The sequence below is a fragment of the Mesorhizobium sp. WSM4808 genome (assembly GCF_055811675.1).
The window spans coordinates 135,727-188,611 of record NZ_JBVVQX010000009.1 but is presented as its reverse complement, the minus strand read 5'-3'; the positions used below and the strand labels follow the sequence as shown (position 1 = coordinate 188,611).

38 protein-coding genes and 1 pseudogene (1 of these 39 cut by a window edge) are annotated in these 52,885 nt (G+C 60.4%); 22 read left to right on the top strand and 17 right to left on the bottom strand.

Annotated features, from left to right (window positions below):
• Positions 1-203 precede the first annotated feature (203 nt).
• The 3 genes from AC0L2U_RS18200 (at position 204) to AC0L2U_RS18190 (ending at position 2,816) form a co-directional block, all read left to right on the top strand.
• Positions 204-1,043, top strand: coding sequence for an SDR family oxidoreductase (locus tag AC0L2U_RS18200; protein ID WP_473602441.1), 840 nt, complete (start codon positions 204-206; stop codon positions 1,041-1,043).
• 72 nt (positions 1,044-1,115) lie between these two features.
• Positions 1,116-2,111 carry a Gfo/Idh/MocA family protein gene (locus AC0L2U_RS18195; protein WP_473602373.1) on the top strand — a complete coding sequence of 332 codons (996 nt, stop codon included), beginning with the start codon at positions 1,116-1,118 and terminating at the stop codon, positions 2,109-2,111.
• Positions 2,112-2,129: 18 nt separating this feature from the next.
• Positions 2,130-2,816, top strand: coding sequence for an SDR family NAD(P)-dependent oxidoreductase (locus AC0L2U_RS18190; RefSeq protein WP_473602371.1), 687 nt, complete (start codon positions 2,130-2,132; stop codon positions 2,814-2,816).
• A 64-nt stretch (positions 2,817-2,880) separates the two neighbouring features.
• On the opposite strand, the gene AC0L2U_RS18185 is transcribed toward AC0L2U_RS18190, so the two are convergent.
• A complete protein-coding gene (locus AC0L2U_RS18185; RefSeq protein ID WP_473602370.1) occupies positions 2,881-4,035 on the bottom strand; it encodes a LacI family DNA-binding transcriptional regulator in 1,155 nt (384 codons plus the stop codon).
• 31 nt (positions 4,036-4,066) lie between these two features.
• On the opposite strand from AC0L2U_RS18185, the gene AC0L2U_RS18180 reads away from it, so the two are divergent.
• From AC0L2U_RS18180 to AC0L2U_RS18100, 17 genes are all read left to right on the top strand, one after another.
• On the top strand, positions 4,067-5,284 hold the full coding sequence (locus tag AC0L2U_RS18180; protein WP_473602369.1) for a CaiB/BaiF CoA transferase family protein: 1,218 nt from the start codon (positions 4,067-4,069) through the stop codon (positions 5,282-5,284).
• Positions 5,284-6,114 (top strand): 3-ketoacyl-ACP reductase, encoded by an 831-nt coding sequence (locus AC0L2U_RS18175; protein WP_473602368.1) that lies wholly within the window; start codon positions 5,284-5,286, stop codon positions 6,112-6,114. The genes AC0L2U_RS18180 and AC0L2U_RS18175 overlap by 1 nt, the downstream gene beginning before the upstream one ends.
• Positions 6,111-7,661 (top strand): sugar ABC transporter ATP-binding protein, encoded by a 1,551-nt coding sequence (locus tag AC0L2U_RS18170; RefSeq protein ID WP_473602367.1) that lies wholly within the window; start codon positions 6,111-6,113, stop codon positions 7,659-7,661. The genes AC0L2U_RS18175 and AC0L2U_RS18170 overlap by 4 nt, the downstream gene beginning before the upstream one ends.
• A gap of 11 nt (positions 7,662-7,672) precedes the next feature.
• Complete coding sequence (locus AC0L2U_RS18165) at positions 7,673-9,142, top strand: aldehyde dehydrogenase family protein (protein ID WP_473602366.1); 1,470 nt, start codon at positions 7,673-7,675, stop codon at positions 9,140-9,142.
• A gap of 10 nt (positions 9,143-9,152) precedes the next feature.
• A complete protein-coding gene (locus tag AC0L2U_RS18160; protein ID WP_473602365.1) occupies positions 9,153-9,974 on the top strand; it encodes an HAD family hydrolase in 822 nt (273 codons plus the stop codon).
• Positions 9,975-9,986: 12 nt separating this feature from the next.
• Positions 9,987-10,979 (top strand): ABC transporter permease, encoded by a 993-nt coding sequence (locus AC0L2U_RS18155; protein WP_473602364.1) that lies wholly within the window; start codon positions 9,987-9,989, stop codon positions 10,977-10,979.
• 102 nt (positions 10,980-11,081) lie between these two features.
• Positions 11,082-11,996 (top strand): substrate-binding domain-containing protein, encoded by a 915-nt coding sequence (locus AC0L2U_RS18150; protein WP_077380575.1) that lies wholly within the window; start codon positions 11,082-11,084, stop codon positions 11,994-11,996.
• Positions 11,997-12,059: 63 nt separating this feature from the next.
• Positions 12,060-13,022 (top strand): dihydrodipicolinate synthase family protein, encoded by a 963-nt coding sequence (locus AC0L2U_RS18145; RefSeq protein WP_473602363.1) that lies wholly within the window; start codon positions 12,060-12,062, stop codon positions 13,020-13,022.
• The gene (locus AC0L2U_RS18140; protein WP_473602361.1) at positions 13,019-13,459 is read left to right on the top strand and encodes a MaoC family dehydratase; all 441 of its coding nucleotides are present in this window, start codon (positions 13,019-13,021) and stop codon (positions 13,457-13,459) included. Before AC0L2U_RS18145 ends, AC0L2U_RS18140 begins: the two co-directional genes overlap by 4 nt.
• Entirely contained in the window at positions 13,447-15,102 is a 1,656-nt protein-coding gene (locus AC0L2U_RS18135) for a GMC family oxidoreductase (protein WP_473602360.1), read from the top strand. The genes AC0L2U_RS18140 and AC0L2U_RS18135 overlap by 13 nt, the downstream gene beginning before the upstream one ends.
• A complete protein-coding gene (locus AC0L2U_RS18130; protein ID WP_473602359.1) occupies positions 15,089-15,877 on the top strand; it encodes an enoyl-CoA hydratase/isomerase family protein in 789 nt (262 codons plus the stop codon). The genes AC0L2U_RS18135 and AC0L2U_RS18130 overlap by 14 nt, the downstream gene beginning before the upstream one ends.
• A gap of 26 nt (positions 15,878-15,903) precedes the next feature.
• Positions 15,904-17,514, top strand: coding sequence for a GMC family oxidoreductase (locus tag AC0L2U_RS18125; RefSeq protein ID WP_473602358.1), 1,611 nt, complete (start codon positions 15,904-15,906; stop codon positions 17,512-17,514).
• 39 nt (positions 17,515-17,553) lie between these two features.
• Complete coding sequence (locus tag AC0L2U_RS18120; RefSeq protein ID WP_077380579.1) at positions 17,554-17,835, top strand: muconolactone Delta-isomerase family protein; 282 nt, start codon at positions 17,554-17,556, stop codon at positions 17,833-17,835.
• A gap of 206 nt (positions 17,836-18,041) precedes the next feature.
• Positions 18,042-19,301 (top strand): glycerate kinase type-2 family protein, encoded by a 1,260-nt coding sequence (locus AC0L2U_RS18115; RefSeq protein WP_473602357.1) that lies wholly within the window; start codon positions 18,042-18,044, stop codon positions 19,299-19,301.
• A 480-nt stretch (positions 19,302-19,781) separates the two neighbouring features.
• Entirely contained in the window at positions 19,782-20,546 is a 765-nt protein-coding gene (locus AC0L2U_RS18110; RefSeq protein ID WP_473602356.1) for an HAD-IIA family hydrolase, read from the top strand.
• 659 nt (positions 20,547-21,205) lie between these two features.
• Positions 21,206-23,470: a patatin-like phospholipase family protein gene (locus AC0L2U_RS18105; protein WP_473602354.1), complete on the top strand. Its 2,265-nt coding sequence runs from the start codon at positions 21,206-21,208 to the stop codon at positions 23,468-23,470.
• Between the two features lie 605 nt (positions 23,471-24,075).
• Positions 24,076-24,339 (top strand): pyocin activator PrtN family protein, encoded by a 264-nt coding sequence (locus AC0L2U_RS18100; protein WP_473602353.1) that lies wholly within the window; start codon positions 24,076-24,078, stop codon positions 24,337-24,339.
• A 454-nt stretch (positions 24,340-24,793) separates the two neighbouring features.
• Here AC0L2U_RS18100 and AC0L2U_RS18095 read toward each other — a convergent pair whose 3' ends face one another.
• Together AC0L2U_RS18095 and AC0L2U_RS18090 are read right to left on the bottom strand one after the other, a co-directional pair.
• On the bottom strand, positions 24,794-28,078 hold the full coding sequence (locus AC0L2U_RS18095; RefSeq protein WP_473602352.1) for a hypothetical protein: 3,285 nt from the start codon (positions 28,076-28,078) through the stop codon (positions 24,794-24,796).
• 3 nt (positions 28,079-28,081) lie between these two features.
• Positions 28,082-33,826, bottom strand: coding sequence for a hypothetical protein (locus tag AC0L2U_RS18090; protein WP_473602351.1), 5,745 nt, complete (start codon positions 33,824-33,826; stop codon positions 28,082-28,084).
• A 1,401-nt stretch (positions 33,827-35,227) separates the two neighbouring features.
• Here AC0L2U_RS18090 and AC0L2U_RS18085 point away from each other — a divergent pair.
• Positions 35,228-37,525 (top strand): Nal1-like putative serine protease, encoded by a 2,298-nt coding sequence (locus AC0L2U_RS18085; protein ID WP_473602350.1) that lies wholly within the window; start codon positions 35,228-35,230, stop codon positions 37,523-37,525.
• Between the two features lie 505 nt (positions 37,526-38,030).
• Here AC0L2U_RS18085 and AC0L2U_RS18080 read toward each other — a convergent pair.
• The 10 genes and pseudogenes from AC0L2U_RS18080 to AC0L2U_RS18035 all read right to left on the bottom strand — a co-directional run bounded on the left by AC0L2U_RS18080 (position 38,031) and on the right by AC0L2U_RS18035 (position 46,866).
• The gene (locus AC0L2U_RS18080) at positions 38,031-38,180 is read right to left on the bottom strand and encodes a hypothetical protein (RefSeq protein ID WP_473602349.1); all 150 of its coding nucleotides are present in this window, start codon (positions 38,178-38,180) and stop codon (positions 38,031-38,033) included.
• Between the two features lie 507 nt (positions 38,181-38,687).
• On the bottom strand, positions 38,688-38,972 hold the full coding sequence (locus AC0L2U_RS18075; RefSeq protein ID WP_473602348.1) for a hypothetical protein: 285 nt from the start codon (positions 38,970-38,972) through the stop codon (positions 38,688-38,690).
• 917 nt (positions 38,973-39,889) lie between these two features.
• The gene (locus tag AC0L2U_RS18070) at positions 39,890-40,717 is read right to left on the bottom strand and encodes a substrate-binding periplasmic protein (protein ID WP_473602347.1); all 828 of its coding nucleotides are present in this window, start codon (positions 40,715-40,717) and stop codon (positions 39,890-39,892) included.
• A gap of 38 nt (positions 40,718-40,755) precedes the next feature.
• Positions 40,756-41,415 (bottom strand): amino acid ABC transporter permease, encoded by a 660-nt coding sequence (locus AC0L2U_RS18065; RefSeq protein ID WP_473602346.1) that lies wholly within the window; start codon positions 41,413-41,415, stop codon positions 40,756-40,758.
• Positions 41,412-42,056, bottom strand: a complete 645-nt coding sequence (locus AC0L2U_RS18060; protein ID WP_127270812.1) for an amino acid ABC transporter permease — start codon at positions 42,054-42,056, stop codon at positions 41,412-41,414. The genes AC0L2U_RS18065 and AC0L2U_RS18060 overlap by 4 nt, the downstream gene beginning before the upstream one ends.
• A pseudogene (locus tag AC0L2U_RS18055) lies at positions 42,053-42,814 on the bottom strand (amino acid ABC transporter ATP-binding protein). The gene AC0L2U_RS18060 and the pseudogene AC0L2U_RS18055 overlap by 4 nt, the downstream one beginning before the upstream one ends.
• Before the next feature lie 39 nt (positions 42,815-42,853).
• Positions 42,854-44,023: an NAD(P)/FAD-dependent oxidoreductase gene (locus tag AC0L2U_RS18050; RefSeq protein ID WP_127270694.1), complete on the bottom strand. Its 1,170-nt coding sequence runs from the start codon at positions 44,021-44,023 to the stop codon at positions 42,854-42,856.
• Between the two features lie 62 nt (positions 44,024-44,085).
• Positions 44,086-45,366, bottom strand: coding sequence for an aspartate aminotransferase family protein (locus tag AC0L2U_RS18045; protein WP_473602345.1), 1,281 nt, complete (start codon positions 45,364-45,366; stop codon positions 44,086-44,088).
• A gap of 104 nt (positions 45,367-45,470) precedes the next feature.
• The gene (locus AC0L2U_RS18040) at positions 45,471-45,995 is read right to left on the bottom strand and encodes an aldehyde dehydrogenase family protein (RefSeq protein ID WP_473602440.1); all 525 of its coding nucleotides are present in this window, start codon (positions 45,993-45,995) and stop codon (positions 45,471-45,473) included.
• A complete protein-coding gene (locus AC0L2U_RS18035) occupies positions 45,976-46,866 on the bottom strand; it encodes an aldehyde dehydrogenase family protein (RefSeq protein ID WP_473602439.1) in 891 nt (296 codons plus the stop codon). The genes AC0L2U_RS18040 and AC0L2U_RS18035 overlap by 20 nt, the downstream gene beginning before the upstream one ends.
• A gap of 441 nt (positions 46,867-47,307) precedes the next feature.
• Here AC0L2U_RS18035 and AC0L2U_RS18030 point away from each other — a divergent pair, with 441 nt between their 5' ends.
• On the top strand, positions 47,308-48,144 hold the full coding sequence (locus AC0L2U_RS18030; protein ID WP_256746366.1) for an IclR family transcriptional regulator: 837 nt from the start codon (positions 47,308-47,310) through the stop codon (positions 48,142-48,144).
• Between the two features lie 529 nt (positions 48,145-48,673).
• Here the strand turns inward: AC0L2U_RS18030 and AC0L2U_RS18025 are convergent.
• The 4 genes in view from AC0L2U_RS18025 to AC0L2U_RS18010 are tightly spaced (each overlapping or abutting the next) and all read right to left on the bottom strand, a layout consistent with a single transcriptional unit that may run on beyond the window.
• A complete protein-coding gene (locus AC0L2U_RS18025) occupies positions 48,674-49,564 on the bottom strand; it encodes a hydroxymethylglutaryl-CoA lyase (protein ID WP_473602344.1) in 891 nt (296 codons plus the stop codon).
• Complete coding sequence (locus AC0L2U_RS18020) at positions 49,548-51,062, bottom strand: sugar ABC transporter ATP-binding protein (RefSeq protein WP_292335584.1); 1,515 nt, start codon at positions 51,060-51,062, stop codon at positions 49,548-49,550. The genes AC0L2U_RS18025 and AC0L2U_RS18020 overlap by 17 nt, the downstream gene beginning before the upstream one ends.
• On the bottom strand, positions 51,055-52,161 hold the full coding sequence (locus AC0L2U_RS18015; protein WP_473602343.1) for an NHL repeat-containing protein: 1,107 nt from the start codon (positions 52,159-52,161) through the stop codon (positions 51,055-51,057). The genes AC0L2U_RS18020 and AC0L2U_RS18015 overlap by 8 nt, the downstream gene beginning before the upstream one ends.
• A protein-coding gene (locus tag AC0L2U_RS18010) for an ABC transporter permease (protein WP_473602342.1) crosses the window boundary here: on the bottom strand, positions 52,161-52,885 show its final stretch. Its footprint extends 1,390 nt past the window's final position; the window shows 725 of its 2,115 coding nt (coding positions 1,391-2,115); its start codon lies off the right edge, out of view — the gene reads right to left on this strand; it ends in the stop codon at positions 52,161-52,163. The genes AC0L2U_RS18015 and AC0L2U_RS18010 overlap by 1 nt, the downstream gene beginning before the upstream one ends.

Here is a 52,885-nt window from a genome sequence, read left to right as displayed (position 1 = left end):
ATACCCCCTTTGTGGCCCGCAACACCATAAAACCCCCCCTCACCCCAAACCCCCCCGCCCCCATTTAAAACTCCCGGTATCCCCCTTCCTAAACCCCGGGGCGCCCCCCCGGGGGGCCCGGCCCCCCCCCGGGTTTCCACAACCTCAGCAGGGCTTAGGAAGCAATGGCTGCAATCACAAAGCAGGACGAAATATCCGGCAAAATGCTCAACCGTTTCGATGGCAAGGTCGCGATAGTCACTGGTTCTACGCAGGGATTGGGAGAAGCAATTGCACACCTTTTGGTCGATCGAGGTCTTTACGGCCTCGTTGTCACTGGGCGTAGCGAAGAGCGTGGCCAGAGGGTCGTTCAACACGTCCAGAAGCTTGGCTGCAAGGCGATCTTCGTGGCGGCCGATCTGTCCCGGCATGACGACGTGCTCAGGATCGTGGAACGATGTGACATGACATTTGGTCGAGTGGATGTCCTCGTGAATGCAGCCGGCAATACCGATCGAGGCACCATCCTCGACACTGAGGAAGCGCTGTACGACCAAATCTTCGCTACGAATGTCAAGGCACCTTTCTACCTGATGCAGAGATGCCTCTCGATCATGGTCCGCGAAGGTATCAGGGGATCGATTCTTAACGTGATTTCGATGAGTGCGCATGGCGGACAGTCTTTTTTGTCAGCCTACTGCGCTGCGAAGGGCGCGCTAGTGACCCTCACCAAGAACACCGGCTTTTCAATGATGCGCTACGGTTGCCGCATCAACGGCCTCTGCATCGGCTGGATGTATACGCCGGGCGAAGAGCAAACGATGCGGCGCTGGCATGGAGCGACGGATGGCTGGCGTGCGGACGCGGAGTCCAAGCTCCCCATTGGTCGAATGCTTGACATGCACGAAGTCGCAAGAACTGTCGCATTCCTATGCTCGGAAGAAGCGGGAATGATGACTGGCTCCGTCATCGACTACGATCAGTCGATCCCGGGCTGCTTCGACGCAGTTCCGCAGCCCCCAGGGATCCCGCTCGGTATAAAGACCAAACCGCCCGTCGACTAACCAACATCGTCGGCCTGCCGCGGCAAGGGCCGCGTCAGGTCCTCGACGCTCAAGAATCTGTGAGGAAGCATAGTGCTCAAAATCGGAATTCTGGGGGCCGCGCGGGTCGCGCCCATGGCGATCGTGGAGCCGGCGGCGAGACGCGAGGACGTCGAAATTGTCGCCATCGCGGCCGCTCGGCCGGGCAAAGCCGAAGCATTCGCCCGCGCGCACAACATACCCAGGTTCTATCGCAGCTACGAAGACGTCATCGAAGATTCCGAGGTCGACCTGATCTACAACGCCTTGCCACCCCATAGTCACGCGCGGTTTTCGATCCTTGCGCTCGAAGCGGGCAAGCACGTCCTTTGCGAGAAGCCGTTTGCCATGAGTGGTCCTGAAGCTCGAACTATGGTGGCGGCCGGAAGACGCTGCGGCCGACGGATCATAGAGGCGTTCCATGACCGGTATCATCCCATTTTTCTGTATCTCGTGGAATTGGTCGGGTCGGGACGCCTCGGGCGCATAAGCTCGCTCAAGGGTGTCTTCAATCACTCGATCGGTCCGGATGGCGGTGAGTTTCGTCACATTCCTGAATTCGGAGGTGGCGCGCTCATGGATCTCGGTTGCTACCCGGTCCACTGGTGCCGCTCGCTTCTCAACGAGGAGCCCTCAATCGTCGCGGCGCGCTGCAAGATGTCCGACACCGGCGTTGATGAGGAGATGAATGCTTGGTTGCGTTTTCCGTCGGGCGTCACCGCGGAAATCGAGACAAGGATGTCTCCTTCCTGGGATATGCATGCACGTTTCGAGGTTGCGGCCGAGCATGGGACAGTCATTCTGATCAACAGTCTCCTGCCCCATCGCGGTCATTCGGTGCTCGAAACGATCAACGGCAAATTCCGGGAATTCACGATCGCTGGAGGCACGACCTTCGACTATCAACTGGATGCCATCGTGACCGCCATTCGCAGTGGATCGCCCGTGCCGACTGAAGGCACAGACCCGATTGGCAATATGGACACGATCGATGCGATCTACCAAGCCGCCGGCGTAATGCGAGATGGCGTGGAACAGCTCATTTCCTGATTTTCTGAGGAGCAGATTATGTCTGTAGTGGTGATAACAGGAGCGGAACAAGGGCTGGGCCTCGCGCTGGCCAGGCTTTACGCCAATGACGGCTTCCGGGTCGTGGCCGGCTGCCTCAATCCGAATCTCAAAGGGATCGTCGCGCTAGCCGCTTCAAGCCCTCAGGTTGAGGTCATTCCCCTCGACGTTACCAGCGAAAGCTCGGTTGCCGCGTTCGGCGACAGGTTGTCCGGACAGGCCGTCGACCTTCTCATCAACAATGCAGGCATTCATCGTCGCAAAGGATCGGCACCCGAGAGCGTGGTCTTCAGCGACTGGGAGGACACGCTTCGCGTCAACACGCTGGGCGTGGCGAGAATCTCGTTTGCGCTGCGCGCAAATCTCGTCATGGCGGCCCAGGCAAGGCTCGTAACCATCTCGAGCGATTGGGCTTCGGTTTCGCAACATCCCGGGACCGCTTACGACTACTGCTCTTCGAAAGCGGCGGTAAACAGCGTCATGCGGGGAATGGCAATGAACTGGGCCAAGGACGGTGTGATCATCTTGATGGTCCATCCAGGCTGGACGCGGACAAAGATGGGCGGGGCCGACGCTCCGCTTCTTCCGGAAGATAGCGCAAGTCGCGTGAAGTCGCTCATTTCACGAACGACGACTGCGGATAATGGGCGTTATGTCGACAACCTCGGCAACGATATGCCGTGGTAGCAGGTTTCGTCTTCTTCCTACGCGGCGTGGTCCAGGCGGCCTAGCTACGGCGCCGAAAGAGAGCCTAGTTCGCGCGACCAGGTCCCGTGCTCCCCCGCACGACCAGGCTGATAGGAAGCTCACGCTCTCTCATGTGTCGGCGTTGCAGCGGTGATGCGAGAATGTAGTCGGCCGCAAGGCGCCCCATGTCTCGCGCCGGGACCTCCAGCGTCGTCAGCTCAGGCGCGGTAAGCACCGCGATTTCGAGGTTGTCAAAACCTATGATCGAGATGTCCTTTGGAACAGCGAGGCCCGCTTCAACGCAATATTTGATAGCGCCGGCCGCGAGGATGTCGCTGCCGCAGAACACCGCGGTCGGACGTGGCGAAGAGGCCATCAGCATCTTCATCGAGCTACGGCCGTTCTCTATCTTGTAGGCGTCTTCGGCCACCGGCACCGAAGCAGCGTCAATACCCGCCTTGGCCAGTTCCCGCAGGAAGCCGTCCCGTCTACCCCTGGCCCGATCATTGTCCTGGGTGATGCCGGCAATCATTCCGAGCCTTGTGTGACCAAGATCGAGGAGATAACGCGCCGCGGCGCGCCCAGCCTTTTCATTGTCGAAGCCGACCGCGGCGCCCGCATCAGTCGCGGTAGAAGTGTAAGTAAAAACGTAGGCGACGCGCTTTTGTTCGAGCATGGCCAGCGTTTGCGGGCGGTGCTCGGCGCCGACCAACAATACTGCCTCTGCCCCCCTTTCAACGAGGAGCTTCGCCTGTTCGTATTCCAGGTCGATATCATAGGTTGAAGTATTCAGGATAAGGGAGACGCCCTTCTCCGCCAGCCGCGCCTGAAGGGCGTCGACCATGGTTGCGTAGATCGCATGATCGAGGGTCGGAATGATGGCTCCAACCAACCGTGTACGTGTTGAACGCAGCGCCCGCGCCGACCCGTTTGGCACATAGCGCAATTCCGCTGCGGCACGAATGACTCGTTCGCGCACGCTCCTATTGACAGTGGGATTGCCGTTAAGGACGCGGGAAACGGTGGCTGGCGAACACTCCGCCAATTTGGCGACGTCGATGAGCTTTGCGCCTTCCTCGTTGTCCATGCCTGCTTCCACGCTGCCTTGAGAAACCGTTTTCTGATAGCTCATTTTTTGTAGCTTAGCACCGGTTTTCTTGCTTTTCTGTGCATAAGTCACTTGACATAAGGAGGCAATTTCAAGAAAACGATTTCTCAAGGCCGTTCTCAGAAGGCCAGAGGGAGCGAAAATGCTGCTTAACGGCATAAAAATCGTAAGTTTCTGCCATTTCCTGCAGGGGCCCGCGGGCGCACAGTATCTCGCCGACATGGGTGCCGACGTTATCAAGGTTGAGCCTATCAATGGAGCCCATGAACGGCATTGGTCTGGCGCCGATGTGTTCGTCGAGGGAATCAGTGGCTTCTATTTGTGCGCAAACCGGAATAAGCGCTCGATTGGCGTCGACCTCAAGACATCAGAGGGCAAGGACGTTGCTCGTCGCCTGATCGCCAGCGCCGACGTGGTGATGGAGAACTTTCGACCGGGCGTCTTTGCCAAATTGGGCTTCGATGCGGCCGCCCTCGACGCTCTCAACCCAAACTTGATCTTCGCCTCCGCAAGCGGATTTGGTTCGACCGGGCCTATGGCGGATAAGCCTGGTCAAGACCTGCTGATCCAGGCCCGGTCGGGACTGATCGGAGTGACTGGCGCACCGAAGCAGGGGCCAACGCCTGTTGGCGCGGCAATTATCGACCAACATGGCGGCGCTCTCCTCGCGATGGGCATACTAGGGGCTCTTGTGCGCCGTCTCCGGGACGGAAAGGGAACGCGGGTAGAGGCTAGCCTGCTGAATTCCGGCATCGATCTTCAAGGCGAGGCACTCGTGAACTTCTTGGCCGGCAACTTTACGCGAAAGGTTCTTGATCGTGAGGACAACCTTGCGACTTGGTTTCACGCGGCACCTTATGGGGTTTACAAGGCGAGCGACGGTCACGTCGTGATCTCGCTCTGCGACCCGGCAACACTGGCCGAAGCGCTCGATAGCGATAGTATCCGAGAGTCCGTAGACATAGACCGGCTCGGCGACCGCGACGAATACGCGCGGCGGCTGAACAGTGTGACCGCGAAACTCTCGGTGGCCGAGCTCGATCACCGCTTCCAGAAACACGGGATCTGGTCGGCGCCAATCCAGTATTACGACGAACTGCTGTCTGATCCGCAACTGGTTCACTCGGAGGTGTTCAGGCAGGTTTCCGTGCGAGGCCGCACCATTCACCTGGTCAACCACCCAAACCGATACGACGGCAAGGTTCCTGAGCTTCGCGTGCTTGCACTGGAGATTGGTGAACATACCCGCGAGATCCTCGCTGAACTCGACTACCGGCAGACTGAAATCGAACAACTGTTGCGGTCTAAAGCCGTCGTTGCGTCGCGTGGTGAAACTGTGACTGCAAGGCAAGCCTCATAATGCTGGTTAAATCCTCACAGCATTCGATTGATGCACCATCCCTCAAGGGTCGTGAGCCAGGGGACCGGGGCGTCGCAATCGTGACCGGCGGGCGCAGGGGCATTGGCCGCGCGATCTGCCGTGAACTGGCCTCGGCTTGTTTCGACCTCGCCGTTGTCGATGCTGTCGACGACGAGAGCAGCCATGTGACTGTCGATCTCCTAAGAACGACTGGTTGCAAGGTTTCCTTCTACAAACGCGATATTACTCAGACCGAAGGTAATTCTGATTTCATATCCCGTGTCGAAGCCGAACTCGGCGCGGTGACTTGCCTGGTCAACAACGCCGGGATCCAGGTCTCCGTCCGTGGCGATCTCCTCGAGGTCACGGAGGAGAGTTTCGACAGGTTGCTCAACGTCAACCTGCGGGGAACCTTCTTCCTCACGCAAGCGGTAGCCAAAGCCATGCTGGCACGGTCGGCTGGCCGGCATGACAGGACGATCATCACGATCACTTCGGCTAACGCTGGTCTGGTCTCGCCGGAAAAAGGACCCTACTGCATCTCAAAGGCCGGCCTATCGATGGCCTCTCAACAGTTCGCACTTCGCTTAGCAGACGCCGGGATCTGCGTTCATGAGGTGCGTCCGGGCCTCATCCAGACCGACATGACAGCCGACGTCTATGAGCGCTACACGAGCCAGGTCGAAGGTGGCGGGCTTTCCGCGATACGGCGCTGGGGGCAACCTGAGGACATAGCACGCGGCGTGGCCGCGCTTGCGGTCGGCGCGATACCTTTCAGCACTGGCGACATCTACCACATCGGCGGCGGAATGCAGATTCATCGGCTATGACGAAAGCTCTTTTTTCACCTCAACGAGAAAACGATTTCTCGAAACAAACGGCGGCTCCCGCGCTGGTCCTCGAGATGCGGCGCATTCACAAAAGATTCCCCGGGGTTAATGCGCTGAAAGACGTCAGCTTCACCGTCAGCCACGGCGGCGTCCATGGTGTCATCGGGGAAAATGGGGCGGGCAAGTCAACGCTGATGCGGGTTCTCTCGGGGGCCTACATCGCTGATGAGGGCGAGGTGGTGGTTGACGGAAAGGTGGTGCCGTCCCCTACCCCCGACGCCATGCTGCGCCTCGGCATAGCCGTGATCTATCAGGAGCTCGCCCAGGCGCCTCACCTGACAGTCGCCGAAAACATTTTCCTAGGCCGCCTCACGAAGACCAAACTGGGGACCGTCGACTGGCCAGGCGTCAGAGAGGGTGCCCGGGAAGTGCTCGGTCGACTTGGCTTCGACGTGAGTCCTGAGGCCCGCATTGACCAAATCAGCGTGGCCCAGCGCCAGATGGTCGAGATTGCAAAGGCGATCGCACGCGACGCACGGATCATCGTTCTCGACGAGCCGTCAGCCGTGCTTGGTGATTCCGAGCTTGCGCATCTGTTCAACATAATTCGGCGTCTGAGTCGTGAGCATGGCGTCTCGTTCATCTACATCACCCATCGCCTGAAGGAATTGTTCGAGATCTGCGATGACGTCACCGTCATGCGCGACGGCGAGGTCGTGGCATCAACGCCGATCGCCTCGACGAATACGGGCGAACTCATCCGGCACATGGTTGGACGTGAGTTGAAGGATGTCTTTCCGAAACGTGTCGAACCTCGGAGCGAAATCAGGCTGCGGGTCAGTAACCTGACGCGCGATGGTATTCTCGACAACATCTCGTTCGATGTCCGCCGTGGCGAAATACTCGGTGTTTGCGGGCTCGCGGGATCGGGGCGCACGGAGGTCTTGCGCGCCATCGCCGGTGCCGATCGTATCGATGCCGGCTCCGTCGAGGTCGATGGCAAGGCGGTCTCAATCGACACGCCCCAAAAGGGCCTCGCTGTCGGAATTGGACTGCTCCCCGAGGACCGGAAGACAGAAGGTCTGTTCCTCGACCAGTCTGTCGGCTTCAACATTACAGTCTCAAAGCTTGGACTGGTTAGCTGGCGGGGCCTGATCCGTCCAAGCAGCGAGAACTCGGTGGTTTCCCGGTTTATCCGCCAGATGCGGATAAAGACGCCCGCAGCGGGAACCAAGGTGCGCACTCTTTCGGGCGGCAATCAGCAGAAGTGCGGCATCGCGCGCCAGTTGCACGCCGGCAATGAAATCCTGCTCGTCGATGAGCCGACACGCGGAGTCGATGTCGCCGCCAAACGAGAAATCTATGACCTGCTGGTCGAACTCACGGCGACGCGCGGAAGCAGCGTGGTGATGGTCTCGTCCGAACTGCCGGAAATCCTCGGTCTTTGCCACCGGATACTTGTCATGCGCCAAGGCTGCGTGGCGGCCATTCTCGAAGGCCCCGGCGCCACCGAAGAACAGATCATGTCCCACGCGGTCTGGCATTGAAGGAAAAGCAGATGAGCATACGAGACTACAAGCATTTCATCGGCGGCCGCTACGTTGACGGCGTCGGCACGGACTCCATTGAGCGCGTGTCTCCCGCCAACGGACAAACAGTTGCACGCTACGCCAGGGGAACCACCGGCGACATCGACCTTGCGATTGAGGCGGCACGCACTGCATTCGACGAAGGTCCGTGGCCGCGAATGAGCGGCATGGACCGCGCAAATATCCTGCACGCCTGGGCGGAACGTCTTCGGGAAAACAAAGATCGTCTCGTTCGTATCGAGGTCGAGGAGGTCGGCAAGCCTATCCGCTTCGCGCGTGGCGACATTGACGGCGCGATCGGCCTTATACGCTACGCGGCATCGCTCGCCCTGCAGATGTCAGGGTCCGCCTATACCAATCTCGGGGAAAATAAGACTGCGATGATCATGCGAGAGCCCGCCGGGGTTGTCGCGTTGATCACACCTTGGAACTTTCCGGCTTTGATCGTGGCCCAGAAAGCCCCGTTTGCACTGGCGGCCGGCTGCACCGTGGTGCTGAAGCCAGCCGAGTTCACCTCCGGCAGTGCGTTCGAGATGGCGGCATTGGCCTTCGAGGCCGGCGTGCCCGCCGGGGTCTTCAACGTGGTTAGCGGACAAGGCGCCACGATAGGCGACCACCTCACCTCACATCCCGGGATCGATTTTGTTTCCTTCACCGGATCGACGCGCACTGGCCATCGTGTTGTCTCGAATACGGGGCGCAATCTCGTTAAGTCCTCAGTTGAGCTTGGGGGCAAATCCGCAAACATCGTCTTTGAGGATGCGGATCTCGACGCGGCGATAGACGGCGCGCTGATGGGCGTGTTCTTCAACAATGGCGAATGCTGCATTTCCGGTTCAAGGCTTTTCGTTCAGTCCAGCATTGCCGACGAATTCGTCAGGCAGGTCGTCGAGCGCTCCTCTCGCGTGAAAGTCGGCGATCCATTCGACGAGGCCACAGACGTCGGGGCGCTCATCGATGACCAGCATCTGGCGAAGGTCGCCGCTTTCGTAAAGTCCGGCATCGATGAAGGCGCCGAACTCGTGCTCGGCGGCGGCATTGCAGCCGGGACTGGCGGGCATTTTCACGAAGCCACGATCTTCGATCGCGTCGATCCGAGGATGACGATCTTCCGCGAGGAGATCTTCGGACCGGTACTGAGCGTCACCCGTTTTGACTCCGTCGCAGACGCAATTCGGCTTGCGAACGATACGATCTATGGCCTGGCAAATTACGTCTGGTCCAGGAACATCAACACGGTCATGACCGTAGCAAAGCAGCTGAGAAGTGGCCTTGTCCAGGCAAACACGGTGATTGATGGCGCCCCGCAGCTACCGCTTGCCGGGGTGAAGGGATCGGGCTTCGGGTACGAAATGGGCCAGGCGGGTTTTGAGGAGTTCACGCAGCTCAAGACCCTGCTCATTCACACAGGTCCCCGCACCCCGATATTTGGCAGTTGAGGACTTGGCGATGCCCGATCTGCGCCTCTTTGTCACCGACGTCGACCGGACGCTTTTGACCCACGATTATGCTCTTCCGGCTCGCGTGTCTGGAGCCCTGCGCTCTCTTCGTGATGCCGGCGTGGCGGTCGTGCTGGCCAGTGCCCGGTCGCCGGCAGCGCTGAGGCCGTATGCGGAGCGCCTGGACGTTACAGATCTTGCGATCTGCTTCAACGGTGGTTGGATCGGCAACGTCGCGACTGGGGCGTCAATTTTCCAGGCACCGATTGAGAGGGCCGCCGCGCTTGCGGCGATGATCGAGGCCAAGACTGAGGGCGTGAACCCCATGTGGTTTACGACGTCAGGGATTTACGTACTGGAAATCACTGAGAGCATCCGCCGCGAAGCGGAGATCACCCGTGAAGCGCTCCACGTCGTAGCCAATCCTGCCGACCTGCCTGACAAGCCAGGCAAGATCATGTGCGTCGCAGCCAATCCCGGCGACTTATCGGGCTTTCAACGATTGCGGGAGCGCCTGGGCTCCGAGCTTTCAGTCGCCTCCTCGCACACACGGCTGCTGGAGATCGGACCTCTCCAGGTCTCGAAACGATCGGCACTCGAGACCCTGGCAACTCGGTTGAACATCACGCGAGCGCAGTGCGCAGCTGCTGGCGACGCCGAGAACGACATCGAGATGCTGGAGTGGGCGGGCGTTGCCGTGACCGTGGCCAACGCACTGACCGCCGTCAAGCGCCTCGTCGGATTCGTCGGCCCTTCCTGCGACCAGGGAGGATTGGCCGATGGTGTCACTTGGCTGTTGAAGCATCAGGCACATGCGCGCGCGGTTATCTAAGGGAGGAAGAACATGGAAATCACGGCGCGAGACGTTGCCCCGGGTTCAGTGGCGGGCATTTCCCGCAGGATGCGCTCCTGGGCACAAGGCATCGGGCTCTTGTGGGTGCTGCTGATTCTCTGCGGGGTCGCGATCTATCTCTCCCCCAGCTTTCTGCAAACCGGCAATCTGCTCAACGTCGGTCGTCAGGTTGCCCTGTTCGGCATCGTCAGCGTCGGCATGACTTTCGTCATCCTGACACGTGGCATTGACCTTTCCGTCGGCTCGATCGTCGGGGTGACATCCGTGAGCGCAGCAATGATGCTGGCCGCCGGCGTGTCGATCCCAATCGTTGTCCTCGCAGCACTCGCTATCGGCGTTTTGTTCGGCATCTTCAACGGCGTTGGTGTGGTCGTCCTGGGCATGCCGCCCTTCATCATGACACTCGGAACGCTGGTGATGGGCAGAGGCATCGCGATGACGATCGCCGACGGTCAGCCCAAGAGCCTCGGCTCGGCCGCAGATGGATTCCATTTTCTTGGTGGCGGGTTCCTGCTGGGAATCCCGGTGCCGATCTGGATCTTCGCCGCGATCGTCGCCGTAGCGTATTTCGTGCTGCGTCACACTGCTTTCGGCCGCCAGGTCTACGCGGTGGGCTCGAATGCCGAGGCCGCGCGCCTCGCGGGCATAAATGTCCCCCGCGTGCTGATGAGCGTCTATGTCATATCCGGCCTGCTCTCGTCCTTGACGGCACTCATCTTCGTTTCCCGGCTCACCGTCGGTGAGCCGACCGCCGGGACGAACCTGGAACTCGAAGCGATATCGATCGTGGTGATCGGCGGCACCAGCCTGTTCGGCGGAGAAGGCGGCGTGGTCGGGACCGTGATCGGCGCCGCGATCATCGCCCTGATGGCCAACATCCTCAATTTGCTCGGCATTTCGCCCTTCACGCAGCAAATCGTCAAAGGTGCGATCATCCTCGCAGCCGTCGGCTTCGAGGTCATGCGTCACCGGAAGGGCAGATAGGCATCTTTGTCCGGCGAGCCTCGACAATGGTGACGAGGACGCTGGGGCAGAGGAAACTGGGAGGTAGAAATGGAACTTACACGCCGCAGAACACTGACGCTTATGGCCAGCGCCGCCGCTATTCCACTGATCGGAATTGGCAGAAGGGCATTCGCTGACGACAAGATCAAAATCGGCTTCAGCCAATGTACATTGAACCATCCCTGGCGTGTTGCGCAGACCAACGTCAACAAGGCGTACGCCGATGCGAACCTGAAGGATGTCGAACTCGTCATCACTGACGGCAACAACGATTCCGGCAAACAGGTGTCCGACATCGAGAACCTGATCGCTCAGGGACCGAAGGTGCTGATTGTGTCGCCGCTCACTGCCGACGCACTGACACCCATCGTGAAGCAGGCCATGGAGAGCGGGATCGCCGTGGTGACCCTGGATCGTAAGGTCAACACCAAGGTGACGTGCCACATCGGCGCGCTCAATCTCCCGATCGGCGCGGCAGCCGCGGCCTTCCTTGCAAAGAAGCTGGGCAACAAGGGAGCCATCATCGAGCTTCAGGGCACGGCTGGCGCATCGGCCACGACAGACCGCAACAAGGGCTTTGTCGATGAACTAGCCAAGACCCCCGATCTCAAGATCGTGGCGACACAAAATTGCGACTACACGCGCGACAAGGCGGTCAAATTCATGGAGGACATGGTGCAGCGCTTTGGCGAAGGCGAGATCCAGGCCGTCTATGCCCACAATGACGAAATGGCGCTTGGCGCCATCCAGATCCTCGAAGGCGCAGGACGTCTTAAGGACGTTCTGGTGATCGGCATCGATGGACAGAACAACGCCATTGACGCGGTTGCCGCCGGCAAGCTGGCAGCGACGTTCACCTATCCGTACGTGGCGCCGGAGGGCATCGAATATGCCTACAAGATCGCGAAGGGAGAAAGCGTCCCGGAAGAGGTGCTCCTCGAATCCGTCGCGATTACCGCCGAGAACGCCAAGGACATGATCGGCAAAGGATTCTGAAATCGAGGAAGGGGCCGCCGCACGGATTGCGCGGCCCCTTCGATCATAGGCAAGGAGATTAGAGTGACCAGTATCGCATTCGAGCCGAAGGGGGTGATCCCCGCCTGTCTGATGCCATTCGACCCCGATTTCGCGATCGACGAGAGGGCGTATCGGCGACACTTGAACGATATCGCGGCGGTCGACGGCGTCGACGCTATCGCCGTCAATGGGCATGCCGCTGAGGTCCACGCGCTGACTGTCGAGGAGCAGCATCGGGCCGTCGCCGTGACGGTCGAGGAGCTCGCTGGCCAGGGCGTGGCCACACTCGTCGGAATCTATTCGAATTCGAGCCTTGAGGCCGGGCGTCTTGCGGCACGCGCGCAGGCCGAAGGCGCACAGGGCCTGCTCGTCTTCCCACCCGATTTTATGGCGCTTGGCGGACATTTGCGCCCGGAAATGTCGATCGAGCATCTGAAGCACATCACGGGAGCCTCAGACCTCCCGATCATCCTGTTCCAGTACCCGCTCATCTCCAATCTTTCCTATCCTCTGTCGACATTGATCGATCTCTGTGTCCGCTTCCCGTCGATCCGCGCGGTGAAGGACCAGATCGGCGACGGCAACCAGCACGAACGGCAGATCCGCGAACTCAAGGCCTTGGACCAACCTGTCCGGACATTGACAACTCACAGCGCGTGGCTTCTGGGGTCGCTCGCGCTGGGCTGCGACGGGCTACTCTCAGGCGCTGGAAGCGTCATTCCCGACCTTCAGGTCGCGCTCTTTCGCGCGGTGCAGTCCGGCGACCTGACGCAGGCGCAGGCCGTCAACGACCGGATTTACCCGATGGTCCGCGCATTTTACGATGCGCCGCTCCTCGATATGCACAATCGCATGAAGGAGGCTCTGGTGCTGCTCGGCAAGCTCGAGCGTGCCGTTGTGAGGCCCCCATTGATGAAGCCTATTTCGGCGGAAATCACCAAGATCGGCAAGATGCTGTCCGCTGCTGGCATCACCGGCAATACAGTCTATGGATACGCGGCATGACGTCGGCGAGCCAATTTTACCTCAATCCGGGCGATGAGGTGGTCCTCGAACGCGAAGTGACCGAGAGCGCGGTAAGAGCCTTCGCAGATGTCAGCGGCGATCACTCTCCAAATCACGTCAATGATGGCGAGATGGAGGGTACCCCTTATGGGGGGCGCATTGCCCATGGCGCGCTGCTCGTGGCCTACATGTCGGCCTGCTCAACGGAAATCGTCGAGCGAGTTCCGGATGTGCGAGCGACCGAAACGCCGGTCTCACTTGGCTATGACCGAATCCGCTTCCTCCTCCCCGTCCGGATCGGCGACAGGGTCACCCTCAGATACACGGTTCGCGAAATCGACGCGGAGCGTCGCCGCGCCCGCTCCGACATTGTAGTCACCAATCAGAACAACGAGACTGTCTGTGTGGGGGAGCACATCCTGAAATGGGTTCGCTAGGCAGACAAGACCCGACCTACGACTACATCGTGGTCGGCGGTGGATCATCCGGCTGCACGGTTGCCGCCCGCCTGTCGGAGGATCCTGATTGCAAGGTCCTGCTGCTGGAGGCCGGCGCCCGCGACTGGAACCCTTACATCCACCTGCCCGTCTGCTACTACAAGACGACCAAGGGCCCCCTGACCTGGGATTTCGCGCTGTCATCGCAAGTACATCAGGATGGCATAACGCCGCCCTACACCCAGGCGCGAGTGCTTGGGGGTGGCAGTTCGATCAATGCGCAGGTTTATATCCGGGGCGTAGCGGCGGATTACGACCACTGGGAGGCGTCCGGTTGCCCGGGGTGGTCCTATCAGGACGTGCTGCCTTATTTCATGCGGGCCGAGGCAAACGAACGCTTCGCGGACACCTACCATGGCACGGACGGGCCTCTGGGTGTCTCGGACCAGCGCCATACGCATCCTTTGTCCAAGGCCTTCATCAAGGCGTGCCAGGAATACGGCATGCCCTACAATGCGGACTTCAACGGCCACGACCAACGCGGCACAGGCCTCTATCAAGTCACCAACCGCAATGGTCGCCGCTGCAGCGCGGCAGTCGCGTATCTCGGAGCCGCGCGCAAGCACCCCAACCTCGAAGTCCGGACCGGCTGTTTCGTCCACCGCATCGTGATCGAAGGCGGACGCGCAGTGGGGATCGAGGGCGTGACAGGCAAGCGGCCATTTTTTGCGCGGGCCGAGCGGGAGGTCGTGCTCACAGCCGGGGCCATCAGCACGCCCAAACTGCTGATGCTGTCCGGCATAGGACCAGCGAAGCACCTTTCCGCCCATGGCATCCGGTCTGTCGTCGACCTGCCCGGCGTTGGGCAGAATTTCCACGACCACCTGGACATCTTCATGATGTACAACGTTACCGGCATCGAGAGCTATGACGTCTATAAGAAGGCCCATCGGCAGGTCTGGGCCGGGCTGCAGTATGCGCTATTCCGCAATGGTCCGATCAGCGCGACCGTAGTTGAGGGTGGGGCTTTCTGGCCGGCGGATGGGAACGATCCCTCTACCGACATCCAGTTTCATTTCCTTGCCGGAACCGGGATCGAAGCCGTCACGGGAGATCAGTCAACGGGGAATGGATGTACACTGAATGCCTACCTCGTTCGGCCGCGTTCGCGAGGCAATGTCTCGCTTGCAAGCGCCGACCCCGCGAGGGCGCCGGTCATCGATCCCAATTTCCTATCGGAAAAATTTGATCTCGATCATACCGTCGAGTCAGTGCGGATCGGTCAGGACATCATGTCCCGGCCTTCGATGTCGAAGTACATCGCCAACGAGTTCATGCCCGGGCCTGCTGTTCGAAATCGGGCTGACTACGAGACCTACGTCCGCCGGGAAAGCCGTTCCGGTTATCATCCAGTCGGCACATGCCGGATGGGCGAGGACGACCTGGCCGTCGTTGATCCTGAACTCAGAGTGCGCGGGGTGGATGGGCTACGCGTCGCCGACGCGTCGATCATGCCACGTCTGGTGTCGGGCAACACGAACGCGCCCACGATCATGATTGGGGAGAAGGCATCTGACCTCCTGAAGGGTAACCGCAAAGCGATGACTCCAGTTACGACGGGACTTGCGTATGCAGCGGAGTGAAACCATCACCCGCCTCGTTCTGGCGGAGCGAAAGGAGCGGGTTCTCGTTGTCACGCTCAACCGGCCCGACAAGCTTAACGCGCTGTCGAAGGAGCTTCTGGGCCAGTTGGCGGCGTGTCTGAACGAAGCCGAAGCCGATCCGACACTCGGATGTGTTGTCTTGACTGGTGCCGGCCGAGCCTTTTCGGCGGGAGCAGACATTGCAGACATGCTCGTTCGGGGCGTCGCCTCCTATACCGATCCCGAACGGCTGGAATCATGGCGATCGGTCGAGGCTTTTTCAAAGCCCCTGCTTGCGGCTATCAACGGTTTTGCGTTCGGAGGTGGACTGGAACTCGCCCTGCTATCCGACATAGCCTTGGCCTCCGAAACGGCGACCTTTGCATTCCCGGAGATCAGGATCGGCTCCTTTCCGGGCGATGGCGGCACGCAACGCCTGCCGCGGCTCGTGGGCAAATCCTTTGCTATGCAGATGATCCTGACGGGACAGACGATCGATGCGCAACTTGCCGAGCACAAGGGTCTGATCAGCGAGGTCGTGCCTGCGAATCGCCTTGTGCAGAGAGCTCTGGAAATCGCCAATGCGGTCGCTGCGAACTCGGTTGCTGTTGCGCCCTTCGCCAAGCGCGCTGTCCTCGCCGCTGACCGGATGACCCTGCCCGAGGGCCTGCGACTTGAGCATGAACTGACGACCGAGGCGTTCGGGCTCCACGACCGAACGGAGGGGTTGAGAGCCTTTGCGGAGAAGCGACCGCCTGTGTTCATAGGTCGTTGACGAACCGGGAAAACCGGGAGGAAATGATGTGGGACTATATCGTGATCGGGGCAGGCTCGGCGGGTTGCGTGCTCGCCAACCGACTGAGCGAAGACCCCGCCGCCAATGTGTTGTTGCTCGAAGCGGGTAGCCGGGACTGGAACCCCATGATCCATATTCCGGGGGGCATCGGCAAGCTGTTCGGGCGTGGCGTGAACTGGCGGTTTCATACTGTTCCGCAGCAAAATCTCGACGGTCGCTCGGTGTGGTACCCACAGGGGAAAACGTTGGGTGGATCAAGCTCGATCAACGCAATGATCTACATCCGGTGCCAAAAAGAGGACTATGACAATTGGGCCTCCTTGGGAAACCGGGGTTGGTCTTACGAAGATGTCCTGCCCTACTTCCGGAAGTCCGAGGACAACGATCGCCTATCCAACAGGTATCATGGACAGGGCGGACCGCTGTGGGTCTCCGACCAGGTCAGCCCGCATCCGCTGACCAAAGCCTTCGTGAGAGCCGCTCAGCAATATGGCCTGCCGTTCAACCCGGATTTCAACGGCGAAAGCATCTATGGCGCCGGATTCTATCAGGTGACTTGCCGGGACGGCCGCCGGCGCTCAGCAGCTGTCTCCTATTTGCGCCCCGTCCGCACCCGCAAGAACCTGACCGTCAGGACTCGTACACGGGTGACGCGCATCGTAATTGAAAACGGCAAGGCGGTCGGCGTGGAACTTGACGGGGGCCGCGAGATCCTGCGTGCGAACCAAGAGGTCCTCGTTTCGAGCGGGGCGATCAATTCTCCCCGGCTTTTGCTGTTGTCTGGGCTAGGTCCCGCGGATGAATTGAAACCGCTTGGCATAGCGCCGGTCGCCGACTTGAAGGGTGTCGGCCGAAATCTCCAGGATCACCTTTGCACAAACGTCCACGTCACACTCAAGCAGCCTATCAGCTACGATGGGCACGATCGCGTTCCTTGGTCGATGCTGCACGGGATGCGCTGGCTGCTCTATCGTAACGGGCCAGCCGCTTCCGTGATCGTCGAAGGCGGCGGTTTCTTCCAGACGGAAAATGCCACCCGTCCCGACCTGCAGGTCCACATCGCGCCTGCTACCGTGGTGCGTGGGGGGCAAACGCGGCTTCCCGGTGCACGAGGCTTTACCATCAACTCGACATTTCTGCGACCAAGGAGCGTCGGGTCGGTCCGGCTTCGATCGGCCGATCCAGCCGCGGAGCCGCTGATCGATCCCAACTACCTCGCAGATTCTTATGACCGCGGCATGGCCCTGAAGTCAGTGCGGTTGATCCGCGAGGTCCTTTCGCAGCCCGCGATCGCTAGGTTCATCGAGGCTGAGCGGCTCCCCGGCCCGTCAGCCCAAACCGATGACGAGATCATGGCCTATGTCCGGCAATATGCATGCTGCGACTACCATCCCGTCGGCACCTGCAAGATGGGCGTGGACGACATGGCCGTCGTCGACTCCGATTTGCGGGTGAGAGGCATCGAAGGGCTGCGTGTCATCGACTCCTCAATCATGCCGGTGCTGATCAGTGGCAACACCAACGGTCCTGCAATGATGATCGGCGAGAAGGGCGCCGATCTTGTCAAAGGCAACCAGATGGCGGCTCCCATTGCGCCGCTTGCCGCGGTTGCATGAATCGACGTCCTCCTGGCGCCAAAGTGGAGTGGCCGAAAAATGCAGTTCCTAATATTGTCTCGGCGGCGAACAAGTGAATTCACTGCAGCCGAGTTCGACGAATTGGCTAAACAGGAGGCGGACCAGGCCCGGCAGTTGTACGGGCTCGGCTTCACAAGACAGCTGTGGCATCGAGGCGATCAAGGCGGGGCCTGCCAAATCGCGGAGGCGGCCGATGAGGTCGAGGTCAGAACCAAGCTCGCAACACTGCCGTTCGCGAAGGCCGGCATGCTGGACTTCGAGATCGTTCCTTTGAAGCCGTATGCGGGGTTCTACACTTGAATATCTGGCCAAGACCCGGCTGACCAATAGATCACGCGAAAACCATTTGAAAAACCGCCGTTGCCCTGCCTGAGGGACGCGACGATGCCGCCTACCCGAATGGAAAGACCGGCCTCGCAGCGGAACTGCCAACTGCCGCAGGCAAAAGGTCGATGGCAGCCCTCCCTTCCATTAGTCAGCAATGAGGCAAGTAGGAGATTGACCGCATGTTCGATCCCAAGTCGTTCCTGGCCTCGATCTTCTCCGCCGCCGTCGCGGCAGCTAATCCGGACCGGATGATCCGTGACTATCTTCCGCCAAGACCCAAGGGCCGGACTATCGTAATCGGCGCGGGCAAGGGCTCCGCCCAAATGGCGTCGGCATTCGAGAGGGCTTGGGCCGCACCGATGGAGGGTCTGGTCGTAACTCGGTACGGCTTCGGCGCGCAGTGTGAGCGTACGGAAATCATTGAGGCAGCGCATCCGGTACCGGATGCCGCCGGCCTAAAAGCATCGAAGCGCATCCTTGAGAAAGTTTCTGGTCTGACCGCCGATGACTTGGTTGTTGCGTTGATCTCGGGCGGTGGTTCAGCCCTGCTTCCCTCACCTGCCCCAGGCCTGACGCTTGCCGACGAAATCGCCGTTAACGAGGCATTGCTCGAGTCCGGCGCGCCGATCATGGCCATGAACACCGTTCGCAAGCATCTCTCGACGATCAAGGGGGGTCGGCTTGCACTCGCCGCGCATCCGGCCAAAGTCGTCTCGTTGATCATTTGCGATATACCAGGCGACAACCCGGCGCTCGTAGCTTCTGGGCCGACGGTGCCGGACCCTGCTGATCGGGCCGACGCGCTGAATTTTATAGCGACGTATGGCATAAGGGTGTCCGCAAAGGTGATGGCGTATCTCAATTCTGCTGCTGCCGACGCACCCTCGCCATCCGATCCGCGGTTTGCCGGAAACGAGGTGCACGTCATCGCGTCAGCCGCCGTCTCTCTCGAAGCCGCGGCCGCCGAAGCGCGCAAGCAGGGAGTCGAAGCCGTCATTCTGTCGGATGCGATCGAAGGCGAAGCGCGGGACGTGGGTCGAGTGCACGCGGCAATCGCGCGCGAGGTTGCGCTGCGAGACCGGCCCTTCCCCAAGCCTGTTCTGATCCTTTCTGGCGGGGAAACTACAGTAACACTGCGTGCGAAGGGCAAGGGCGGCCGCAATAGCGAATTACTGCTGTCCTTCGCCATCGGCATCGATGGGATTTCAAGTATTAGCGCCTTGGCCGCAGATACGGACGGCATAGACGGTTCGGAAGACAATGCTGGTGCCTTCGCCAACGGATCGACAGTCGCGCGGATGCGACGGGCAGGCTTAGACGCCAGGGCCATGCTCGCCGGGAACAATGCCTGGACGGCTTTCGATGCCGTCGGAGATTTGTTTGTGCCGGGTCCGACGGGCACCAATGTAAACGACTTCAGAGCTATATTCGTGCGGTGACCATCTACACCGGCACGCTCAGCGAGGCATGCGGTGGGTGGTGTCCGACCATGTCACAGTGCGAACATCCGGCCGACTAAGCGGGCCGAGCTCAAACGTGCAGATGGCCTGGCGTGGCGGGCAACATCCCGCGAGATGTGACGGCCGCTCATTCGATGCACACCAGTCGGGCGCTTGTGCTCGAACTGCATCTTCCTCGCCTTAACCCGGCCCGGCGCCAGTTGTCAGGGCCGCTGCAATCGGCGTCTGTCAGAGGAACCGCGTCCCAACCAACGATACACCGTCCGGCGGGCGATCGGATGCGCCACCGACCCTTTTTTACGCTGCTACTTCCAATTGCCGCACTAGAGATTGGTAGTCCTTCCCGGGCGGCTCTGAATCCGTACATTCGCCTGCATTCTTGCCTCGAAGGCCAAACCCGGTGGCGCCGACATTTTTCAGGCAGTGCATCCACCCGAGGAGATTGAGAGTTCAGATCCGATGATCATCGCGCACCTGCTCGACATGGACGGGGTCCTAGTCCGAGGCAGTCAACCGATTGAAGGCTCGGTAGACTATGTCGCCGGACTGGTCGCCGAGGGTCGGCCGTTTCAGATCTTCACCAACAACTCACGCTTCACGCCGGAAGATCATGCTGAGCGCTTGAAGGCCGTTGGCTTCCCTGTATCGCCCGAGCACGTCTACACATCGGCGCTTGCCACCGCACGGTTCGTCAATCTGCAAAGACCCGGAGCCTCCGCTTATGTCATCGGCGACCATGGCCTGGTCGATCCCCTACGGCGTGCAGGCTGCCGGATTACGGAGTTTAGCCCCGACTTCGTGATCCTCGGCGACACCACTTCGTATCACTACGAGCAGATCGCCACTGGCGCCGAGCTTGTGGCAAGAGGCGCATGGTTTCTCGCCACTAATCCCGACGCCACTGGCCCGACTGAGCTTGGCTTTCACCCCGCCTGCGGCGCGGCGGCAGCACTCATCGAGAAGGCCACAGGCCGTCAGCCCTATTTCGTGGGAAAGCCAAACCCATTCATGATGCGAAGCGCGCTCGAGCGGCTAGGCGTGAGTGCGGCTGATACGGTCATGGTCGGTGACAGAATGGATACGGACGTAATCGCCGGACTGGAATCAGGCATGAAGACAGCCCTTGTACTTACGGGCGTCAGCACGCGCGCTGACATGGAGCGGTTCCCATTCAGACCGGACTACGTGATCGACCGTCTCGCCGATCTTGGGCAGTTCTTATGACGGAATGACACTCCTAACACTACTGGGGCAAAGATCACCACCAGCGTGCGAAAGGAGCCGACAGGCGCGAGCTTGCGCCGCACAGGAGAGCGACAGGGTGATCTAACGACCCTCAGCCCCTTTGGAAGCGCTTCCCCGAGCGCAGAACCACAATGCATGCGGCTATCACCTGCCTCAGGCCAGCGACCGATGCGATGAAGCGCCAGTCTATTGCCGAAGAGCTTTAGAGCGCTGCTGATCGCATCGCGCGATATGCCGCGCTCGGATTTGCAGGTCATCCGTCAGTCCGATTACTCCGATTGGTGCGGTGCGCGTGACGCTGGCCGGCGTTCTTAAGATAGCCTTCCGGCACCTCGGAGCTAGCGCTGGTCTGGAAGGCGCCCATTGCAAGCCCGAAAGCATCAAGCCCGACAGAAATTGCCGCGACGGCAACCAGAGTAGCCGCGTGCTGTTCGCGGTTGAGTAGGACTGGCCGTGTATTGCACCGCTGCCCGCTGGTAAGCCCCGAGAAGCGTTTCTCGAACACCCTGTATGGGCTCATTCCTCGTCGTGCCTTTGGGTCTTAGTGTCGATCAAGCATCTAGACTGCACCGTCCGCCTGATTACTGTGAGGTTGCAAGTTTAGTCGCCGATACTGCCAACGGAAGAACGGAGCTGAAATGCCCGAAGCAACCTACGCATTCGCCCGCTTGCGTCTATGGCGTTGGAGGATGCGGAGAGCGCTTCAACCCATCCTCATCGCACTGCTCAGCATGTGGCCAGTCACCATTACAGTGATCCTCCTGCTCGCGTGCTTCTTGTTTCCGGGAACGGCGTCCGATCAGGTGGTCGAAACGATGCTTGGCTACGCCCGTCACGGCGAGGCAGTCGATATTCAATGGACCAAGTTCGCGATCACGCTTCTGTCGGCCGCAGCACTCTCGACCATATTGCGCCGTCAATCCGCTGTCTTGATTTCCCGATCGACGGTTCCGTTTAGCTATCGAATTTGGATCAACAGGATCGTCGGAACCCTTCCGCTGATCCTTCTGGCGGTCTTGATGGTTCGCCTCAGGGACGAATTGGCACCGGCGAGTTACTGGCTCCTCGCCCTACTGAGCGTCCTGATCATCGCGTACGTTCTGTCGGCGCGAAGGGCTGCGCTCGACTCGCGCCTATCGGCGCACTCGTCCACGACGCGACGCGGACACCGCCTGCCAACGGTGCTCTGGGCTTACCTGTTGCCGATTCTGCTGCTGAGCGCATTCGCGGCTTCGACAAGGGATGAAACCTTTGGTCTGCCCATCAGCATGATTTCGATCTCACAAGCGCTCGGTCCCCTCAACATACTCCTCTTGGCCTGCTGCTTTTGGACGATCGTTACATCGTGGCTGGTGCGTTTCGGCCGGCGTACCAGGCTACCTGCCGTTGGGTTTCTGGTCGTGCTGGCGGTCGGCCTAATCGCGCTGAACGTGAACGACAATCACCAGATCCGCCGGATCGGACGTTTTACTCCATCGATAGAGCTGGAGAATGCTTTCGGCAGTTGGCTCGCCTCCCGACCCGACCGCGCCGACTTTAATACCTATCCGGTGATCTTGGTTGCCGCTGAAGGTGGAGGCATCAGGGCCGCAGTGTTCACAGCCACCGTCCTTTCTCGGCTTGTCGACCGATGCCCGCGGCTGGCCCAGCACATATTCGTAGTTAGCGGGGTTTCTGGTGGCTCGATCGGTGCCGCTATCTATGCGGCAGCAATGAAAGCCAAGCCGCCCGAAACCGAGGCGAGCCGATGCGATCTAAAGGACGTGAGTTCCTCGACGTATCAGGATGCTGCAATGGAGGTGTTGGCTGACGACCACCTTTCACCGTTGCTCAGTCGCTACTTTTTTACTGAGATCTTCCAGCAATTCTGGCCTGTCCCCGTTCCAGCTTTCGATCGTCAACTTGGACTCGAGTGGAGCTTGGAGCGTTCCTTTGCACGTGTTTTCGGGGAGGACGTCCTGTCTAATCCGCTTTATGGCCTCGTCCCGACTGCAGAGGCCGCTAGCGTTCCGTACCTCATCCTGAACTCGACGAGAGTTCGCGACGGTCGGCGGGTCAGCATGAGCCCGATCTATCTCAGAACTGACGCGAAAGGCGGCGGGGACGACTGGCATGCCGTGGACTATCTCAATGGCCCACCACTCAGCGCGGCGGCGGGTACAAGTGCGCGGTTTCCGTTCATTTCGCCGCCGGGGTCATTCACATCCCTTACCGTGAAACGAGAAGGTGAGGTTTGGGTCGAGGACCCAGACTTCAAGGGGATCAAAGACCAATACGTTGACGGGGGCTATTTCGATAACTCGGGGGCGCCGACACTTATGGGAGTCTACCGGGGGCTCGATAAATACCGTGAGGACAGAGGAGCCGATGCACCGAAGTTTTCTATCCTGGTGGTGCATATCGGTAACGAACCTCTCTGCGACGCTGCTCAGGCGAGCGCCGACGAAAGACCGTGCTCGGAACCCAAAGATTCAGGCGGCCACTCGAGCGTTCTTGCCGAAGCAAGCATCGCCCTTGAGACGGTGAAGCGAGTACGTAGCGCGCGAGTGGGCTATGGCTTGAGTGAGCTCGAAGATTTGGTCATGGCCACTTCCGAGATGCGCGTGACGCTCGATCCACGAGGTAAGACGGACGAAGAATTGATCGCGATGACTAAAGAGGCGATCGCCAACCAGCCGAGCACTCTCGATAGGTACTACAGCATCCAAATGCGCGATCGCGGCGTGACAATCCCGTTAGCCTGGCTTCTTTCTCAGCGGGCGATCGACGACCTGCATACTCAGTTGGACCCTCTTACGCCGGAGACCTGCGCCAGAGACGCGTCCACCCGTCGAAGTGGCTACGCCGCCTGTCAGATTGGCGAGTTGCTGACGTCGTTTGTGAAACTGACCCAAGCCGAGTAGCCGTCGGCGCTTGGGCGAGCGACTGACCACGACCGCGCTCTAGTGCCCTGCAACCGGTTTGATCTCGATGTCCACGTAGGCCGTGCCCGTGACCAGTACCTCCATGTCGGTGCGCTATGGCTGCGGCTGGCCCCGGCGACGCCCGTATGAATGCGCCACTGGGGAAGATGGAGCCGGAACGTACTGGGCGATAGTGGGCGCTGTGGCGCGATAGAGGCCGCAGTTGATCTTGAGGAGCAGACCCTCGTCTAAGACACCGTTTCCACACCGTGGTTTCGTTCCGTTCGATTCCGATATGATTCCCGCCTTCGCCGCCGCCCGCTTTCGCCAGAACGAAAAAGCCCAGAGAACTCGTTACTTTCACTGCGCTTTTTTGGTTGCGGGGACAGAATTTGAATCTGTGCCTTCAGGTTATGAGTTTTCCGGGCCAGAATGCTGCAGCGTCACGCCGAACAAATCACATTTTTGCACTGCGAACTTGCTCGCTACACTTTCCTTGCACACGCTTTGAACGGCCGCCCTATCCATTTGGCGTCGATTGCTCCAATTGAACTTCGCAGCAACTCCGTTAATCATCCCTCGGATGGCGAGCGGCGAGCGAAGAATTGAACACACTCTTCCTACTCATGGCGCAGTACGAGGGACGCGTGATTGTCCCCGCTGAGACCGTGTGCAAGGATTATTTTTCCCACCTGACGTTCACCAAGTTCTTACGCAAAGTGAGCATTGGAGAAATTGAGCTTCCGCTAACCCGAGCAGAAAGAAGCCAGAAGAGTGCTAAAGGCGTTCATCTCCAGGACCTAGCTTCATACCTGGATAAGCGGCGCGAAATCGCACTGTCTGAAGTGCGCGCCTTCCGACGTGGCTAGCGCTCCCGTGGCTTCTATGCGCTTGGAGTTCGCAATCCCTAGATGACCGACAGGATGCTACTCGCGTCCGCCATTCGTGCCCCTTCCCCGAAATGCGCCCGATTTGCCCAAGCTCCCCGGAAGAGTACAACAGCAGTACAACTTGGAGGAAGTGATATCCCTTAGTTGTTGAATATCCGTTGCTTTTCGCCACGTCCGTCCAGCTGAAGATTCAGGCGCTTGTTGAGCGCGTTCGCTTACCCAGCGGTCTTCGACGCGTTTGTACTGCGCCTGACAGCGCTCGACGGATAGTTCCCGTCCCGTGTTTCTGGACTTCCTGCGCCAGCTTGCGGACGATCGTCTGCGGCGCGCTATCTGCATTCGGACCCCTGTCTTCAAGATAGCATCGTTGCTCAGCCGCGTCAGCGCTCGGGACGCGGTGGCACGTTAACGAAGCGCGTTATTGAACAAATGTCTACCACTGCGTGGGCAATATAAGAGACGCGCCCCGCTTTGCCGGATCGGTGGCGGAGAGTCGTATGAACTTAGCTGGTGAAGCCTTGTCGATCGACACGTGGATCGGCCTCTCGTCGGCAACATATGCCGCCGCCGCCAATGCGCTTGCCAACTCCAGCCCCTTGCTAACGAAATCGCCGTATGACACCGGCCCCACGCGGTCGAGCTCATTCTTATGCTCGTCCAGAGAACTCATCATGATCGCGCTCTCCGCGTAGCCGGGAACCTCCTGTTCGAAGAGGCCGCTTGGCTTCACTGTCCATATCCGGTCGGCTGGCGGCGGTCCTGCGACTAGCATGGGCGGGGTGGCAGGAATCATAGGGACCACCACAAGCTCGGATCGGCGGCTGGCAATGTCCTGATTTGGATCGTGCCCGATGGTCTCCAACCCGACGGTGTCGACACAGAAACAATGCGGCTGCCAGCTTTGCGGAGGCTGCAGCATGAAGATGCGTTTTTCGGAGAACGGCATCCGGTCAAGAATCGCCTCGATGTCGTCGATGTATCGACGGGCATCGTTGATACTTAATTCGGCGACTGGTTCAAGCCGGTGAAGAATCTCATCCGAATCCGCTATGTCCGGGTTTGAGTCCCAGAAGAATCGGATCCGGCGCCGTTCGCCCTGTTGGTCCGATCCCACAATGGCGATGCAAAGGCCGACGAGAGAAAGCACGCCGTCCGGATCATATGTGATGATTTGCAAGGCCGGCTGGGAGACCTTTGAGGGCACCGGCACCGCGATGGCGTAAAGGTTGGAGAGTCCCTGCTCGTCGAACTTCGCGCTCATCATCCCGGAGCGGGAGGTCGCGGTAAACATTACAAACTCGAGGCCCGATTGCGTGCCGGGAACGTCCAGTTCATAGCCCTTGTCGACCAAGGTTGTGTTGGCCGCGAGAAAGAGGCCGACAAACCGCTGCGCAAACGTGGGGTCGCTTAGCTGGGTCCCGACGATGTTCTGAACTAGGCGAACCCGGACCTGCATATTGGTCTCGCGTCTCACAGTGTCGATCAGCGTAGCTGCCTTATCAGCATCCTCGCCGGCCAAAGCGAGGTCGAGCACAGCGGATTCACCGGCGCGCCACGCCATGTACCCGAGAAGATCGGTTGTGCCCTTTCCAGCCGGTCCATGTAGGTACGCCCGGGCGACATTGGCACCATTAGGACGGCTCGACCAACTGAGGCTCCAGTGCGAGCCCTCAAGGGCCGGTGGACGCGGATCGTCCAGCCGGGCGATGGTGCGCGCCTTGTCTTTCGAACGACGCTCTTCGGTCTCGCCGCTGACCGCCTCCCAGGCATCCGCAGTCAGCGCCACGAAACGCGTTGGCGATGCGTTGAAGATTACTGATGTGGGTCCAAGCGGCATCGTCAGCGCATACGTTCTCGGATCGGGGTCGTTGACACCCGCCGGCTGGACCAGATCGTCTGGATCGGCCGGAGGAGGATCAATCGCCCTCACCTCCGCGCCGTCCGGCGGTTCCCCGGACAAGCCGGGATTTCCGTCCGCGTCAAAGACGATAGAGACGTAACGGACCTTACTCTCTGCTGGCAATTCCAGACCGGAGATTGGAAGCGAGGACTTGAGACCCGGATCCTTGCCGTCACTGACAGCAATCAAACCCAGGCGGAAATTGCTCGGGGTGCGGATTGACCAGTCCCACATGATGGTGGTGGAGAGATATGACCGGCCATTGGCGGGGTATGCGAGGTTGCTGGGCCCGAAAGTTGGCGCCTGGACGGGCCAGGGATCGAGCCTGCAGATAGGCTCGTCCCGTTTTGGCCAGCGACCAAAAATGTCGCGGGGATAGACACCAAGCTTGACGTTTGCCGGCATCGTGAAGGGCAGATCGAGGGGACCGACCAGCAAGTATGGCCTGCCAAGCGATAAAACATCCGACTTATCGCTGTTCGGAAAATAGGCCTTGATCGCCCCGGAGTCTTCGTCGGTGAAGAAGTTCTCGCTCCCGGCCACCTGTTCGACAAAAAAGGTGTCGAGCCTGGAGGGCGTATCGACCAGAAGTCGCGCATCGCAACTCGCCGCCCCGTCGCGAATCACGGGTGGACGTTGTTCTGTCGCTTCGGCGGTGATCGTCGGTTCGGCGCCCAGAACGAGCCGGGCGAACTGAACTGATCGCCTGACGTTCGCAGCCTGACGGTTGCCTTGAGCACTGCCCGTATCCGCAAAGCCCTTCAAAGCGTGGAACGTCGTTATCCGGATGATGGGAAACGGCAGCGCGCGCTGCCCCACGATCCAGTCGAAGATCTTGTCCCTGTTTTCGAGGTAGGGAAATTGCTGACCCACGCCAAAACTGACTGCCTGCCCCAGCGACACTGCTTCGATCGGGCCTATCAAGGCAATGGCTTGCCACATGGCGCTAGGACAGACCTCAAAAAACGCATCGATCGTGTCAGGCACAGGCTGCGTATACGTCCACGCGGGATCTGCCAGGATATTCGAGAAATCTGCCGGGATCCGCTGCACGAAGTCCTGCTGCAGAACGAGGTTGGCGACGGAGGGCGGATCTGCCTGGTGCACTTTGCTGGTAAGTTGCGCGGATTGCGGTGCATCGCCGTTTGCCCGGGCGAGCGCGTCAGCTTTCAGCCGCTTATCAAGCGACCACTGCTGATCGCCCTTGGCCCCAAGGTATGCCTGATCGTCATAGCAGGTGATCCCGGGCAGGCAAGGGCCGACTTCGGCGATTGAGCGTATCGGCAGTTCTGGGTTTCCTGCAATTCCGACCAGTAGCACCTGCACAAGATCGACGCGGGCCGTTGCCTTCGCACCGAAAATACCCGGCCCAAACAGCAGTACCTTTGAATTCTGCGAAACCGGCTGTCGCGTTTCAGGGATTTCGTCGCCCAAGGCGTCAACGGCGAAGATCTCACAGTCAGCGTCCAATGCATTTCCCTGTGCCAGCACACATAAGAACCCATCGACAAACACGCTAGGCATATGCTGGAGCAGATTGGCCTCAAATCCAGTTGAGGAGTCGAGCTGGACATGGCCTACCGTGACTGCTTGATCGCCGATAGGTAACGGATTCTGGGACGCGTCGACAAAAGCTGGCGCCACCGGCATGCCGAGTGCCGGGTCAGTGCTCCAGCATACGCTGACCATCGCCGACGGGTTGGGCGGGAACAGGGCGCCGAGTTCAGCGCCTGGATTTATCTGATTGCCGGGCTTGTCGACGAACTCATCCCGCTGATAGCGGAACAACCCCATGCGAGCCTGCAGGTTGGGAGCCATGCTTCACCTAGACGCGAGAGACTTGCGCGCACCGAGCACTGTGTCTCCGATTGAGAAATGCGCGGTGGCGAGCGGGCGGGGAATACGATCGACTTCGCGGTCGGAGAATTTGACCGTCACAGCTTCTCCAGGTTTGCGGTCAAGCTTGGCAAACAGGGCAAAGCCGGTCGCAGACACGACGATATCGGTGAGACCCGTTGATCCATCCAAGTCGATCGATTGCATAAGCATGTCGCTCAGGTCTGCGACGTAGTCTTGCCCCTGGGCCTGCTTGATCGCGGCTGCCCGAGTCCGCCTCACCAGTGGCTCATTGCTTTCGAGAACGATGCCGGTCGCTTCCATCGTGCCTTGATCCTCTTCCCAAAGCACGGTCACCCTGGCGTCGTCCCTGCGGTCGCCCCGCTCGCCAAGCACACCTGCCACGGAGTCTTCAAAGCTCTTGTCCGGCGAGAGTGCGACGCCTACTTCGACGGGCGTGGGAAGCATTTCGAACTGCGGCTGCTCCGACGCATTGCGATGCCGGACAACCGCGCGACCGAACATCTCGAGGTGAGCTTTTAGGTTCCGGTGAAGTCCGGTACGGAACGCAATTTTGAGCAGGGGCTCATCGCCTTTGTCGCCCTCGTCGGCAAACTTCCAGCCTTCAGGCTCGGGCGCATCATCAACCACCTCTATTGTGATGGCGTATCCCGACAGCGGACGAAGCTTTGACTTGAAACCAATCCAAAGTCCGGCCTCAGGCAAAGAGATGTCGCCAAGACAGCTCAGATCGCCGCCCGCTTCAGCCAGGTGCAGGATTGCCTCCTCCAGTGCGGTGGGCAGCGCCGCGACTGACTTTACTTCAAAACCATTCACCGGGTGGACGATTGCCTGGAGCAAGGCTGCGGGGTCGACAGTTACGCCCTCGTGCCACTTAAGCGTTTCACCTGGATCAACCACATCATTGCCACCGTCCTCCGTGATCGTGACCCGCAACCGCGCCTTGGCGAACTTCGCAAGCGTCCTGAGCAAATCGTTGGAGCCGAGCACGATGCCGGGCGTGTCGTCGGGATAATGGAAGCGTTCTCCCGCATACGGGAAGGTCGTGATGAGATACGGCGTGATATGCCTAGGCGGCTCGTCGGTCGTTGTGAAACGGTATTCGCGTTGCTGCGTAGGCGTGCCATCGCCCTCCGCCTGCCAGGCTATATCGAGACGGTATTCCGTTGCCGGCTCCAGCAGCGGAACTTGGGGCTGGTTCAGGAAGTCCAGCAATTCCTTCTGAGCTTTGGCCTTCTCGGCAACGTCGTTGTCGAAGCGGGTCTTCTCGGCCAACGGCACCAGCTTGACGCCGCCGATCAAAAGCGTCAGCGGGTCAGCGAGCTCAACGTCGGCGTTAAATCGCACGGTCATGCTTACCGGTGGACCACGCAGCTCTTTGGAATTCACCTGAAGGCGAACCAACTCGAAGGGCATCTTCTGTAAGGTCGGTTCGTTCTGAGCGTCCACGAAAGCGTCCGCGTTATCCCTCCAGTTTTCGTGGTGAAGATGGAAGTCTTTGCCATCACCGACGCCTAGTTGTGTTCGCTTTGCCTCAGGCGACGTGAGCGAGTAGACCACCGAGGTTCCACCGGCATCCTTGAACTCGAACTCGACCCTGGATTCATGCCCAAAGAGCCGATGTGCAATTAGAAACTCGACCGGCTCGTCAGCGTAAATGTCGCCGCTGAATACGACGGCCGAGCTCAGGCGGCCGTCGGGCACCCACCGGGACATGAGCTTGAGATAGGTGAAGCGTGCATTGGTGCCGGCGTTCGTTCCGACCTCGCAGCCCCCGATATACAACGGGAAACCCGGATAGGGATCGTTGAGAGAGTTGGCACCCGCCCGCTTCGTTAGCCGGACGTCCTCAGGCGTGGCGCCGCTCGTCCCAATTTTCTGAATGATCTTCGCGTTCGGCAGGAGCGCCGGCAAGGTCCACTCGCCATCAACGCCCGTTCCCGCCTGCGAAGCAGCCCACTCAAAAACACACAGTTGCGGCGCAACAGCTGGATCGCAAATGCCGCCCAAAATCGCCTTGACCCAGGCGTCCAGATCCGCCGGCGACGTCACCGCGTTAGAGACGGCCAGTGGGTTGCGCGTGAGCAAGGCAAGCTGCCGGGGTACCGGTTGGCCGCCTTTTTGAGACTGGGGCTGCCTCCACCAGCGGCCCGGCGTATTTGCGTAGTCGACGTCGACGAAGCCTCCGGTGGTATTGCGCTTCAGCGTCACGGCGTCGAGCCGGTACCGGCCCACGCGGCTTCCGAGGTGGAATTGGGTTTCACTTTGATCCGGGTTGCCGACACCATCCGCAAATCCTTGCGGAAGGGGACCGATCCTTGGAGGAATCGGCATCTTCAGCGCAAGGACAGCATCAAGCGAAACGTCAGTTCCACCATTGCCGCCTTTGTAGATTTCCAGTTTCGCGACCTCTCCATCGAAGTTGCCAGTCGCACCCTGCCCCCGAAGGGCGACCCGCGCCCCCGAAAGGACCACAACCCCTTCCACAATCGGCTCGAACGGTGAGTTTTCGGTGATCGTGGACCCGACATGGAGCGACACGCAGCCGGAAATCTCGACAAAGAGGAGCTTGACCTGACCGCATATCCGACCGCTGACGTAAAGCTGCGTCGAGCCGTCCGGCTTACGCAAATATTGCAGCTCGAACGTCCCTGACGCCCCGATCGAGACGATGAACAAGCGCAGTTCACCAGAGAGGCCGGCGGATCCGTATGCGAACAGCGTTTTGGCGATCGACACAAACAGCTGATTGCTGAGGTCGACCCGCAGATAGAGACTTCCACCGCCGATCTTCACGTGCGCAGCCGCCCCGATGGCGAGCGCGGTCCCTGGCAGATCCTTGGGTCCCCCGGGAACGGGGGCGTGGGCGATCATGTCTCCGGCCACCATGAAGTAGCCGGACGCGGAGAGGCTGACCACGCTCAAGATATCGAGCTTGGCTTTGATCGGATTGTCGAAGTGCCCCAGGTACATGTGCCAGTGCGCCAGATTGCGAAGCGCAAAGAAGATTTCGATCGGGGCGTGGAAGCTGAAGAACTTCTGAAAACTGACATCGGCCAGTATCCCGAGTGTCAGTTCCTCGCGCTCCAGATCCACTTTGATCAATCCGAGGAATCCTGTCGTCAGCTTGTCAGCAATGTCCTTGTTGAGTTTCGGAATCTTGAGGATGTTGAGCTTCGAAAAGATAAGAATGCTGGGGCCCGGCACTTCGAGCACCAGCATAGAGTTAAGGTTGGCCACGAAGTCGCTGATCTGAAGACCAAGTCCGACGCCGATGCCGAACGCCCAGTGGTCGTATTTGGGGGCCCATAGTGTCTTGCTCTTGGGGACTTCTACTGAGCGGACAACGTCCCCATTGGCGCGGCTCAGCCAATCCAGCGCCGGCGGCACGGCCGGCGGACTTGGCTGCTCCAGACGAACAAAGTGCATCGCGTAGAGCGCGCTGATGGACTTCAGGCCAAGTCCGGAACTCGCAAGCGGAATCATGGTGGCGAATTCGACTTCGCCGGTCGCAAGAACGGCGGTCGTTTCATCACCGCTCGCGGTATCGACCTTCGTTACGCGCGCCCCTGCATAAAAGCGCATTCCTATTGCGGTTATCGTCAGGTCCAGTGAACCCGCAATCTCCTTTTTGGTACCCGATTTGTCGATGACGAAACTGCCCGACCCCTCCAGGACACCGGGGAGTTTGACCGAGACCTTCGAGGGATAGGATTCCAGCCGTAGTCCGGTGTTATCTGTGAGGTCAATGGCGAAAGCAAAATCTCCCGCTGTGATGATCCCCAAGTTGCCGGACAGCGCAAGCCGCAGCACGAGCTCCTTGCGGGGAGCATGTCGGATCGTCACTTCGGTGAGCTTGAGCAGCTTACCGACCGGGCCCAGATCCCACAAACCCGGGTCGGCAAGGGAGAGGTCCCGCAATCCGCTGGGCACTTGGACCCACCTGAAGGCATCGGGACCTGCGACCACGATGCCGGTTCCATCGATCCGGGTCGTGACGTACTTCGAGGTAATGTTGGCTTCCTTGAGATCAACCCGGTAATCAACCTCGTAGTCAAACAATAGCGCCGTGTCGGTCTTGCCCTCCGGGCCACCGTTTATCGAGGCAGGCTGCGCCTGTAACCGGATGCCGACTACCCGGATCTCCTCAACTTCTATCGTGTTGCGAAAGAACCAGCCCAACCCAGCCACGACATAGAGCGTGCTCATCGAGCCGCTCTGGATGTCGGCGAAGTAGCCACGCAGATTTGCGTTGGGCGGAATCCCCTTTGCCTGCGTGTCGATCGATCCCGAGCTTGCGACAATCGGCGCCATCGTGATGGCAACGGCGAGCGAGCTGAACACGTCCGGGTTGATCGCGACCGGCTCGTTTGAATTGATCCGGGCGAGGATCCGATCGTCGGCACCAAGAAGTTCGCAGCCGATGACGTTGGCTTCTTGTTTGTCGCCCGCGTCGTCGGTCCAGCTTTCGAAACTCAGCGTCAGCCTTACCTCACGACCGGCCAGCCAGGTGTAAGGGAAATCAAGGTCCTTACGGAACTTGGCCGCCAGCGCGAGCCGTGTAGGTTCGCCTTGTGCCAGGGCAGCGCCCACGTGTAGGTCGGACAGGAGCGCCAGGTAGGAACTGTCGTCAGTGGGTTTGATACCGGCCTCGAACGAAACGAACCAATCCGCCGAGCTGTTTAAGTCATGACCTGATCCGAACGACCATGCACTCACGCCTATATCGAGCTCGATGTCCTTGGCGTGGCCCACATTGTTGTCGCTCAACCAGTGAACCTCGAAACCGCTCAAAAGAACACCGCGGAAGTCCCCGGTGACGCCAAACTGCTTCCTAGCGTTCTGATAAAGCGCCCATTCAGCCTTCTCGGCATTCGATGCTCCGTTCCCGGGCTTCGCAGGTGCCTTCATCACGAGAACGATGTTTTCGTCGGCAGCGCGGGGGAGGCAAATGCCGAATCCCCCAGACGGCCTTAAGAGCGCGTTGAACGTCGCTGCAACCTCGGAAGAGAACAGGCTGACCGTGGTCAGCTCGATATCGGGTGGCAATTCACCTCCGGGTTTGCCCACCACAAATCCGAAATTGTCGGTGGTGATCTCTGCCAACTTGTCAATGGCCCAAGTCATCGTCAGGTCGATCCGTCCCAATAACGTGTCAGGGGCATATGGACGATAGTTGGGGATCGCTTGATTGAGCGCCTGGGTGGAGAGGCCCGCCTTGAGCGCATTGAAGCGGTTATCCGGATCATCGGTTGGGTCCGCCAGCACCACGATGCCAACAGGCGCGACAGATTGGGTAAGCGAAACGAACTTGCCGGCATCATCCACCGAAGCCGGCCTGAACATCTCGTTGGAAAGGATCGCGCGAGGGTTAAGAAGGTTGAGCCGGAGCGCGACCTCTCGGATCTCTCCTCCGGAGAGACGGGCTGTCAACGTATACGGACAGGTCCCAGAAAGGTCTTTCGATATGCCCTTGGCGACGCTCTCCAGATGTCCAAAACGGATCGGCAGAACAATATCGACCGGCGGATCCAGCACGCCCGTGACGGCCCTGGTCCCGTCCGAGCTATCGGCCTCGAGCATTGCTAGCATATCGGGCTTTCCAGCCTCGAATGCGCGCTTATACATATCGGGAAGCCAGCCAATACCCGCTGTGATGAAACTCGGACGAAAATCGCCAAATTGCCCAGGCGGGCCGGCAGTAGCCACGGCGCCCTCTCGTGGAAAGAAGATCAACTTCGCAATACTTTATCATGCATTAATATTCGCGGCCGCGCAAACATATTTGATTTTTGCCCTGCAGAGTTGTTCGGTAGCGCAATTTGCTTGGCTGAGCTTTGAGCTTTTGCGAACGGCATCCTCGACTCGGAGCGATAGCCGATGCCCTTCAGGTTCGTTGTGGCCGCCGACTATTCCTCGTAGTGGAGTAAGTTTGCAGCACTGCGGATCCAGGCACCCCAGCCTCCGTCGCGAGCGCGCGCAATTCGGCTGGAGGTGCCAATACCGAATGCTCGAAAAGCTTCCAGTACCCCAGGCAAACCGGACGCCGCGGCGGACAACGAGGCTCAAGGATATCCCGGCTAACATCCGAATTGGAGCGGTCAATATCGTCGGCAGAAGGGCGCCGAAAAGAGCTGTCGGCGGCTCCGTCGTGGGAACGAAAAAAGAAGACAAGCAGAACTTTCGTGTGCGTTTTTTGCACACGCTATGCCTCATGGCGGCCGTAGAGCAGACGTAGCCGGCTTCCAAAGCGCGGTCATCTGAGCGACCAGACGAGGCGGCTCATTTGCGCAGAACCGGACGTTTGGTCTGACTGCGAAGGACCTGGACGCCACCGTCGGATGAAGGCGATGCCTGTTGGTAACCCATTCTGAAAGCCCACGCGGGACCAGCGGTAGCACCGCGGGAGAAAAGGCACGGACCGACAAGAATTGCTCCGCGAGTTCACCCCAAAGGCCCAACAGACAGGGCAACTAGAAGTAACCCAGGTCGGGTGGGCTTGGGTCGGAAATGTCTAAAACCCCGTCAGAACCGGAAGCCCGGAAACCGTTCCCTCCTAGGCGCTTTCTGGGCGGCTTGGTGCTTCGGCCGACGCGCCCTGGCGGCACGTCGGTCTTTGTATATGTCGCGGCCCGCGAACATCAAAAGCAGCGCCCTGGCGGTCGATCAGAAGCGTCAACGGGAGGCCGAACGCGCCGAGGGTGAACATTGCCTTGCTCGACGTGTCGATCTTGAGCGCGAGGTGCCTGATGCCGATCTCGTCGAAGAACTTTCTGACGGCTTCCGATCCTTTACGATCGACCGAAAGGGCGACGACCTCGAAATCCGGTCCGCCGAGTTCGATTGCGATTCCAGGAAACTCGGCGCTTGCTCATTTCCTAAGACAGACGGCCGCGGCGGTGGGCACCAGCGCTGTCGCCTGGCGTGGCCCCTGGTAGCGCCGCGGCTAACGGTGGCCGCCCTGCTACGCATTCGAGGCGTAACAGGTCCACAATGCCAGCTGCGTAATATTTCGACGGGCAAATGCTACTCCCGAAATCGGAACGCATCGGCCTAGACGGCGAAGATTGAGGAGACGATACTAGTATCGCAATCCTGTTGGGGGGCAGCATGGCTACGAAACGTCTTGATCGAGTCTACGACCAACTTTCGTTGCGTGATCTTCTCGATGCGAGGGATCAGTACCACATCCACCTCATGCGCCACGCGAACGTGGTAGCGACGGCCATCGGCCTCTACCGCATCCGCACCAAGGATAGCTGGCCAACCGAGCGCGGCGAAGGCAAGATCCATGGCACCTATGCGCGCACCCTCGCGAACTCGCAAATTCGCTATTACTCGTGGCCAGCAATACTCGTTTTCGTCGAGCGCTGGGTTCCGGAAAAGGACCTGAAGCCAGGCGACCTGGTGCCGAAGACGCTCTACCTGCCGGACGGCCGCAGCGTGCCGGTTTGCGTGATCGAAGCGCCCAAAGAAGATATGAACGAGACGCGGCCGCTGAACACGGTCTTTCCCGTCAACAATATCGGTGGTGGCTGGCCTGTTATCGCTCGCAATCAGGGCCAAGATTACGCTGCGACCATCGCCTGCCTCGTGAGCGATGGTCACACCGTCTATGCCCTCACCAACCGCCATGTCGCGGGCGATGCGGGTGAGACTATCTATTCACGGCTGGGCGGCAAGGAGGAGCGCATCGGCGTGAGCTCCGAAAAGCACCTGACCCGCGCTCTGTTCACCACACACTATCCCGGCTGGCCGGGCCGCGACGTGTACGTCAATCTCGACGTCGGCCTTATCGACATCGACAACCTCGACCGCTGGACCGCGGAAATCCGAAATGTCGGCCAGATGGGCAAGATGGTCGACCTCTCCGTCCACACCATCTCGTTGGCGCTCATCGGCCGCGACGTTCGTGGCACCGGGGCGGCGAGCGGTGAGATGGAAGGCGAGATCGCCGCACTCTTCTACCGCTACAAGACCAATGGCGGCTTTGAGTATGTCGCTGATCTGCTCATCGGCCCCCGTCCCGCTGAGGACAACAAAGCGAAAGAACCCTCCTTCGCGACCCACCCAGGTGATTCAGGAACACTCTGGCTCCTCGACCCTGACAACGAGGGCAAGTCGACAAAGTCCAAGCCGAAGCACAAGGACTACCAGCCGCTCGCCATGCAGTGGGGCCGAAACATGCTCTACTCTGCCGGCGAAGCGCGCCCGCAGAGTTATGTCTTAGCCACGCTCCTGTCTCGCGTCTGCGCCGAGCTGGGCGTCGACCCGGTCCGCAACTGGAATCTGGATCAGCCCGACACATGGAGTGCCATCGGTCACTTCTCAATCGCCAACCGCGCTCAAGTAGCGCTGTCGAACCGGTCGCCGAAACTCAACACGCTGATGAAAAACAATGCCGATGTCATCAGCCACGATGACGCCACCATCCTGGCGGGCGAGTTCTCGGGGATGGGCTCGGCGGATTTTGTGGCACTGGCGGATGTGCCGGACTTCTACTGGAAGCCACGCATCGCCAAGCAGGGTTTCGCTCGCACGTTCGAGGGGCCCAATCACTTCGCCGACATGGATCAGCCCGATCCAAGTGGCAAAACACTTCTGGACCTTTGCAAAGACGATCCAGCCACCTTCATCGACCCCAGAAAGTGGTCAGGCTTTTACGATTCAGTCACCGATCTTGAGAGCGGCGACCCGATCGCCGAGAAATATCGCGGGCTTCTTCCGTTCCGTGTGTGGCAAACATTCGACGCGATGGTTGAGTTCGCCGCTGCCGACAAGCCGGGGGAATTCGTCTGCGCCGCGGGTACCCTCACCCACTACATCGGGGATGCGTGCCAGCCGCTCCATATCTCCTATCTGCATGATGGCGATCCGCTGCGCCTGGTCGAGTACACCTTCACGCGCGGAGAGCGGAAGGGTCAAACCGAGATGCGACGTTTCGGCGAAGGCGTACACGGCGGATATGAAGACGCCATGATCAGTGCCTTCCGCGAGAAGGTCCTGGCCGGTCTCCTCAACACGCCAAAAACCGCGGCCGTGGAGATGATCACGACCGGCTTCGACGCTGCCAAGCTAACAATTGAGATGATGCGCAAAACCTTCACCTCAATCTCGCCGATGGCGGTCGTCAACGAGTTCGGCACTTTTGTGGGCAAGCCCAAGGAGCGCGCCGAGCACCTGTGGCGAAAGTTCGGAAACAAGACCATCAAGAACATGCGAAGCGGCGCCCACCTGCTGGCGGTCCTATGGGAGAGTGCGTGGGCGGTCGGCAACGGTGACACGAACATCACCTCGACTGCGGGACTGACGAAAGATCAGGCGATGGGCATTTGCGCCGACTTCGATTTCATTCCTTCAGTCAGCATTTCGCGGATCGGCGCCGTTCTAAAGCCCCCGATGACCTAGCGGCCGTCCTTCTCAGAGCCTGCGCCGGCGGAGCCGGTCGCGATTGTGTAGTGCTCCAGAAGCCTCGCCAAGCGCGGAGCGGCTGGCTCCATGATCGCGCAGGCACTTGGGAAGGCGTTTCCGCCGACAACTCACAACGGTTGATGATGTCCGGCCAAAAGGACTACGAAAGGCTGCGCCGGGTCTGGAATGGCTTAACGTGCGAGCTGCTTCAGGCGCCACAAAACCTGAAATCCGCTTTGGGCCGATATTTGTTGAAAAAGTCCGACGCACGATCGAGCAAGCATTGGCGACAGAATCTCATTTCATGGCAAGGCTTTATTCGGAATCAGGATTCGGGACGGGACGCCTGACGGAACGATATTCTACGCAAACGTCGTCTTCGGCTTAGGCGCGGACTTTTTCAACAATTATCGGCCATGAGCGAACGTCCATAGGTGGCGGGCTGACTGGCTAGCCTGGATAGAGAACCGCCACAGCTAACCGTGGCGGCCGGCACGACTGCCTATCGAGCGATTGCCAGTGCCCTGTTGTCGGACTCGACCTCGCCGACACTATCGGCACGAACCCACAGCCAAGCTGACAGCCAGGCAATCGCCGCGGCAAGAGTAACCAAGCCTAGATCGAGGGCCAGTTCCGGCACGAAGGCGCTCATCTCCAGTACCTCGCTTCATACCTCGATAGGCGGCGCGAAAGCGCACTGTCTGAAGTACGCACCTTCCAAAGTAGCTAGCGCTCCCGTGGCTTCGTTGCGCCTGGAGTTCAGCAAATCCCTGGATGACCGCAGGATGCTGCCTCCCATCCGACACTCGTGCCCCCTTCCCCGTAATGCGCCCGGTTTTCGCACGCGCTCCAGACGAGTACAACGACAGTACAACTTAGACGAATTGATTCCACTAAGTTGTTGAATTTACTTTTCTTTTAGCGATGTCCGTCCAGTCCATCATCGGGGCCACGGCCACTTTATGATCTTGATTTTTCAGCATTTTTTCTTTAACATCAAATCGTTCGAACCTGCCGAGTGCACACGATTTTACGCCAGAATACGACCCTTTTTCGCCACGCTCTCAGTGCACACGGAGCGCACACGAAAAAAAGGCCACCTACACAAAGCTCTCGTCCGGGTCCTGGCGTGTCCAGGTCCGTCGCAAAGGTCGCTACGTCAGCGAGACTTTTCTGCGCCGAGACGACGCCAGGCGCCGGGGCAACCGAAACCTAGCGCCAAGTCGATCGCGGTGAGACACCGGCAAAGTCTCGAACAGCGCGCCTGAAAACCTTCGGCGAACTCATCGACCTTCATATCGACGACATGTGCGATGTAGGCAAGTCCCCTCGCCGCTCCAAGGCCGCGGCCCTCGCTTTGCTCCAAAGACATCTCGGCAAGTGCAACATCGCGGCTCTCGATCGCGAGCGGCTCATTCGTTTCGGCCGTGACCGGGCTGCCCAAGGTGCTGGACCGATGACGCTAGGCATCGATATCGGTTTTGTAAAACTCATTCTGGCTCATGCCGCTGCGGTGCACGGCCTGCCCGTCAAGGTCGAACCGGTTGATCTCGCGCGGATGGCCTGAAGAGGCTTGGCCTCGTTGGCAAAGGCAACCAGCGGGATAGGCGGCCGACAAATTGCAGAGCGCTGAAGGCGAGCATGCACGAGATCTATGGGCCGCGAAGGCTCGGCAGGCGTTCGATGCTGAACGGCGTGAAGAGTGGATGGGACGGCGAACTTAGCCACGGTTGGCGCGAGCAACGGCCAGCACGAAGCCCGAACAGCAGACTTCCGCCGGTGCGCCAGCGCCGCAGTCAAGCTTGCGCAATAAGTTTTCGCGCTCTTCGTCACTACCGGCGACAATCTTCTCTCGGAAGGCCGCAAGACTTGCGTTGGCGAAGCTCGTCAAAGCAGGCGCTGCCCTAGGAGCAAACTTCAAATGCCAGATCGTGTTCTCCTCGAAACCTCCCGCGCCCCACAGATGCGATCATGCACACTGCGCGTTGATAGAAGCTCTATAGCCAAGGTGCGAGCCAGCGGCACTGCTCTGCACAGCAGGAACGGGCGTAAAAGCGAGGGAAGCTCCTCGCCTTGGATGAGGTCGGCGAGCTGACAGTCGCCAGTGTCTCGCGCTGAAGCCAATCGACCAGCACTGCCACGTCCCATTCGTCAGGCTGGATCCTGCGGCTCAATCGACATCTGGTCGCCCGGCGAGGCCATGATCCTGCCGGCGTCCGAATTGATGTAGGCATCGGGGGCGACGTAGTCGACGGCAGGCATTTAGCACACGCTCGGATCGCAGCCGCGCAGCAAACGTCCAGGCCGCCCGCCTCACCCGGTTTTCTTCCTAAAAACGGGAGGCACAGGCGGAGCGGCCCTTCATACCAGCGGCTTACTCGATGACGCGGGCGTCACCGACATCTGCGGCTGACGGATCCAGCCGTAAGCCTTGAGCGCTTCCGCGATCGCGCCATCCTTGCGGTAAGCTTCTAGGGACGTGTCAACGGCCTTCGCGAGATCCTCGTTGCTCTTGTCCAGCAGGAAGGCGGTCTGCGACGGGTTCATGGTCGCATCGATGCGCGGATCTTGTTTCAGCACATTTACCTTATAATTCTGTCCTTCGTTCTGAATGACAGCGGAGCCGAAGCCGTCGAGCGCCGCCTCAATACGACCGGCATGAAGGTCCTGCGCGAGGTTCAGCGACGACGGATAGGTCTTGGAGCCTTCGTAAAGCTTCTCCATGTCCTGGACCCATAAATATCCTTCAACGGTGCCGACCTTCTTGCCCAGCAGACCATCGACAGTATCAATGCCGTTGGTCGAGGTGACGGACAGTTGGTCGAGATAGACCGGCGTAGACAGAGCGACGACCTTCGCGCGGGCGGCGGTACGATAGAAGCCGCCAAGCGCGATGTCCGCGCGCCGCGACTGAACTGCGGAAACCGCGCCTGGATATGTGAAGATCTCATAAGCGATCTCCAGGCAGTTCTCCTTGGCAAAACGCTTCACGAGATCGCCGTCGATACCCGCGATGCCGCTGTCTTTTTCGAGCGAATACGGAGCGGTGTTGGTAAGCGCGACTGTGAGTTTGCCCGCTGACAGGGTTTCGAAAACGTGCTGCGGCTTGCAATCCTGTGCGGACGCGACGCTGGCACCCAAGGCCGTAGCAATGGCCGCGGCCGAGATAATCTTACTCCAATTTTTCACTGTGCTCTCCTCTGACATTGATGGTTTTTGATTGCAGGTCAGCCGAGATGGCTGCCCAGCCTACGTTCGGTGTACGAGACCAGCCACCCGAACGGGACGGTGATGGCGAGATAGAACAGGCCCGCCAAGATCAGGACATCGAGGTAGAGGTAGGTGGCCGCACCCACGCGATAGGCGCGTGCCAGAAGTTCGGGGATGGCGATCGTGTATGTAAGGGCCGTCGCCTGGAAGATGAGAATGGCAAAGCCCATCAGTGCGGGTATTGCGAACAGGATTCCTTGGGGGATCACTACGAAGCGCAGGATGTCCCGGCGGGTCATGCCGAGCGCCCAGCCCGCCTCGATCTCACAATGCGGAACCGCGTTCAGACCGGCGCGAAGGATCTCGCTGGTGTAGGCGCCTGTCGTTAGCGCCAACGCAATCACGCCAGAGGTGAAGGCACTTACGGTCATCCCGGAAGCAGGCAATCCATAGTAGACCATCTGCAGGACGACGAGTGCAGCCGCACCACGCCCGATCTCGACCAATACCACCGCGAAATAGCGGACGAGCCTGTTTCCAGAGGAAGAGGCAAGCGCAAGAACGAGGCCGATAGGCAATCCGAACAGCAGCGCCAGGCCCGCCAACTGAAGACTGACAATAGCTCCTTGGAAAAGCTGGGGCGACCAGTCCAGCCAGTTAGCCAGCATCTCGCTCATTTCGCTTGCCCCCTTGAGCGCAGCCGCCCGTCCACGGCGCGTGCCAACACGACAACGGGTATGGACAGCACGATGTAGAGAAGCGCCGCGAAAATGAACGGCGCGAAGCTGCCGCCGCCGCCTTGAGCCTGCTGCGATGCGTACATCATCACGTCGCGGACACCGATCGTGGAGGCCACGGTAGTGTCTTTGAGCAGGCTAACAAGGAAGGTCGCCATGGGTGGAACCGAGACGCGCAGGACCTGCGGCGCCAGGATATAGCGCAGCGTATCCAGGCGCGACATACCGAGCGCCGTGGACGCCTCCCGCTGGCCCTTCGAGAGGGCCAGGAAGCCACCCCTATAGATTTCAGCGAGATAGGCCGTTGATACCAACCCCATGCCCAGGATGGCAGCCTGATATGAACTGAGAACGATCACTCCGCTGCCCAATCCGAAGAAAATAATGAACAGCCAGACGATCGGCGGGATTCCTCGGACAACGTCGATGTATAGGCGCGCCGGCGCGCTTAGCAGAAGCAACCGGGAACGTCGCATCAGCACCAGCGGCATGGCTGCGATGGCCCCGACTCCGAAAGCGCCGAAGGTCACCAGCAGCGTGGCCGGAACGCCTCTGAGCAGTGAAACCAGCAGGTCGATCATCTGCGATCGACCACGGCACGGAAGAACTGCCGCGTGCGGGGCGACGACGGATTGCGGATCACGGCATCAGGCGGACCCTGCTCGATGATCTCTCCATTAGCCATGACGATTACGCGGTCGGCGACGTCTGCGGCAAAGGCGATCTCGTGCGTGACGATGATCATTGTCATGCCTTCCTGGGCGAGCTCGCGCATCACGGCCAACACCTCAAGCCCGAGTTCGGGATCCAGGGCGCTCGTGGGTTCGTCGAAGAGCATCACCTTGGGGTCAAGAGCCAGGGCGCGTGCGATCGCGATACGCTGCTGCTGGCCACCCGACAGGCGCGCCGGCTAGGCTTGCGCCTTGTCCGTAAGGTATACGCGTTCGAGCAATTGGGCGGTGCGCGCGTCCGCCTGCTCCTTGGTGCGCCCCAGAACCCGCATCTGCGGCAGCGAAATGTTGCGCTGCACGGTCATGTGCGGAAACAGGTTGAAGGACTGGAAAACCATCCCGGTGGAACGTCGGAGACTCAGCAGCTCTCCGGCGGACAGATTGCGGTCGACCGAAAACCGGATGGCACCCACTTCAAGGGTGCCGGATGACGGCTGTTCGAGCATGTTGATCGCACGCAGCAGCGTGCTCTTCCCCGCGCCGCTGGGTCCGACGATCGCCACGACCTCGCCGCGCGTGATGTCGAGCGAGACGTTCTTCACGGCGTGATGGCCGCCATAGATCACGTTGATGTTCTTGATGCGTACGATATTTTCTGCCTCGGGCATGGATTCTTTGTCCTTGCGCTAACGCCGGTGTCCCACTGGTCAAGCCGCCGCAGTATGTGTGCCCGGAACGTTTCTTTCCGGAGTTGGAGCGAGACTTTCGGTGCCTGGGATCGATGCGGGAGAGCCCTTGAGCACCCAGTCTGCGACGATCAGCCCAATCACCGGCGCGAGCTGAATCCCGTAGCCGCCCGCACCGGCCGCGGTGATCAGACCGGGCTCCGACTGATCGACTGGTCCGACATAGGGACGGTGGTCTGCGGTGACAGGGTAGAGGCCTGCCCAGCCCCGGCCGAGCCGGGCGCCCGGCAGATCAGGCAGGCGTTCGATCAGCATCTCGGCCAGCATGACCTTGGACCCTTCCTCGCACTGCTCGTTGTAGTTGTCCGGATCTTCGGGCGACGGCGAACTTACCTTGTGTATCTCGGCGATGAGCTCGCCCGCTTTCTCGTGCCGAAAGTTGAGTCCGGTGCCCTGCCCGTTCACCAGATCCATGACCATCGGCATTGTGTACGGGAGCGGCGCGTCCAAGTGGATTGTCAGCGCCTCGTGGCGCTCGGGGTGGATGTGCAGCGTCTGTCCGAGCATCTCGGCAACGCGTGGCGCCCAGGCGCCTGCCGCATTCACGACGAAGTCGCAGCCGATCGGCCCCTTGCTGGTGTCCAACCGATAGCCACCGGATGTCCGCGCGGCACCAAGCAGCTTGCGGAACTGGAAAACCTCGGAGCCGAGCTTCTTCACCTGTTGCGCCAGCAGCGTGCACATTTCGTGGGGATCGAGGAAGCCGTCGTCCGGCCCGAAGATGCCGCCTTCGAGCCCATCTGAACTCAAGTGCGGCACGAGTTGCTGAAGCTCGTTCGCCTGGTAGACCCTGGATCTGAAGCCGGCATCGCGCTGGATCTCCACCGAGCGGGCGAACAGTTCCATCTGCTCGGAGGTGCGCGCCAGACGCAGGTAGCCGATAGGGCTGAAGCCGAGACCGAGGCGCTCTTGCCACCGGCGGACGCGCTGCACCGATTGCATGCGCAGCTGTATCTCGAACGGATCCGTGAGCTGTGTCCCAACGACCCCGACCGAGCGGCCGCTGGATCCTGACGCAATGGATTGTGCGTCGATGACGGTGACGCGAGCGCCCTGTTCCGCGAGCGCGTGCGCAGAACACATACCGAGGGTACCCGCACCGATGACGACGACGTGAGGAGAAGCTGTCATGTGACTTCCATCTGTTGCTGCGTCGTCCCGTGCCGGATGGATCCGGCGCTGGACGCGCTACGTCATTGCTTCGGAGCGATTGCTGCGAGGGCGCCGTCGATTGCGGAAAGGATCTCGCGTGCGTCTTCCTCGGTCATGGAGGTGGAAAGCGCGAAGAGTCCGTAACTCGCCGAAAGCACGCCGCGGTCGAGCAGACCCTTGTGGAACAGGTCGAGCTTCATGCGTTCGGACGCACCCGGATAGACTGACCGGTAGTCCGTGATCGGCAACGCCGTGAAATGAACTTTGAAGAGCGAGCCGAGACCGACGCACTGCCCGTTGAGGCCATGGCGAGCAAGCGAGGCCGTGATGCCCTCGCGAAGCAGGCTGCCGATAGCGTCCAGATGCGCGAAGCTAGCCGGGGTCAACGCGCGCATCGCCGCCAGACCGGCTCGCATCGTCACCGGGTTCGCGGTGAAGGTGCCGCCATGCGGCAATGCGGGCTTGCCTCGTGTTGGATCGAACACCGCCATCACGTCGGCGCGGCCGCCGACGGCGCCGACCGGGAATCCTCCGCCGATGATCTTGCCGAGAGCCGTCAGATCGGGCGTGATGCTCCACAGGCCCTGCGCCCCCGAATAGCCAAGGCGGAGCGAGATCACCTCGTCGAAGATCACCAGCGAGCCGGCGGCATGAGCGATCTCGACCATCGCGTCGAGATAATCCTTTCGCGCGGGAATAAGTCCGGCGCGGTTCGGCATCGGGTCGATCAGAACACCCGCTATCGTGTCGCCATGCGCGTCGAAGACGGCACGCAGCGCCTCCGTATCGTTGAACGGCACCGCGATGACATCATCGAGAACTCCCTTCGGCGTGCCTTTCGCGTATGCCGTTGAGGCAGGCATGTCGCCCCAGTTGGCGGGCGAACTGTCCAGGCTGACTTCCGCGAAGTCGTAGGAGCCATGGTAGGCACCTTCGATCTTGACGATCTTCGGCCGCTCGGTGAACGCCCGAGCCGCCTTGATCGCCATCATGACGCCTTCCGTGCCGGAGTTGGCGAAGCGAACCTGCTCGACTGACGGAAGGCGCTCCACCAACAGTTCAGCAAGATCAAGTTCGCTCTCGGTGGGCGCTCCGAAAGCCGATCCCCGGGGCATCTGGTCCACCACCGCGGCCGTGACGGCGGGATGGCCGTAGCCATGGATCATGGCCGTGAAATTGTTGATGCAGTCGTAGTAGACGTTTCCATCGACGTCCCAGACGCGGCAGCCCTCGCCGCGCTGGGCATAGATCGGAAACGGGTCGATGAAGACCGTTGTCCGGGTGTTTCCTCCCGGCATGACCTTGCGGGCCCGTTCGAACATCTCGCGGGACTTCGGCATTGAATCTGGATAGTGGCGCATAATCTTGTAAACCGATGAAGGAGACAGTCTTGGATGGCCGCGACGAAGGGCGCGACCTCTTTCGATCACTTGGTCATGATCGTGTGGCTCTGCTCGCGCAGGTACTGTGGCAGGAACCAGGAGCCGAGACCGCCCTTGCCGCTGACCCCGGTGCCCTTCCAGCCGCAGAATGGCTGCGCGCCTGGCCATGCACCCGTCGTTGCGCCGCTCGCACGGTTGGCATAGAGAACCCCCGCTTCGGCGGTGTCGAGGAAGTGACGCAACTCTTTTTGGTCGTTGGTAAAGATGCCGGCCGACAATCCGTAGGCGATGTCGTTGCCCTCTTCGATCGCGGCATCGAGACTATCAAAACCGCGGACGACCACGAAAGGCATGAAGAGTTCGTCGCGGGTCAGCCGTCCCGGACCATCAAGTTCGACGACCGTCGGCAGGACGTAGTTGTTCGCAAATCCCTGGCCCAGGGCGGCGCCCCCAAAATGCACCTTGCCTTTGCCCTCGACTTCCGACAGCGCTGCCTGGAAACGGCCGACTGTGGCGTCGCCATAGACAGGGCCCATAAAGGTCTCGGCCTTACGAGGATCTCCGACCACCAAGCTTTCCAGCGAACGCTACCAGTTTCCCGATAAATTCCGCCTTGACCTTCTCGTCGACATACACGACCGAGCATGCGGAGCACTTCTGGCCTTGCAGGCCAAAAGCGGAGCGCGCCACCCCCTGCGCCGCGCGGTCGAGGTCGGCCTTGCTCGTCACGTAGGCGGGGTTCTTGCCACCCATTTCGGCGATGACGGGCTTCATGTGGGGCAGCGTTGCCATATGACGGAAGATGCTCATGCCGGTCTTATGGGAGCCGGTGAATGCAACGCCGTCGATGCCGTTGTCGGTGGCAAGAAGGCGCCCCACCTCTCCATCGCCAAGCACGATGTTGAAAACACCTTCGGGCAAGCCCGCTTTGCGAAGCGTTTCGGCAATCAGCAGTCCGGTCAGCGCGCAACCCGGCGACGGCTTGTAGACCACCGCATTGCCTGTCAACAGCGCACCCGTGACCATGCCGATCGACAAGGCGAGCGGAAAGTTGAAAGGAGCGATGACCGCGAAGACGCCATAGGGCTTCATGACGCTCGTAGCAGTCTCGTTTTCGACCAACACGTTCATGGGCCGGACGAACCCGTTGTTCGCCTTCATCTCCGATGCGTAGTACTCGACCATGTCGAGGCATTCCTCGGCTTCGCCGACTGCCTCGATGCGGGACTTTCCGATCTCGTAGAGCGCCGCCAAACCGAGGTCATATTTCCGCTCCGCCAGTGCCTCTCGCCAGCGGGCGCCGAATGCAAGGCGATCGTCCAGCGTCGAACGGTTCCAGGTCTTCGCGCCGGCCCGGGCTGCCTGGATCGCGGACTTGACGTCTGACGGGGTTGAAACCGGGAACTTGCCGAGAGAGATCTTCTTGTCGATAGGGCTCAGGATCTCTTTCCGAGCGCCAGTCGCAAACGGCGTCGACCACTCGCGACCCAGTGTGTTCTTCTCGAATCCGGGATCATTGCATCGAGGTGAGCGTGAACAGGGGAAAAATCCACCCCGATGTTCGAGTAGGTCACACGCGGGAGTTCAGCCATTTCAAGTTCCTCCGAAAATCGGTATTTATCCCGATAATCAGGATTTGGCTTGCGAGTCAATCGAGGGGACCATAAAATGGAAATAATACCGAATTTCGGTATTATTCGTGAGGAGATTTCGGGTTCGGGTTACCTGGCGGAGCCCGACAGTCGAGGGCGTGCGGCCTTCGGCTATTCTACGGAGCCCCTCGGACTCGACGCGCGGCGGGATAACGAGAGACCGACCTTGCCCCTCATGTCTGTTTTGAACGATAACCTTCTTGCAGTCGCAATTGTCAGATCGGCGTAGGTGCCCTTGAATACGAAATCGAAGAAGCCGAGCGCCAAGGACAGTCCCCTCGAGCGCTACATCTCGATCATGGAAACGGTCGCGCCGTTCGAGCATGGCTTGACGGCGATCGAGCTCGAAACGACGCTTGGACTGCCCAAAACCACGATCAACAGGCTGCTGCATGCCTTGATCGAAAGCGGGATGATCACCGCCGAGAGCGTTCGCAATCGGACATACCGCCTCGGCGATCGCTTGCTGCAGCTGCTACAGATGTCTCCGGATAGCGGCTGGCTGACGACGCTCGCGCAGCGACCGCTTCAGGATTTGGCCGACCGCACCGGCCAGTCGGCGTTCCTGTCGAAGTTCGACGGTACCGAGGTGCGCTCGGTCACCTGCGTCGCGCCCGACACTCCGGTCCGGACCTATGTCATGCCGGGTATGGCCATGCCTGTAAATGCGACCGCTTCGGCCAAGGCGATCCTTGCGTTTCATCCGCAGGAGACCGTGAACAGGATCCTGGCGACCGAGCTGCGCAGCTATACCGATCGGACTAAAACGAAGATCGCGGAGTTGACCAGGGAATTGGCGGAGGTTCGGCAGCAGGGCTATGCCATGGACCTGGCCGAGCATGTTCCGGGCTTAGGCTCGATCGCATTTCCGATAAGGCCGACGAGCGGTGAGGTGATGTACGCGGTGGGACTTACGGGACCCTACGGTCAGATCATAGAGCAAAACTTCAAGCAGCATTGCTCGGCGCTCGCGGAAGCCGCCCAGCGCATGGCGAAGCTGGCGCAGATGCACGCCTACAACGGATCGGCTATGGCCGCAAAGAGTGCTGCAGCGGATCAGCGATAGGTCGGTGCTTGAGAGGCCGGTCACTCGCGCGAAGAGATGTTGCGTGTTGAACCGAGAATGTAGTTCGCGAATGGTCTCGACGGAGGTGCGAGTGCTTATGGGACAAATTGTCACTTAGATTCGGTATCGGGGAAAATTTGAGGAGGCATCGACTTCCTGACGGGGCTGAGGCGCGACGCAAAGTTCGAAAAGCTTCCAGGAAGCCCAGTCCGTCCCTGATTGTAGAACTGTACAAGGACCTCTTCGGGCCGAAAGCGATCAATCAGCCAATGCGGATCGACATGCAGAACCTGATGGGAACGATCGCCGACACTCTCCATTCGGTGTGAAGGCGATCGGGGCATTGGTACTGACGTTCACAACAAGGGCGGCACGCGCGCCAAAAATTCGATGCCTCGTCAAATTTTTCTAAGCCGAGCGGGCAGCCAAGGCAGCAATATATAGCTCGTGTCGCATTTTCCGAGACGCCAGCCCCGAAGATCGGGACGGCACTGATTTCAGGCAAACTTGCTGCGGGGTTGTCGTGGTTTTATGGCTCGGCGAAAAACTTACCCTCGGCAAGCATGGTTTCGATGCCGGCCAGCAATTCGCGATTTATGCCGGTGGAAATCCCTTTCGACGCAAGGTGCGCCACCAGCGCGCCGCTGCGAAGATTGCCGGCCGCACCGGGCGCGTAGGGACAGCCGCCTAGCCCGCCGGCAGCGGCATCGAACACCCTGAGCCCGAGGTCCCAGGCGGTATCGACGTTGGCGAGCGCCAGGCCGCCGGTGTCGTGGAAATGCCCGGCCAGCCGCGCAGCCTCTGCTTCTTCGAGGGTTGCCAGCACCATGGCATGCACGCGCTCGGGTGTCGCCCTGCCGATCGTGTCGGCAACGGCGATTTCGGCGCAGCCGAGATCGCGCAGGCGCGCGACAACTCTCGCGGCCGCGCCGGGTTCGATCGGGCCTTCATAGGGACAATCGACGGCACAGGAGACATAGCCCCGCACCGGCAAGGAATGCTCGGCGGCCAGCGCGATCACTGGCACAAAACGAGCCAGCCCTTCCTCGATGGTGCAATTGGTGTTTCGTTTCGAAAACGTCTCGGAGGCGCTGCTGAAGACCGCGAGTTCCTGCGCGCCGGCCGCGATCGCGGCCCGCGCACCTTGCTCGTTGGGCACCAGCGCGGACAGCATAAGCCCCGGGCGCCGCACAGCGCGCCGCATGACCTCATCATGATCGGCCATCTGCGGCACCCATTTCGGCGAGACGAAAGCCGTCGCCTCGATGCGGGCGAAGCCGCAATCGGCCAGCATGCCGATCAGGCGCAGCTTCTGCCCGGTCGAGACCAGCCGCTTTTCGTTCTGCAGGCCGTCGCGCGGACCGACTTCGACGATCGTGGCCTGCCGATCCTCACCGGGCGATTCAATGGACGGCGGCATACATGATCTTTTCTTCGGAGGCCTCGTCGATGGTCATCTCCTCGACGATACGGCCCTGGCGCGCCACCAGTATGCGGTCCGACAGATTGAGGATTTCAGGCAGATAGGACGAGATAACGACGACGGCCGCACCCGCATCGGCAAGCCGCTCGATAATCTGATGGATCTCGGCGATGGCGCCGACATCGACGCCACGCGTCGGCTCGTCGAAGATGATCAGCGACGGCGCCTGGATTAGCGATTTGGCGATGACCACTTTCTGCTGATTGCCGCCGGAAAGCTCGACCACCCGAGCATTGGCGCCGATCGTCCGGACCTTCATCGTCTCGATCCATTCGGCCGATTGCCGGCGCGCTTCGCCAAGGCCGATTACCGAGACCGGATTGGAGCCCTTGGCCAGCTTGCCGAGGAATACGTTCTGGGCGATGCCCATCGTGTCGAATAGGCCGTCGAGCTTGCGGTCCTCTGTGATATAGGCGACGCCGCGCCGCACGGCCTGCCGCGGCACGCGGAAGTGCACCACCTCGCCGCGCAGCGTGATGCGGCCACCATGGAAGAAGTCACGCTTCAAAACGCCCGCCGCGATCTTCATCATTTCGGTGCGGCCGGCACCGACCAGGCCGAACAGCCCGGTCACCTGGCCGGCAAAGACCGACAGCGTGGCGCTGCGTACCGCCTTACCCATCGAGACGTTCTCGAGCGCCAGCACCTTTTCGCCCGGTCGGCGCGCGACGCGTTTGGCGGCATCGTCGCCATAGAGCGTATCGGTCAGTTGCCGGCCAACCATCGCCTGGACGATTTTCTCGCGGGTGAGATTGCGCGCATCGTCGGTGACGATCAGCGCGCCGTCGCGCAGCACGCTGATGCGGTCGGCGATCGACAGCGCCTCTTCCAGCGCGTGTGAAATGAAGATGATGGAAGCGCCCTCGCCTTTCAGCCGCTCGACCAGGGCGAAGAAGTGCTGCTTTTCCTCCGGCGTCAGCGTCGCCGTCGGCTCGTCGAAGATGAAGATGCGGGCCTTGTGGTGAACCGCGCGGGCGATCTCGACCATCTGCTTCTTGGCGGCGCCGAGCGTCGACACCAGCGCGGTCGGCTCGACATGGAAGTTCAGCCGCTGCAGATGCTGCTGCGCCTTGATGTTGATGCCGCGCAACCGGTTGAAGAAGCTCTCCTCGCCGAGGAAGATGTTCTGGGCGACATTCATCGACGGGATGAGATTGGTTTCCTGGAACACCATGGCGATGCCGTGCTTCATGGCATCGGCGGGCGAGGAAAAGCCAACCGGTTTGCCGTCAATCAGCATCTCGCCCGACGTCAGCGGGTAGAGGCCGGCCAGCACCTTGGTCAACGTCGACTTCCCCGCACCGTTCTCGCCGAGCAGCGCATGGACTTCGCCTTGCCGCAGCGTGAAATCGACGTCGCGCACCGCCGCGTTGCCGGCGAACGCCTTGGTGGCCTTGCGGAACCGGACGATCTCGGTCGCGTGGGGATCAGCCATGCCGGGCTCCACCGGATGTCGTGCCGGGCAGGCGCAGCAGCGTGCCGGAGCCGCGCGATGCGGCGTAGACGCTGCCGCCATGCTCACAGACGGAGGTGACGCCATGCATGCTGCCGTCGGCGCGGCTGTGCCAGCTTTCGCTGGGCCGGCCGCTGTCGTCGCAGCGCGCGACGAGGCCGTAGGAGCGCGATGGCGCCCACGGCTTCAGCACGCCCATCTGCCGGACCGAGCCCTGGCTCAGCGGCTGGTCCGGCCGCGCCGATCCGGCGAGTTCCGGCCCGATCCATTCGCCGGGATCGATCGTCGCCATCATCTCGCGGCGATAATCGTCCTCGCGCAGCACCAGTTCGAGAAGCTGGCGGCGCGGCGCGAACAGCGCCATCCAGAAGCCGCCATCGGAAGCGGGTGACAGGCGCGACGGATAGGCCGGCAGATTTTCCAGGATCGCCACCGGATGCGGTAATTTCGGATCAAGGGCGACGATACGATGGCGCCAGCTTTCGCTGATCGCCAGACGGCCGTTGCCGAGCATGACCGCTCCGTTGGGAAATGCCAATCCGGCTGCAAGCTCACGCTGGGAGCCGCTGTCCGGATCGATGGCGAGCACGACGCCGCTGCTGCCGCCCTCCATCAGATCTCGCTTCCAGTCGCGCGCCGGATGCTTGCGCGAGCCGACACACAGGTAGAGCGAGCCATCCACGGTAAAGAGCCCGGCGGTGAGGCAGGACGCCACGCCGCCTGGCAAGCCGATGCGCCTCCAGGTGCCCGGCTGCCCGATTTGCAGGCCCTCACCCTCGATGCCGACGGCAAGGCGGCCATCGGGCGCGGATGCGACAAAGCTGATCGGCGCCTCGAACTCCGCTATTGCGACCGCCGAAGCGCCCGCTCTCCCAAGGTCGATCCGGAAGAGCGTGTTGCCGCTGCTGCACAGCAGTCTCGCTGGCGACGCAACGAGATTGTCGATCGCGGGAAGCGACAGGAGCCGCTCCGCCTCTTCCAGACGGTTGTCCGGTTTGAAGACGCCGTCCATGGCCGGCACGCTGATGCCGGCATCATCAGCCGAAAACAGCCGGCGGACGAACGTGCCGAACCCCGCCATCAGCGCTTCCCCCAGTAATCGTCATGCGCCGTCCATTGCGGATCGGCGCCTTCGATGCGAACGCGGCCGATGCGGTTGTTGGAGACGCCGCCCAGATAGAGCCAGCCCTTGTGCTCGCAGGTCGAGGTGATCGAGGGATGGTTTTCGCCGGCCTCGTCCCACAACGCGTCGATGATTTCGCCGGTTTCCGACACGCGCAGCACGCAGCCGCGATTGATGTTGGGGAACAGCCATTCGTCGGCGGCGATCCGCTTGGCCATGCGGCGGCGAAAACCCGGCTTGCGCATGGCGAGATCGAAGGTTCTGGTGCGCATGCCGAGCAGCGCGATCCAGTAGGTTCCGTCGGAGCCGCGGTTGAGATTGTCGGGATAGCCCGGCAAATTGTCGAGGAAGATTTTACGCTTGCCCTTGTCCGGTCCGTCGAACCAGTAGCGGCTGATGCGGCACGCCCATGTCTCGGCAAAGAGCAGCGACTGGCCGTCGCGGCAAATGGTGACGCCGTTGGGAAAGATCAGGCCGCGCAATATGGTGCGGGTCGAGCCGGTGCTCGGATCGTGGCAGATCAGCCGGCCGTTGCCCCTGCCCTCCAGCGCATCGACCGCCCATTCAGACATCTCGTAGCGGATCGTCGCTTCGCTGAAGAAGATGCGCCCGTCCGGCGCGATGTCGAGATCGTCGGGAAGCCGCAGCCGCGAATCGTCGATCACCGACAGCAGGCTGCGAT

What these genes read in the sequence shown, in the direction of transcription:
- AC0L2U_RS18200 (WP_473602441.1), top strand. Translation starts at nt 204, where the DNA reads ATGCTCAACCGTTTCGATGGCAAGGTCGCGATAGTCACTGGTTCTACG.
- AC0L2U_RS18190 (WP_473602371.1), top strand. Translation starts at nt 2,130, where the DNA reads ATGTCTGTAGTGGTGATAACAGGAGCGGAACAAGGGCTGGGCCTCGCG.
- AC0L2U_RS18180 (WP_473602369.1), top strand. Translation starts at nt 4,067, where the DNA reads ATGCTGCTTAACGGCATAAAAATCGTAAGTTTCTGCCATTTCCTGCAG.
- AC0L2U_RS18175 (WP_473602368.1), top strand. Translation starts at nt 5,284, where the DNA reads ATGCTGGTTAAATCCTCACAGCATTCGATTGATGCACCATCCCTCAAG.
- AC0L2U_RS18170 (WP_473602367.1), top strand. Translation starts at nt 6,111, where the DNA reads ATGACGAAAGCTCTTTTTTCACCTCAACGAGAAAACGATTTCTCGAAA.
- AC0L2U_RS18165 (WP_473602366.1), top strand. Translation starts at nt 7,673, where the DNA reads ATGAGCATACGAGACTACAAGCATTTCATCGGCGGCCGCTACGTTGAC.
- AC0L2U_RS18160 (WP_473602365.1), top strand. Translation starts at nt 9,153, where the DNA reads ATGCCCGATCTGCGCCTCTTTGTCACCGACGTCGACCGGACGCTTTTG.
- AC0L2U_RS18155 (WP_473602364.1), top strand. Translation starts at nt 9,987, where the DNA reads ATGGAAATCACGGCGCGAGACGTTGCCCCGGGTTCAGTGGCGGGCATT.
- AC0L2U_RS18150 (WP_077380575.1), top strand. Translation starts at nt 11,082, where the DNA reads ATGGCCAGCGCCGCCGCTATTCCACTGATCGGAATTGGCAGAAGGGCA.
- AC0L2U_RS18140 (WP_473602361.1), top strand. Translation starts at nt 13,019, where the DNA reads ATGACGTCGGCGAGCCAATTTTACCTCAATCCGGGCGATGAGGTGGTC.
- AC0L2U_RS18135 (WP_473602360.1), top strand. Translation starts at nt 13,447, where the DNA reads ATGGGTTCGCTAGGCAGACAAGACCCGACCTACGACTACATCGTGGTC.
- AC0L2U_RS18130 (WP_473602359.1), top strand. Translation starts at nt 15,089, where the DNA reads ATGCAGCGGAGTGAAACCATCACCCGCCTCGTTCTGGCGGAGCGAAAG.
- AC0L2U_RS18125 (WP_473602358.1), top strand. Translation starts at nt 15,904, where the DNA reads ATGTGGGACTATATCGTGATCGGGGCAGGCTCGGCGGGTTGCGTGCTC.
- AC0L2U_RS18120 (WP_077380579.1), top strand. Translation starts at nt 17,554, where the DNA reads ATGCAGTTCCTAATATTGTCTCGGCGGCGAACAAGTGAATTCACTGCA.
- AC0L2U_RS18115 (WP_473602357.1), top strand. Translation starts at nt 18,042, where the DNA reads ATGTTCGATCCCAAGTCGTTCCTGGCCTCGATCTTCTCCGCCGCCGTC.
- AC0L2U_RS18110 (WP_473602356.1), top strand. Translation starts at nt 19,782, where the DNA reads ATGATCATCGCGCACCTGCTCGACATGGACGGGGTCCTAGTCCGAGGC.
- AC0L2U_RS18105 (WP_473602354.1), top strand. Translation starts at nt 21,206, where the DNA reads ATGCCCGAAGCAACCTACGCATTCGCCCGCTTGCGTCTATGGCGTTGG.
- AC0L2U_RS18095 (WP_473602352.1), bottom strand. Translation starts at nt 28,078, where the DNA reads ATGGCTCCCAACCTGCAGGCTCGCATGGGGTTGTTCCGCTATCAGCGG.
- AC0L2U_RS18085 (WP_473602350.1), top strand. Translation starts at nt 35,228, where the DNA reads ATGGCTACGAAACGTCTTGATCGAGTCTACGACCAACTTTCGTTGCGT.
- AC0L2U_RS18080 (WP_473602349.1), bottom strand. Translation starts at nt 38,180, where the DNA reads ATGAGCGCCTTCGTGCCGGAACTGGCCCTCGATCTAGGCTTGGTTACT.
- AC0L2U_RS18065 (WP_473602346.1), bottom strand. Translation starts at nt 41,415, where the DNA reads ATGAGCGAGATGCTGGCTAACTGGCTGGACTGGTCGCCCCAGCTTTTC.
- AC0L2U_RS18060 (WP_127270812.1), bottom strand. Translation starts at nt 42,056, where the DNA reads ATGATCGACCTGCTGGTTTCACTGCTCAGAGGCGTTCCGGCCACGCTG.
- AC0L2U_RS18050 (WP_127270694.1), bottom strand. Translation starts at nt 44,023, where the DNA reads ATGACAGCTTCTCCTCACGTCGTCGTCATCGGTGCGGGTACCCTCGGT.
- AC0L2U_RS18045 (WP_473602345.1), bottom strand. Translation starts at nt 45,366, where the DNA reads ATGTTCGAACGGGCCCGCAAGGTCATGCCGGGAGGAAACACCCGGACA.
- AC0L2U_RS18025 (WP_473602344.1), bottom strand. Translation starts at nt 49,564, where the DNA reads ATGCCGCCGTCCATTGAATCGCCCGGTGAGGATCGGCAGGCCACGATC.
- AC0L2U_RS18020 (WP_292335584.1), bottom strand. Translation starts at nt 51,062, where the DNA reads ATGGCTGATCCCCACGCGACCGAGATCGTCCGGTTCCGCAAGGCCACC.
- AC0L2U_RS18015 (WP_473602343.1), bottom strand. Translation starts at nt 52,161, where the DNA reads ATGGCGGGGTTCGGCACGTTCGTCCGCCGGCTGTTTTCGGCTGATGAT.